The organism is Actinomadura hibisca NBRC 15177 (genome assembly GCF_001552635.1).
GTDB lineage: Bacteria > Actinomycetota > Actinomycetes > Streptosporangiales > Streptosporangiaceae > Spirillospora > Spirillospora hibisca.
In genome coordinates this window covers 1-56,064 of sequence record NZ_BCRO01000080.1, presented here as the reverse complement: position 1 = coordinate 56,064, position 56,064 = coordinate 1, and the positions used below count along the sequence as shown (strand labels likewise).

53 protein-coding genes are annotated in these 56,064 nt (G+C 72.4%); 24 read left to right on the top strand and 29 right to left on the bottom strand.

The features are described 5' to 3' along the window. Nucleotides 1-51: 51 nt before the first annotated feature. Nucleotides 52-903, top strand: coding sequence for a sigma-70 family RNA polymerase sigma factor (locus AH6_RS32390; protein WP_067487814.1), 852 nt, complete (start codon nucleotides 52-54; stop codon nucleotides 901-903). 496 nt (nucleotides 904-1,399) lie between these two features. Beyond that, nucleotides 1,400-2,773, top strand: coding sequence for a cytochrome P450 (locus AH6_RS32385; protein WP_169807952.1), 1,374 nt, complete (start codon nucleotides 1,400-1,402; stop codon nucleotides 2,771-2,773). 114 nt (nucleotides 2,774-2,887) lie between these two features. Here AH6_RS32385 and AH6_RS32380 read toward each other — a convergent pair whose 3' ends face one another. The 3 genes from AH6_RS32380 to AH6_RS32375 form a co-directional block, all read right to left on the bottom strand. Then, a complete protein-coding gene (locus tag AH6_RS32380; protein ID WP_067487810.1) occupies nucleotides 2,888-3,751 on the bottom strand; it encodes a PhzF family phenazine biosynthesis protein in 864 nt (287 codons plus the stop codon). Nucleotides 3,752-3,882: 131 nt separating this feature from the next. Further along, nucleotides 3,883-4,050, bottom strand: coding sequence for a DUF397 domain-containing protein (locus tag AH6_RS43005; protein ID WP_307190407.1), 168 nt, complete (start codon nucleotides 4,048-4,050; stop codon nucleotides 3,883-3,885). 2 nt (nucleotides 4,051-4,052) lie between these two features. Next, on the bottom strand, nucleotides 4,053-4,862 hold the full coding sequence (locus AH6_RS32375; protein ID WP_157431860.1) for a helix-turn-helix domain-containing protein: 810 nt from the start codon (nucleotides 4,860-4,862) through the stop codon (nucleotides 4,053-4,055). A gap of 115 nt (nucleotides 4,863-4,977) precedes the next feature. Here AH6_RS32375 and AH6_RS32370 point away from each other — a divergent pair, with 115 nt between their 5' ends. The 3 genes from AH6_RS32370 to AH6_RS32360 all read left to right on the top strand — a co-directional run bounded on the left by AH6_RS32370 (nucleotide 4,978) and on the right by AH6_RS32360 (nucleotide 8,646). Then, nucleotides 4,978-5,364 (top strand): ATP-binding protein, encoded by a 387-nt coding sequence (locus AH6_RS32370; protein ID WP_067487806.1) that lies wholly within the window; start codon nucleotides 4,978-4,980, stop codon nucleotides 5,362-5,364. Continuing rightward, on the top strand, nucleotides 5,361-5,612 hold the full coding sequence (locus AH6_RS32365) for a hypothetical protein (protein WP_067487804.1): 252 nt from the start codon (nucleotides 5,361-5,363) through the stop codon (nucleotides 5,610-5,612). Before AH6_RS32370 ends, AH6_RS32365 begins: the two co-directional genes overlap by 4 nt. A 265-nt stretch (nucleotides 5,613-5,877) precedes the next feature. Continuing rightward, nucleotides 5,878-8,646: an aconitate hydratase gene (locus AH6_RS32360; RefSeq protein ID WP_067487842.1), complete on the top strand. Its 2,769-nt coding sequence runs from the start codon at nucleotides 5,878-5,880 to the stop codon at nucleotides 8,644-8,646. Nucleotides 8,647-8,704: 58 nt separating this feature from the next. Here AH6_RS32360 and AH6_RS32355 read toward each other — a convergent pair whose 3' ends face one another. Next, entirely contained in the window at nucleotides 8,705-9,328 is a 624-nt protein-coding gene (locus AH6_RS32355; RefSeq protein WP_067487802.1) for a LysE family translocator, read from the bottom strand. A gap of 121 nt (nucleotides 9,329-9,449) precedes the next feature. Here AH6_RS32355 and AH6_RS32350 point away from each other — a divergent pair, with 121 nt between their 5' ends. Genes AH6_RS32350 through mug form a run of 3 tightly spaced genes read left to right on the top strand, consistent with a single transcriptional unit; the run spans nucleotide 9,450 to nucleotide 11,724 of the window. Beyond that, nucleotides 9,450-10,391, top strand: coding sequence for an aldo/keto reductase (locus AH6_RS32350; RefSeq protein ID WP_067487800.1), 942 nt, complete (start codon nucleotides 9,450-9,452; stop codon nucleotides 10,389-10,391). Between the two features lie 53 nt (nucleotides 10,392-10,444). Further along, a complete protein-coding gene (locus tag AH6_RS32345) occupies nucleotides 10,445-11,164 on the top strand; it encodes a sulfite exporter TauE/SafE family protein (RefSeq protein ID WP_067487798.1) in 720 nt (239 codons plus the stop codon). Next, nucleotides 11,164-11,724, top strand: a complete 561-nt coding sequence (mug, locus tag AH6_RS32340) for a G/U mismatch-specific DNA glycosylase (RefSeq protein WP_174555142.1) — start codon at nucleotides 11,164-11,166, stop codon at nucleotides 11,722-11,724. Before AH6_RS32345 ends, mug begins: the two co-directional genes overlap by 1 nt. A 9-nt stretch (nucleotides 11,725-11,733) precedes the next feature. On the opposite strand, the gene AH6_RS32335 is transcribed toward mug, so the two are convergent. The 7 genes from AH6_RS32335 to idi all read right to left on the bottom strand — a co-directional run bounded on the left by AH6_RS32335 (nucleotide 11,734) and on the right by idi (nucleotide 18,211). Further along, the gene (locus AH6_RS32335; protein WP_067487794.1) at nucleotides 11,734-12,171 is read right to left on the bottom strand and encodes an ASCH domain-containing protein; all 438 of its coding nucleotides are present in this window, start codon (nucleotides 12,169-12,171) and stop codon (nucleotides 11,734-11,736) included. A 289-nt stretch (nucleotides 12,172-12,460) separates the two neighbouring features. After that, nucleotides 12,461-13,114, bottom strand: coding sequence for a class F sortase (locus AH6_RS32330; RefSeq protein WP_067487792.1), 654 nt, complete (start codon nucleotides 13,112-13,114; stop codon nucleotides 12,461-12,463). Nucleotides 13,115-13,116: 2 nt separating this feature from the next. Then, entirely contained in the window at nucleotides 13,117-14,097 is a 981-nt protein-coding gene (locus AH6_RS32325; RefSeq protein ID WP_083983688.1) for a hypothetical protein, read from the bottom strand. Nucleotides 14,098-14,228: 131 nt separating this feature from the next. Further along, nucleotides 14,229-15,092: a carbohydrate ABC transporter permease gene (locus AH6_RS32320; protein WP_067487838.1), complete on the bottom strand. Its 864-nt coding sequence runs from the start codon at nucleotides 15,090-15,092 to the stop codon at nucleotides 14,229-14,231. Beyond that, nucleotides 15,089-16,054 (bottom strand): carbohydrate ABC transporter permease, encoded by a 966-nt coding sequence (locus AH6_RS32315; RefSeq protein WP_067487790.1) that lies wholly within the window; start codon nucleotides 16,052-16,054, stop codon nucleotides 15,089-15,091. The genes AH6_RS32320 and AH6_RS32315 overlap by 4 nt, the downstream gene beginning before the upstream one ends. Beyond that, nucleotides 16,051-17,403, bottom strand: coding sequence for an ABC transporter substrate-binding protein (locus AH6_RS32310; RefSeq protein WP_083983687.1), 1,353 nt, complete (start codon nucleotides 17,401-17,403; stop codon nucleotides 16,051-16,053). The genes AH6_RS32315 and AH6_RS32310 overlap by 4 nt, the downstream gene beginning before the upstream one ends. A 232-nt stretch (nucleotides 17,404-17,635) precedes the next feature. After that, on the bottom strand, nucleotides 17,636-18,211 hold the full coding sequence (gene idi / locus AH6_RS32305; protein WP_067487788.1) for an isopentenyl-diphosphate Delta-isomerase: 576 nt from the start codon (nucleotides 18,209-18,211) through the stop codon (nucleotides 17,636-17,638). Nucleotides 18,212-18,428: 217 nt separating this feature from the next. Here idi and dxs point away from each other — a divergent pair, with 217 nt between their 5' ends. Continuing rightward, on the top strand, nucleotides 18,429-20,342 hold the full coding sequence (dxs, locus tag AH6_RS32300) for a 1-deoxy-D-xylulose-5-phosphate synthase (RefSeq protein WP_067487835.1): 1,914 nt from the start codon (nucleotides 18,429-18,431) through the stop codon (nucleotides 20,340-20,342). A 65-nt stretch (nucleotides 20,343-20,407) separates the two neighbouring features. On the opposite strand, the gene AH6_RS32295 is transcribed toward dxs, so the two are convergent. From AH6_RS32295 to AH6_RS32275, 5 genes are all read right to left on the bottom strand, one after another. Continuing rightward, nucleotides 20,408-20,773, bottom strand: coding sequence for a hypothetical protein (locus tag AH6_RS32295; RefSeq protein WP_067487786.1), 366 nt, complete (start codon nucleotides 20,771-20,773; stop codon nucleotides 20,408-20,410). A gap of 162 nt (nucleotides 20,774-20,935) precedes the next feature. After that, a complete protein-coding gene (locus AH6_RS32290; protein ID WP_067487833.1) occupies nucleotides 20,936-22,294 on the bottom strand; it encodes an FAD-dependent oxidoreductase in 1,359 nt (452 codons plus the stop codon). A 68-nt stretch (nucleotides 22,295-22,362) separates the two neighbouring features. Next, entirely contained in the window at nucleotides 22,363-23,880 is a 1,518-nt protein-coding gene (locus AH6_RS32285; protein ID WP_067487784.1) for an amino acid permease, read from the bottom strand. Between the two features lie 220 nt (nucleotides 23,881-24,100). Beyond that, nucleotides 24,101-26,188 (bottom strand): 3-hydroxyacyl-CoA dehydrogenase NAD-binding domain-containing protein, encoded by a 2,088-nt coding sequence (locus tag AH6_RS32280; RefSeq protein WP_067487782.1) that lies wholly within the window; start codon nucleotides 26,186-26,188, stop codon nucleotides 24,101-24,103. Continuing rightward, nucleotides 26,185-27,387, bottom strand: coding sequence for a thiolase family protein (locus tag AH6_RS32275; protein WP_067487780.1), 1,203 nt, complete (start codon nucleotides 27,385-27,387; stop codon nucleotides 26,185-26,187). Before AH6_RS32275 ends, AH6_RS32280 begins: the two co-directional genes overlap by 4 nt. A 167-nt stretch (nucleotides 27,388-27,554) precedes the next feature. Here AH6_RS32275 and AH6_RS32270 point away from each other — a divergent pair, with 167 nt between their 5' ends. Next, complete coding sequence (locus AH6_RS32270; RefSeq protein ID WP_067487778.1) at nucleotides 27,555-29,279, top strand: AMP-binding protein; 1,725 nt, start codon at nucleotides 27,555-27,557, stop codon at nucleotides 29,277-29,279. 138 nt (nucleotides 29,280-29,417) lie between these two features. Here AH6_RS32270 and AH6_RS32265 read toward each other — a convergent pair whose 3' ends face one another. Continuing rightward, the gene (locus AH6_RS32265; protein ID WP_157431858.1) at nucleotides 29,418-30,473 is read right to left on the bottom strand and encodes an RNA polymerase sigma factor; all 1,056 of its coding nucleotides are present in this window, start codon (nucleotides 30,471-30,473) and stop codon (nucleotides 29,418-29,420) included. 189 nt (nucleotides 30,474-30,662) lie between these two features. On the opposite strand from AH6_RS32265, the gene AH6_RS32260 reads away from it, so the two are divergent. Further along, nucleotides 30,663-31,958 (top strand): jacalin-like lectin, encoded by a 1,296-nt coding sequence (locus tag AH6_RS32260; protein ID WP_067487774.1) that lies wholly within the window; start codon nucleotides 30,663-30,665, stop codon nucleotides 31,956-31,958. A 4-nt stretch (nucleotides 31,959-31,962) separates the two neighbouring features. Here the strand turns inward: AH6_RS32260 and AH6_RS44315 are convergent, their stop codons facing one another. Beyond that, nucleotides 31,963-33,528, bottom strand: a complete 1,566-nt coding sequence (locus tag AH6_RS44315) for a chitinase (RefSeq protein ID WP_067487771.1) — start codon at nucleotides 33,526-33,528, stop codon at nucleotides 31,963-31,965. A gap of 286 nt (nucleotides 33,529-33,814) precedes the next feature. Here AH6_RS44315 and AH6_RS32250 point away from each other — a divergent pair, with 286 nt between their 5' ends. From AH6_RS32250 to AH6_RS32240, 3 genes are all read left to right on the top strand, one after another. Beyond that, complete coding sequence (locus tag AH6_RS32250) at nucleotides 33,815-34,672, top strand: D-hexose-6-phosphate mutarotase (RefSeq protein ID WP_067487769.1); 858 nt, start codon at nucleotides 33,815-33,817, stop codon at nucleotides 34,670-34,672. A gap of 120 nt (nucleotides 34,673-34,792) precedes the next feature. Then, nucleotides 34,793-35,182, top strand: coding sequence for a hypothetical protein (locus AH6_RS32245; RefSeq protein WP_067487767.1), 390 nt, complete (start codon nucleotides 34,793-34,795; stop codon nucleotides 35,180-35,182). Nucleotides 35,183-35,353: 171 nt separating this feature from the next. Then, the gene (locus AH6_RS32240) at nucleotides 35,354-35,716 is read left to right on the top strand and encodes a hypothetical protein (protein WP_067487765.1); all 363 of its coding nucleotides are present in this window, start codon (nucleotides 35,354-35,356) and stop codon (nucleotides 35,714-35,716) included. A 15-nt stretch (nucleotides 35,717-35,731) separates the two neighbouring features. Here AH6_RS32240 and efeU read toward each other — a convergent pair whose 3' ends face one another. From efeU to AH6_RS32220, 4 genes are all read right to left on the bottom strand, one after another. Continuing rightward, nucleotides 35,732-36,595 carry an iron uptake transporter permease EfeU gene (gene efeU, locus AH6_RS32235; RefSeq protein WP_067487764.1) on the bottom strand — a complete coding sequence of 288 codons (864 nt, stop codon included), beginning with the start codon at nucleotides 36,593-36,595 and terminating at the stop codon, nucleotides 35,732-35,734. Nucleotides 36,596-36,734: 139 nt separating this feature from the next. After that, nucleotides 36,735-38,021, bottom strand: a complete 1,287-nt coding sequence (locus AH6_RS32230) for a ribonuclease D (RefSeq protein WP_067487831.1) — start codon at nucleotides 38,019-38,021, stop codon at nucleotides 36,735-36,737. A 190-nt stretch (nucleotides 38,022-38,211) separates the two neighbouring features. Then, the gene (locus tag AH6_RS32225; protein ID WP_067487762.1) at nucleotides 38,212-38,799 is read right to left on the bottom strand and encodes a DUF3000 domain-containing protein; all 588 of its coding nucleotides are present in this window, start codon (nucleotides 38,797-38,799) and stop codon (nucleotides 38,212-38,214) included. Between the two features lie 115 nt (nucleotides 38,800-38,914). Next, on the bottom strand, nucleotides 38,915-39,100 hold the full coding sequence (locus AH6_RS32220) for a hypothetical protein (RefSeq protein ID WP_067487760.1): 186 nt from the start codon (nucleotides 39,098-39,100) through the stop codon (nucleotides 38,915-38,917). Nucleotides 39,101-39,323: 223 nt separating this feature from the next. Between AH6_RS32220 and hemE the strand changes: the two genes are divergently transcribed. Further along, nucleotides 39,324-40,337 carry a uroporphyrinogen decarboxylase gene (gene hemE, locus AH6_RS32215; RefSeq protein ID WP_281180296.1) on the top strand — a complete coding sequence of 338 codons (1,014 nt, stop codon included), beginning with the start codon at nucleotides 39,324-39,326 and terminating at the stop codon, nucleotides 40,335-40,337. Nucleotides 40,338-40,386: 49 nt separating this feature from the next. Here hemE and AH6_RS32210 read toward each other — a convergent pair whose 3' ends face one another. Continuing rightward, entirely contained in the window at nucleotides 40,387-41,334 is a 948-nt protein-coding gene (locus AH6_RS32210) for a DUF4349 domain-containing protein (protein WP_169807951.1), read from the bottom strand. A gap of 188 nt (nucleotides 41,335-41,522) precedes the next feature. After that, entirely contained in the window at nucleotides 41,523-42,710 is a 1,188-nt protein-coding gene (locus AH6_RS32205; protein ID WP_067487754.1) for a hypothetical protein, read from the bottom strand. A 139-nt stretch (nucleotides 42,711-42,849) separates the two neighbouring features. On the opposite strand from AH6_RS32205, the gene hemG reads away from it, so the two are divergent. The 3 genes from hemG to AH6_RS32190 all read left to right on the top strand — a co-directional run bounded on the left by hemG (nucleotide 42,850) and on the right by AH6_RS32190 (nucleotide 45,722). Beyond that, entirely contained in the window at nucleotides 42,850-44,364 is a 1,515-nt protein-coding gene (hemG, locus tag AH6_RS32200; RefSeq protein WP_067487752.1) for a protoporphyrinogen oxidase, read from the top strand. Further along, entirely contained in the window at nucleotides 44,264-44,968 is a 705-nt protein-coding gene (gene hemQ, locus AH6_RS32195; protein WP_067487750.1) for a hydrogen peroxide-dependent heme synthase, read from the top strand. Before hemG ends, hemQ begins: the two co-directional genes overlap by 101 nt. Before the next feature lie 160 nt (nucleotides 44,969-45,128). After that, nucleotides 45,129-45,722, top strand: coding sequence for a hypothetical protein (locus AH6_RS32190; protein ID WP_157431857.1), 594 nt, complete (start codon nucleotides 45,129-45,131; stop codon nucleotides 45,720-45,722). 154 nt (nucleotides 45,723-45,876) lie between these two features. Here the strand turns inward: AH6_RS32190 and AH6_RS32185 are convergent, their stop codons facing one another. After that, nucleotides 45,877-46,557 (bottom strand): TIGR04222 domain-containing membrane protein, encoded by a 681-nt coding sequence (locus tag AH6_RS32185; protein WP_083983685.1) that lies wholly within the window; start codon nucleotides 46,555-46,557, stop codon nucleotides 45,877-45,879. A gap of 62 nt (nucleotides 46,558-46,619) precedes the next feature. Continuing rightward, entirely contained in the window at nucleotides 46,620-47,021 is a 402-nt protein-coding gene (msrB, locus tag AH6_RS32180) for a peptide-methionine (R)-S-oxide reductase MsrB (RefSeq protein WP_067487744.1), read from the bottom strand. 56 nt (nucleotides 47,022-47,077) lie between these two features. Between msrB and AH6_RS32175 the strand changes: the two genes are divergently transcribed. Further along, nucleotides 47,078-48,136, top strand: coding sequence for a DNA polymerase domain-containing protein (locus AH6_RS32175; protein WP_067487743.1), 1,059 nt, complete (start codon nucleotides 47,078-47,080; stop codon nucleotides 48,134-48,136). A gap of 81 nt (nucleotides 48,137-48,217) precedes the next feature. Here the strand turns inward: AH6_RS32175 and AH6_RS32170 are convergent, their stop codons facing one another. Then, nucleotides 48,218-50,188 carry a Xaa-Pro dipeptidyl-peptidase gene (locus tag AH6_RS32170; RefSeq protein WP_083983684.1) on the bottom strand — a complete coding sequence of 657 codons (1,971 nt, stop codon included), beginning with the start codon at nucleotides 50,186-50,188 and terminating at the stop codon, nucleotides 48,218-48,220. Between the two features lie 241 nt (nucleotides 50,189-50,429). Here AH6_RS32170 and AH6_RS32165 point away from each other — a divergent pair, with 241 nt between their 5' ends. After that, nucleotides 50,430-50,645 carry a DUF4236 domain-containing protein gene (locus tag AH6_RS32165; protein WP_067487741.1) on the top strand — a complete coding sequence of 72 codons (216 nt, stop codon included), beginning with the start codon at nucleotides 50,430-50,432 and terminating at the stop codon, nucleotides 50,643-50,645. 187 nt (nucleotides 50,646-50,832) lie between these two features. On the opposite strand, the gene leuA is transcribed toward AH6_RS32165, so the two are convergent. Further along, nucleotides 50,833-52,533 (bottom strand): 2-isopropylmalate synthase, encoded by a 1,701-nt coding sequence (gene leuA, locus AH6_RS32160; RefSeq protein WP_083983691.1) that lies wholly within the window; start codon nucleotides 52,531-52,533, stop codon nucleotides 50,833-50,835. Between the two features lie 333 nt (nucleotides 52,534-52,866). On the opposite strand from leuA, the gene AH6_RS32155 reads away from it, so the two are divergent. Both AH6_RS32155 and AH6_RS32150 read left to right on the top strand, forming a co-directional pair. Beyond that, complete coding sequence (locus AH6_RS32155) at nucleotides 52,867-53,565, top strand: FadR/GntR family transcriptional regulator (protein WP_067487739.1); 699 nt, start codon at nucleotides 52,867-52,869, stop codon at nucleotides 53,563-53,565. 46 nt (nucleotides 53,566-53,611) lie between these two features. Then, complete coding sequence (locus AH6_RS32150) at nucleotides 53,612-54,109, top strand: GNAT family N-acetyltransferase (RefSeq protein ID WP_245679558.1); 498 nt, start codon at nucleotides 53,612-53,614, stop codon at nucleotides 54,107-54,109. Nucleotides 54,110-54,302: 193 nt separating this feature from the next. Here the strand turns inward: AH6_RS32150 and AH6_RS32145 are convergent, their stop codons facing one another. Continuing rightward, the gene (locus tag AH6_RS32145; protein WP_067487736.1) at nucleotides 54,303-55,370 is read right to left on the bottom strand and encodes an NsdA family TPR-like regulatory protein; all 1,068 of its coding nucleotides are present in this window, start codon (nucleotides 55,368-55,370) and stop codon (nucleotides 54,303-54,305) included. Nucleotides 55,371-55,514: 144 nt separating this feature from the next. Here AH6_RS32145 and AH6_RS44310 point away from each other — a divergent pair, with 144 nt between their 5' ends. Together AH6_RS44310 and AH6_RS32135 are read left to right on the top strand one after the other, a co-directional pair. Beyond that, complete coding sequence (locus AH6_RS44310) at nucleotides 55,515-55,772, top strand: hypothetical protein (protein WP_067487734.1); 258 nt, start codon at nucleotides 55,515-55,517, stop codon at nucleotides 55,770-55,772. Continuing rightward, the gene (locus tag AH6_RS32135; RefSeq protein ID WP_067487732.1) at nucleotides 55,772-55,981 is read left to right on the top strand and encodes a hypothetical protein; all 210 of its coding nucleotides are present in this window, start codon (nucleotides 55,772-55,774) and stop codon (nucleotides 55,979-55,981) included. The genes AH6_RS44310 and AH6_RS32135 overlap by 1 nt, the downstream gene beginning before the upstream one ends. Nucleotides 55,982-56,064 lie beyond the last annotated feature (83 nt).

Here is a 56,064-nt window from a genome sequence, read left to right as displayed (position 1 = left end):
GTTCGGGCCCGTCATCACCCATGACGGAGCAGATCTGCGGGAGGTAACACCATGTCCGATGTGATGGCCGAGACGTTCCAGACCCAGCGCGACCGGCTGCACGCGGTCGCCTATCGCATGCTCGGCTCGCACGCCGACGCTGAGGACGTGGTGCAGGAGGCGTGGTTGCGGCTCAGCCGCCAGGACGCCGCCACTATCCACAATCTGGGCGGATGGCTGACAACGGTGGTCGGCCGGATCAGCCTGGACGTGTTGCGGTCGCGCCAGGTCCGTCCGGAGGCGTCCTACGAGGAGTTCGTGGTGACGGCCGATGACGGGCCTGCGCCAGAGGACGATGTCGCACTGGCGGACTCGGTCGGGCTCGCGCTGCTGGTCGTGCTGGACTCGCTCGGTCCGGGGGAGCGGCTGGCGTTCGTGCTGCACGACCTGTTCGCGGTGCCGTTCGAGCAGATCGGCCAGATCCTGGGCCGGTCCACCGACGCCGCCAAGATGCTCGCCAGCCGGGCTCGGAAGAAGGTGCGGGCGACCGATCCGCTGGCGGTCGTCCGGCGGGAAAGGCGGGAGGTGGTGCAGGCGTTTCTGGCGGCGGCGCGTCATGGGGACTTCGAGGGCCTGCTGCGCGTGCTCGATCCCGAGGTGAAGCTGACCGCCCACACTCCCGGCGGCGTGGTCGTCACCCTTGGGGCCACCGAGGTCGCCGCCGGCGCGAAGCTGGGCGGTGGCACGGCGACGCGGGGGCGGCCGGTGCTCGTCAACGGGCTGCCCGGGATCGTGTCCTGGCGCGAGGACGGCACTCCGCTCTCGGTCGTGGCGTTCACTGTGGTCGATGGCCGGATCACCGACATCGCGGTCGTCGTCGACCCCGCCCGGCTCGCGTCGATGGACCTGCCGGACCCGGAGTGACCGGCTGACGTGAGGTGGCCTGCCAAGCCGGAACCTCGCGAAGCTGTCGCGCCCGGAACCGGGCTTCCGTTCCTTGCGGCATGGGCGCGGGCCTGCTGACGCCGTCTGGCCGACCGTGCCGCATGGGCGTATTGACAGCCGGACCGCTGTTGATCATGATCATGATCAACAGCGCGCAGCAGGGAGGTCGGCGGAGTTGCAGACCTTGGTCGCTTTTTCGTCCGCTTCGCCGGTCGGAGCACCGTGAACCCTTCCGGCGACGGCTCGACCATCAGCCCGCTGGAACGGCTGGCCGTGGCCGCGTTGTGAGCTCGTCGAACGAGCTTGGCCGCTCTTCCGGACGACCGGTTCCGGCGGTCCGTCGTCGCCCGGTCGTGATCGGCGCGGGCCGCGCACCGCCCGCCGCCGCTTGTTGGCCGCGACTCTCTCCCTCCCCCGCCAGTGCCAGCGAAGCGTCGGGTTCCTGCTGGCCAGAACCGTCAAAAGGAGTTGCTTGGTGTCGACCACCGGTCACGTCAGCAGGGCCAAGACCGTCCCCTTGCGCAGTGTCGCGCCCGCGCTCGCGGCCCGCGATCCCCTCAAAGTGGTCGAACTCGTCCAGGCCGTGTCCGACGGTGGCGACATCGTGCAGGTCAACCTCGGCGGATTCCGGCCCTACGTGGTGTCGCGCCCCGAGCACGTCCAGCACGTGATGGAGGACAACCCCGGAACCTACGTGCGCGAGGGCTACCTGTGGGAGCCGCTCGAAGTGCTGGTCGGCAAGCCCGCCGGTCCGTTGTGGCAGGCCAAGCGCGAGGTGTTCCAGGAGCTGATCTCCGGTCCCGCCATCCGGGGCTTCGCCGACGAGATGGCCCGCACCATCGCCTCGGCGGTGCGGGAGATGGCCGCCCAGGCCGACGGCCGTCCCATCAACGCCGCCGTGGCCATGCCCCGCATCGTCTACCGCGCCATCACGCGCGTGCTGCTGGGCGACAGCCTGACCAGCGAGCAGGCCGACCGGCTCGGCGCGGCTTTGCAGACGGCGTCGGCCTCGATGCGGCCCCGGCTGCTGATGCCCTTCCTGCCCCGCTCCGTGCCGCTGCCCAGCGACCGCACCTTCCGGCAGGCCCTCCAGGTCATCGACGGCCTGGTGTTCCCCATCGTGGAACAGGCCCAGCGGCGGGTCGACGCCGGTGGACGGATCGAGGGCGACGACATCGTCTCGCGGCTGCTGCGCGCCCGCAGCCCCGAAGGGGACCGCTTCAACGCGCGGCAACTGCGGGACGGCATCGTCAGCCTGTTCGTCGCGGGCACCGAGACCACCGGCGTCGCGCTGACGTTCCTGTGCGGCACCCTTGAGGCCAACCCGCAGGTCGCCGCGCGGCTGTACGAGGAGATCGACCGGGTCGTGGGACGCGACCCGGTGACCGGCGCGCACCTGCGCGAGGTGCCCTACACGCGCAAGGTCGCGCTGGAGATGTTGCGCCTGTACCCGCCGGGCTGGATGTTGCCGCGGATGGTGGCCAAGGACGACGTGATCGACGGTGTCCGCATCGAGGGCGGCGGCCTGGTCGTGGTCAGCCCCTACCTCACCCACCGGCTGGCCGACGTGTGGCCGCGGCCGCTGGAGTTCGACCCCGAGCGCCACGCCCCCGGGAACAAACGGCACCGCCTGGCCTACATGAGCTTCGGCGCCGGCATGCACGCCTGCGTCGGCAAGCCGTTCTTCCTCGCCGAGGCGCAGTTGCTGATCCTGACGCTGCTGAGCCAGTACCGGCTCCACCTCCAGGAGCCGCTGCCCGCCCGCCCCCGCCTGGGCCTGACCCTGCACCCCCGCGTGGACGTGCGGTTCACCCTGACGCCCGCACCCGCTCTGGCCTCTGACCGGTAGACGCTCCACGGGAAACGGCGAGGCGATCGCCCGCAGACTGTTGGCCGGTTCGCGGTGCCGAGTGCGCCTGGCCGTCCCTGCTCGCTTCTCGGAGGCGCTTTCTGCGGGTGCTCACTAGCCGGAGATCGGTATGGCGGCGCCCGAGACGTGGACGCGGGGGTCGCCGTCGCGGAGTTCGACCGTGAGCACTCCGGGGCGGCCCATGTCCTCGCCCTGGTGGAGCGTGAGCGTGGTCGGGGAGGTGACCTTGCCGAGTTCGCGGAGGTAGGCGCCGAACGCGGCGGCCGCGGCGCCGGTGGCGGCGTCTTCCACCACGCCGCCGACCGGGAAGGGGTCGCGGACGTGGAAGACGTGCTCGGAGGCGCGCCACACGAGCTGGACGGTCGTCAGGTCGTGCCTGGTCATGTAGGCGGCGAGGCGGTCGAAGTCGTAGTCCAGGTCGGCCAGGCGTTCGCGGGTGGCGGCGGCCAGGACGAGGTGGCGGGCTCCGGCGTAGGCGAAGCGGGGCGGGAGGTCGGCGTCGAGTTCGTCCTTGCTCCAGCGGAGGATGTCCAGCGCTTCGGCGAGGTCGGCGGCTTCTTCTATGCGCGGTTCGACGCTGGTGAGCGTCGCTTGGAGGACGTCGTCGGCCTCGACGACGTCGACGGGGACGGTGCCCGCTTGGGTGGCGAACGTGAGCGCGCCGGGGCCGATCCGTTCCGCCAGGGCGACGGCGGTGGCGACGGTGGCGTGGCCGCAGAAGGAGACCTCGGCTTTGGGGCTGAAGAAGCGGATGGTGAAGGCGCGGCCGGGCTCGCCGAGACCCTCGGGGGGCGGCGTAAGGAAGGCGCTTTCGGAGTAGCCGAGGTCGGCGGCGATCGCGAGCATGGCGGCGTCGTCCAGTGCGGAGGCGTCCAGGACGACGCCGGCGCGGTTGCCACCGGCGGGGTCGGTGGAGAAGGCCGTGTAGCGCAGCACGTCACTGCTCAAGTTGCTCATGTCGCTATCGAACACCACGAAACGGCTGTGGATTTCCCGCGCCGACGCGTTCGCTCCCGGCGGCTGACTGCTTTGTCCAAGAACACAGAACGGCCCCGGACGTGTGTCCGGGGCCCGTCGTGCGTGAGGGGTTACGAGTGCTTCACGGCTTCCAAGAGCGCCTTGAAAGCGGCTCGCTCCATGGTGAGGTGGCCGGACTCCGGGGCCTTGCTGTCCCGCACGCCCACAGCCGTGCCAAGGTCACCCAGTTCGACGCAGTCGCCACCCTGCGCGTTGGAACGGCTCGCCTTTCGCCACACGATCACTTCAGGTCCTCCATAGCTTCCTCGATCCGGCTTCGTGCCGCGCTCTCCGGGAGAGCTTGCGCGCCGATCCTGTCCCACCGGACGCCGTACTGGCGCACTTCGCCACTAGTGAGGATCAGTCTCCCGCCCCCATGCGCCTCCGTGTAGGCCACATCGCCTTCGTCCACGGACAAGATCTTGAACGGGCCGTCAAGGCCGATCGTCGCACCGGCAGACCGGGGAAGAACGCGCAGGATGGCGTTCGGGCCGCTCGTCGCGTCGAGCACGTGCCCAAGCTGCTCCCGCATGATCTTCGAGCCGCCTACGGGCCACCAGACGGCGTTCTCGCACAGCGTCACCAGCAGCAGGGGGCGCGGGGTGCGCTCCAAGGTCGCCTGCCGCGCGATGCGCGCCGACACCTCACTTTCGAGGTCTTCCACGCCCGCCGCCTCCAACAGCGCGCGGGCGTACTCCGGTGTCTGGAGCAAGCCCGGGATCAACGTCATCTCGTAGATCTTCAGGAGGGACGCGCGGGCCTCATAGCCGACGTGCTCCTTGAACCAGTCGGGATCGTGGCCGAGCTTGGCGTAGGTGAGCAGGCGGAGGAAATGCCCGCCCGTTGCGAAGTGCTTGTCCAGCGTTGCGGCCTGCTTCTCGTCGAGCCGCAGCTCGCCCGACTCCAGCCGGGAAACAGTCGAGCGGACGACCCCGATGATCCGGCCGAACGTCTCGCCGCTCATCCGCGCCCGCGTCCGATAGAAGCGCAGGTCATGGGCGATCCAGGCCCACATCGAAGACATCGGGTCCGGTGACGGCTTGAGATTCATTGATCACTCTCCGCACTGGGGGGAAGTTCCCGGGCGTTGCGGTGATGGCTCGGAACAACGACAACCGTACGCCGCTCCTTCGATTCTGTGAGCTGGACCACACAAACTCCCCGAGGTGATCACGTTGTCGGACTCCGCAACCCTGGTGATCAGCACTGATCCCGAGCGACTGCACGAAGTGCGCGTGTGGGTCGAGAAGACCTTGGCCGCGTGGGACGCCGACTCCTACGTCGGCAGGCTCGCCGTCACCGAGCTGGTCGGGAACGTCCAGCGGCACGTGGGCGACGCCCAGGCGACCGTGCGCATCTATCCGTGCGACCGGGGCGTCTGCCTTGAGGTGGCGGACTCCAGTCCGGTCGCGCCCGTCGTGCGCGACCCCGGCCTGCTCGCCGAGTCGGGGCGAGGGCTGGCCGTGCTGCGTGAGATGACGAAGGCCCTCGGTTGGAACCCCACCGCCACGGGCAAGGTCGTCTTCGTCGTCCTGGAGGCGGGCCGTGCTTGAACGGGAGGTCGGCCGAGTCCCTGGCGCTCGTCTCGTTGATCAGGGGCCTGCGACGGCATGAGGGCGTGTGGGCCGTCCTCAAGACGCCGCATGGAGCGCGCCCCTACGCCGAGTTGACGCACACCGAGCCGGTGCGGCACTCCTGTCGCCGGGTCATCGCCGAGGGCGGCGTCTACGTCAGCGCGTACGGTGTCACGCCGCTGGACCGGGTAACTGACCTTGTGCGGCTTCTCGTGGCCGCCGGGTAGGGCGGGGCGGCCCGAGCGCTCTACCTGTGGGTAACTTGATGTCGAGATAAATCGGAGATAGCTTGACGTCGAGAGAAAAGCTGCGGAAGTTAGGCCTACCTGAGTCCCGAGCAGCTTCGCGGCTAGGGCAGGATTCAGGGTGAATGAGAACCTGCCGCACCGGCTCCCAGGGCCGACCAGAGCGGGTCGCATATCCACAGACAGTTGAAGACGCCGCGCCGTCATGTCCCGGACCGGACGCGCGGTGGTGACGGAGGAGGAGTCCGTGTCCACGAACAGCTTCGGCAGCCGTAGCGAGCTGCGGGTTGGCGACAAGGCGTACGAGATCTACCGGCTGGACGCCGTCGAGGGCTCGGCCCGTCTCCCGTACAGCCTCAAGGTGCTGCTGGAGAACCTCCTGCGCACCGAGGACGGCGCCAACGTCACCGCCGACCACATCCGCACCCTGGCCGGGTGGGACGCGAGCGCGCAGCCCAGCCACGAGATCCAGTTCACCCCGGCCCGCGTGATCATGCAGGACTTCACCGGCGTGCCGTGCGTGGTGGACCTGGCGACCATGCGCGAGGCCGTGCGCGACCTGGGCGGCGACCCCACGCGCATCAACCCGCTGGCGCCCGCCGAGATGGTCATCGACCACTCGGTCATCGTCGACTACTTCGGCACCCCCGAGGCGTTCCAGCGCAACGTCGAGGTCGAGTACGAGCGCAACAAGGAGCGCTACCAGTTCCTGCGCTGGGGCCAGACCGCCTTCGACCAGTTCAAGGTCGTGCCGCCCGGCACCGGCATCGTGCACCAGGTGAACATCGAGCACCTGGCCCGCGTGGTGTTCGACCGCGACGGCATCGCCTACCCCGACTCCTGCGTGGGCACCGACTCCCACACCACCATGGAGAACGGCATCGGCGTCCTCGGCTGGGGCGTCGGCGGCATCGAGGCCGAGGCCGCGATGCTCGGCCAGCCGATCTCCATGCTGATCCCGCGCGTGGTCGGCTTCAAGCTGACCGGCGAGCTGAACGCCGGCACCACCGCCACCGACCTGGTGCTGACCATCACCGAGATGTTGCGCAAGCACGGCGTGGTCGGCAAGTTCGTGGAGTTCTACGGCGAGGGCGTGCAGGCCCTGCCGCTGGCCAACCGCGCCACCATCGGCAACATGAGCCCCGAGTTCGGCTCCACCTGCGCCATCTTCCCGATCGACGACGAGACCCTCGCCTACCTGCGCCTCACCGGCCGCAGCGACGAGCAGATCGCGCTGGTCGAGGCGTACGCCAAGGAGCAGGGCATGTGGCTGGACCCGGCCGTCGAGCCGGAGTTCTCCGAGTACCTCGAACTGGACCTGTCCACCGTCGTGCCGTCGCTGGCCGGGCCCAAGCGCCCGCAGGACCGCATCGCCCTGTCGGAGGCCAAGCCGACCTGGCGCCAGGACGTCCAGAACTACGTCTCCAGCATCCAGGGCCCCGCCGACGAGGCGTCCGCCGAGTCCTTCCCGGCCTCCGACTCGCCCGCCGTCAGCCGCGACGGCAACGGCGACAAGCCGCGCGAGACCGGCGACGGCGCGTCCGGCCGCCCGAACCGCCCGACCACGGTGACGATGGGCGACGGCTCGTCCTTCGAGATCGACCACGGCATCGTCGCGGTCGCCGCCATCACCTCCTGCACCAACACCTCCAACCCCTTCGTCATGGTCGGCGCCGGCCTGCTGGCGAAGAAGGCGGTGGACAAGGGCCTGACCCGCAAGCCGTGGGTCAAGACCTCGCTGGCCCCCGGCTCCCAGGCCGTCACCGACTACCTGGAGCGCGCCGGCCTCACCCCGTACCTGGACAAGATCGGGTACAACCTGGTCGGCTACGGCTGCACCACCTGCATCGGCAACACCGGCCCGCTCCAGCCGGAGATCTCCAAGGCCATCAACGACAACGACCTGGCCGTCACCGCCGTGTTGTCGGGCAACCGCAACTTCGAGGGCCGCATCAGCCCCGACGTGAAGATGAACTACCTGGCCTCGCCGCCGCTGGTCATCGCCTACGCGCTCGCGGGCACGATGGACATCGACATCCTCAACGACTCCCTCGGCGAGGGCGCCGACGGGCAGCCGGTGTACCTGAAGGACATCTGGCCGTCGCAGGAAGAGGTCGCCGAGATCGTCAACTCCTCCATCGGCCAGGAGATGTACATCCGCAACTACGCCGACGTCTTCAAGGGCGACGAGCGCTGGCGCGGCCTGGACATCCCGACCGGCGGCACCTTCGAGTGGGACCCGGCCTCCACCTACGTGCGCAAGGCCCCCTACTTCGACGGCATGGAGATGGAGCCGGCCCCGGTCACCGACATCCACGGCGCCCGCGTGCTGGCCAAGCTGGGCGACTCGGTCACCACCGACCACATCTCCCCGGCCGGGTCCATCAAGGTCGGCACCCCGGCCGCGCAGTACCTCCAGGAGAACGGCGTCGAGGTCCGCGACTTCAACAGCTACGGCTCGCGCCGCGGCAACCACGAGGTCATGATCCGCGGCACCTTCGCCAACATCCGGCTGCGCAACCAGCTCCTGGACGGCGTCGAGGGCGGCTACACCCGCGACTTCACCCAGGACGACGCGCCGCAGTCGTTCATCTACGACGCCGCGCAGAACTACGCCGCGCAGGGCACCCCGCTGGTGGTCATCGCGGGCAAGGAGTACGGCTCGGGCTCCTCGCGCGACTGGGCCGCCAAGGGCACCGCGCTGCTGGGCGTGCGCGCCGTCATCGCCGAGTCCTACGAGCGCATCCACCGCTCCAACCTGATCGGCATGGGCGTGCTGCCCCTGCAGTTCAAGGAGGGCGAGTCGGCCGGGTCGCTGGGCCTCACCGGCACCGAGACCTTCGACATCACCGGCGTGGAGAAGCTCAACGAGGGCGGCGTGCCCTCCGAGGTCACCGTGACGGTCGACGGCCGCGAGTTCCAGGCCGTCGTCCGCATCGACACCCCCGGAGAGGCCGACTACTACCGCAACGGCGGCATCATGCAGTACGTGCTGCGCAACCTGCTGCGCAAGTAGGCAGGGCCGTTCGACGGACGGGCCGTCTCCCCTCGGGGAGGCGGCCCGTTCCGCGTTCCTAGTGGTCGGCGGCCAGCTTCGCCGCGAAGCCGAGGAACGCCACGCCCGTCACCTGCTGGATGCGCCGCTTGACCTCCGGACGCGCCAGCGTGCGCCGCGCCGCGCCCGCCACGCCCACCAGCAGGCCGAACCACAACATTCCCTGCGCGGCGTGGATCAGCGCGAACAGCAGGCTCGTCCAGAACACCGACGCCCCGTCCGGCACGAACTGCGGCAGCAGGCTCATGTAGAAGACGCCGATCTTCGGGTTCAGCAGGTTGGTGACGAAGCCGCCGCGCAGCGCCGCCAGGCCGCCCAGCGGCGCGTCGGCCTCCTCGGCGGCGGCGTCGCCGGTGCGGCGGCGGGCCGTCCACAACGCCCGGCCGCCCAGCCACACCAGGTACAGCGCGCCCGCGACGCGCAGCACGTCGAACGCCAGCTCCGACGCCGCCAGCAGCGCCGTCAGCCCCACCGCGCTCGCCATCGCCCAGGTCAGACAGCCCAGCGCGACGCCGGTGCCCGCCAGCAGCCCGGTGCGGCGGCCCGCCGCGACCGTGGCGCGCAGCACCAGCATCGTGTCCAGACCGGGAGTGATCGTCACCAGCGCGGCGACCAGGGCGAAGGCGAGGCAGGCGGAGAGCATGGCGACATGCTAGTCATGCGGTTTTCCTGGCGCTTTACCGGCGGCGCGGTGTGCGGGGCCGCCACCCGGAAACAAGGGGGAGGAGGGAATGGCGGGACGCGCGGGGGGATTGCACCGACACATGGCTGACATCACGAAGAAGATCGGCGACCTGGACGTCTTCCCGCTCTCGCTGGGCGGCAACGTCTTCGGCTGGACCGCCGACCGCGACGCCTCGTTCGCGGTGCTGGACGCCTACCTGGAGGGCGGCGGCGACTTCGTCGACACCGCCGACGTCTACTCCGCGTGGGTGCCCGGCAACAAGGGCGGGGAGTCCGAGGAGATCATCGGGGAGTGGCTCGCCGCGCGCCGCAACCGCGACGACGTCGTGATCGCCACCAAGGGCGGCCACCACCCCGAGCACACCGGCCTGTCCGCGCCGGTGCTCAAGGCCGCGGTGGACGCCTCGCTGCGCCGCCTGGGCACCGACCACATCGACCTCTACTACACCCACTTCGACGACCCCGACGTGCCGGTCGAGGAGATCATGACGGCGCTGGACGAGCTGGTGCGCGCCGGGAAGATCCGGCAGCTCGGCGCGTCCAACATCTCGCCCGAGCGCCTGGCGGCCTCCATGGACTTCGCCGAGCGGGAGGGCAAGGCGCGCTACGTGGCGCTCCAGCCGCACTACAACCTGGTCTCCCGCGACACCTACGAGGGCGACCTCCAGGACACCGCCGCCCGCTACGGCCTGGCCGCCGTCCCCTACTACGGGCTGGCGTCGGGCTTCCTGACCGGCAAGTACCGGCCCGGCCAGCAGGTGGACAGCGCCCGCGCCCAGGGTGCCGCCAAGTACCTGGAGTCCGAGCGCGGGCGCAAGGTCCTGGCCACGCTCGACGACGTCGCCAAGGAGCGCGCCGCCGCCGTCCCGACCGTCGCGCTGGCCTGGCTCGCCGCCAAGCCCACCGTCGTCGCGCCGATCGCCTCGGCGCGGACGGTCGAGCAGCTCCCGCCGCTGCTGGCGGTGCCGGGACTGGAGCTGAGCGAGGCGGAGGTCGCCGCGCTGGACGAGGCGTCGGCCTGACCGGTCCCGCATGATCCGACCGGGAAGGTCGGGATGTAACGTTCCACGGCGTTATGCCACCTCTCGACTTCCTGGTCGCCGGCGGCCTGGCGGTGCTGCTCGGCGCGATCGTGCAGGGCAGCGTCGGCCTCGGCGTCGGCCTGGTCGCCACGCCCGTGGTGACGCTGGTGTCCCCGGCGCTCATGCCCGGCGCGATCCTGGTCACCGCCGCCCTGCTGCCCCTGGCCACCCTCGTGCAGGAGGTGCGGCACGCGGATCTGCGCGGCCTGGGCTGGGCGTTCGGCGGCCGTGTCGCCGGGACGCCGCTCGGCGTGTGGGTGGTCGCGGCCGTGCCCGCGCGGGCGCTCGGCGTCGTGATCGGGGCCGTGGTGCTGGCCGCGCTCGGCGCGTCCGCGTGGTCGGGGACGGTGCCGCGCAACCGCACGACGCTGGCCACCGCCGGGCTGGTCGCGGGCGCGACCGGCACCGCCTCGGCCATCGGCGGCCCGCCGCTCGCGCTGCTCTACCAGCGCGAGAGCGGGCCGCGCCTGCGCGCGACGCTGGCGGTGTTCTTCACCGGCGGCGCACTGCTGTCGCTGCTCACCCTGGGGGCGGTGGGACGGCTGCCGCACCAGCAGGTCGTCGCGGGGCTGGCGCTCACGCCGTTCGTGCTGGCGGGGTTCCTGGCCGCCGGACCGCTGCGCCGCTACCTGGACGCGAGACGGATGCGCGTCGCGGTGCTGCTGGTGGTGGGGGCGTCCGCGCTGGTGCTGATCCTGCGTAGCCTGGTGTGATGCGTCCGTCGAAGGCCGATCTGGAAGCCGCCCGCGACAAGGTGATCCCCGACCTGCTGCCGCCCGAGGGCGAGACGTTGCGGGTGTTGTTCTGCGGGATCAACCCCGGCCTCTACTCCGGCGCGACCGGGCACCACTTCGCGCGGCCCGGCAACCGGTTCTGGCCCGCCCTGCACCGCTCGGGCTTCACCGAACGGCAACTGTCGCCCGGCGAGCAGCACCTGCTGCCCTCCTTCGGCCTCGGCATCACCAACCTCGCCTCGCGCACCACCGCGCGCGCCGACGAGCTGACCGAGGAGGAGCTGCGGGAGGGCGGGCGCAAGCTCGTCGCGCTCGTGGAGCGGTACCGGCCCGCCTACCTGGGCGTCGCCGGGGTGACCGCCTACCGCACGGCCTTCGGCCGCAAGGACGCCAAGATCGGGCCGCAGGAGGAGGGCATCGGACCGGCGCGGTTGTGGGTGCTGCCCAACCCGAGCGGACTGAACGCGAGCTGGCCGCTGCCCCGGCTGGCCGAGGAGTTCGGCAGGCTGCGCGAGGCCGCCGACGCGGCCAGGTCCTGAGAGCGCGGGCTAGGGCCGGTTCAGGGCCGCCGTCGCGGCGATCATCGTGCGGATCTCGGTGATCAGCGTCGGCTTGGGCTCCCACATCTCCGGGCGGCCCAGCGCCACCACCGGGCGCGGCAGCGGGCGCACGTCGGCCAGCTTCCAGTGGTGCTTCTCCGGCTCCGCCCACGGGCCGCACTCGCACGTGCCGTCCAGCACCGCGCTGGAGCAGACGTCCTCCAGCTCGGCCACCGCGATGACCGCGCCCAGCGTCGCCAGCGGGTCGCGCGGGTTCCAGCCCGCGGCCTGCACCAGCGGCGAGTCGCACGCCTTCAGGTCGACGCGCATGGAGGCGTGGACCAGCAACGGGCCCCGGTAGGCGGTCGGCAGGCCCTGGTTGCAGACGGTCTTCCCGCCACGCGCGATCGCGAAGGCCCAGGGCTGCTGAACGCTTATCGCCTGCACGTGGTCACCTCCCGTGCTCGCCCGGTCTCCATACTGGCCCGGGGGTCGCAGACGTGGTGCCCGGTTCCCGGCGGAGTATCCGGCTCGTCCCGGCCGATCCCCACCGCTACGTCAGCCAATGGTGTCCCTGCGGCTAGGTCCGGACCCCTGCGAGACCCCCTGTGAAGGGTGCAACGGCCCGGACGGGCGAATGGTTCGCACTGTGATGTCTCACATCATGCCGTGCCGAAGCAACCGGACGCGCCGTATTCGCCCGGGTACGTCTGGTTTCAGGGTGACCGGTGGGACGTCAGGCCCGCACCATGCGCGTGTAGGCGATCACGTTGTCGCGGTAGTGCCCGGTGCCCGGGTCGAACGTCCCGCCGCAGGTCACCAGCCGCAGGGCCGCGTAGTCGATGTCCTCGCCGTAGACCTTCTCGCCGGGGAAGGAGTCCTTGGACACCCGCTCGACGCGCTCGACCGCGAAGGTGGCGGTTTTCCCATCCTTGCGCGTCACCCGCACCCGGTCGCCCGGCTTCAGTTCCTTCAGCCGGTAGAACACCGCGGGCTTCTTCATCGCGTCGACGTGCCCGAGGATCACCGCCGGGCCGCCCTCGCCCGGCGTCGGGCCCTTCTTCCACCACCCCGCCAGGTTCGGCCGGCTGAGCGGCGGCTCCTCGATGCGGCCGTCGGCTTGCAGGCCGAGGTCGGTGACCGGCGCCGACACCTTCAGCCGGGGGATGGCGATGGTGGCGGGCTGCGAGCGCGGCAGCGGCGGCAGCGCGGAGGAGGACGCCGAGGCGCCCGGGTCGGTCGGGCCGCCGGAGTAGTCCTCATCGCCGCACCCGGCCGCCGCGGACAGCAGCGCGAGGACGGCGAAGACGCGGACCGCCGTGCGGCGGCCCGCGTCCCGCTGCGGCCGTTCCCGGCGACGCCGCGTGGCGGCGCGGTGGCCGGTGTTCACGATCAGCCGTTCTCCTTCGGTCCCTGCTCCGCGAGGGCGCGGCGGCGCACCAGCACGGCCGAACCGCCGAGGAACACCAGCGAGCCCGCCAGCAGCGGCGCCGCGCCGCCGGGGCCCTGCCGCTCGGTGACGGTGCTGCCGTCGCCGGTGTCGGGCGCGCCGCGCGGGATCGTCGGGCTGCCCCGGTCCACGTCCTGCTCGCCGGGCCGGCTGCTGAACGACACCTTGCCGTAGCCGGGGCACTCCACGGTGAGGCGGACGATCGACGGCAGGTGCGCCTTGAACCGGCCGCCGCCCTCCCAGGTGTCCTTCTGGATCTTCTCCATGCGCGGCTGGTGGGCGAACGAGGCCGAGTAGGCGCGCGGCTGCACGGGGCAGACCACCTTGATGCCGAGCGCCGCGCCGGGCACCGCGCGGCGGGTGGTCAGCGTCACGTCCTCGTACCCGAAGGAGAAGCCGGGCCTGCCGCCCGGCTCGTCGGGCTTGTTCGGCTTGCCGGGCTTGCTGGGCGGCTTGGGCTTGGCGGGCAGCTTGGTGCGCAGCTCCATCGTCGCCAGGCCGCTACCGGTGAGGCAGACGAACTTGGAGACGTAGGTGTGGCCGGGCTCCAGGTCGGTGCGGGTGCCGCCGATGCCCGACCACACGCCCTGGCCCTCGTCGTCGAACGAGGCGGGCTCGTTCTTGTCGAAGATCTCGTTCGGGCTGATCACGCGCGGCTCGGTCCTGCAGCCGCTGACCCGCACGTTGAGGTTCTGGCCGGGCTGGAACGGGTTGGGGGACGCCGAGACGCGCGGCGGGCCGACCGGCTGGTCGTCGGGGGCGGCGGGCACGGCGGGCTTGGGCGCGCCGGGGGCGTTCTTGGGTGGGGTGCCGCGGGGCGCGTCCTGCGGCGGGTGCGGCGCGGCCGCGGCCGCCGGGGTCGCGACCCCGAGCAGGGCGGCGCCGGAGACGGCGCCTGCGGCGGCGAGTCGTCTGATGCCCATGTGGCTCCTTGCCGGGAGGGGGCGCGGCGGGACGATCGAGGGGCGTGGTACGTCGCTCGCGCAGTGTAGTGATCACGGTGACCGGGGTCATGCCTTTGGCCGAAAAAGGTCAGTGATTCCTTACTGGAAGGTCAGCCCTTGAGCGCCCCGGCCATCAGCCCGCGCATGAAGAACCGGCCGAGCAGCAGGTAGACCAGCAACGTCGGCAACGACGCCAGCAGCGCCGCCGCCATCTGCTGGTTGTACTGCACGGCCACCGCGCCCGACCCGGCGGTGTTGTTCAGCATCACCGTCACCGGCCAGCTGTCGGGCGCGCCGAGGAACACCGCGAACAGGAAGTCGTTCCACAACGAGGTGAACTGCCAGATCAGCGTCACCGCGAACGCCGGGCCCGACACCGGCAGCACGATCGCCGAGTAGGCGCGCAGCAGGCCCGCGCCGTCCACCCGCGCGGCCTCGATGAGCTCGTCGGGGATCGTCACGTAGTAGTTGCGGAAGATCAGCGTGCAGATCGGGATGCCGTACACCACGTGCGCCAGCACCAGCCCGCGGATCGTGCCGACCAGCTCCAGGTCGGTCAGCAGCCCGGCCAGCGGGATCATCACCGCCTGGTAGGGGATGAACATCCCGAACAGGAACAGCGTGAACACCGCGTCCGCGCCGGGGAAGCGCCACTTGGCCAACACGTAGCCGTTCAGCGAGCCCAGCACCGCCGCGATCAGCGACCCGGACACCGCGATCTTGACGCTGTTGGCCAGGCCGGGCCGCAACGTCTCCCACGCCGACCGCCAGCCGTCGGCGCTCCAGCTCCCCGGCAGGCTCCACGCCGAACTCGGGTCGGCCTCCTGGAGCGGCTTGAAGCTGGTCACCACCAGCACGTACACCGGGATCAGGAACAGCACGACGAACGCCAGCAGGATCGCGGGCCGCACGATCCGCAACGTCCGCGCCGCGAGCGTGCCGGGGGAGCCGCCCGGCGCGGTGCGGGCCGTCACCGGCCGCGCTCCGCCCGCACCGACCACACCAGGTAGGGGATCACCAGCACCGCGACCGCCACCAGCAGGTAGGTCGCGATCGTCGCGCCGTTGGCCGGGTCGTGCCGGTCGAACACCTCCACGTAGGTGGCGATCGCCGGGACGTAGGTGATGATCTGCTTGCCCGCGATCGCCATGATCAGGTCGAACACCTTCAGCGAGATGTGGCCCAGGATGATGAGCGCCGACAACGTCACCGGCCGGAGCTGGGGGAACACCACGTACCGGTAGACCTTCCACTCCGAGGCGCCGTCCACCCGGGCCGCCTCGCGCAGCTCCTCGGGCACGCCCCGGAAGCCCGCCAGGTACAGCGCCATCACGTACCCCGACATCTGCCAGATGGCGGGCAGCGCCATCGCCGCCATGCCCCACGTCGGGTGTTGCCACCAGTTGTTGGCCAGCGCGTCCAGCCCGAGCTTGCCGAACAGCTGGTTCAGGCCGACGGCGCGTTCGGGCGGGGCCGGGTTCATCAGCCACCGCCACACCACCCCGCTGGCGATGAACGAGATCGCCATCGGGAACAGGTAGATGACGCGGAACCCGGCCTCGCCCTTGATCCCCTTGTCCATCAGGAACGCCAGGAACGCCCCCAGCAGCAGCGCGCCGCCCACGAACACCGCCGTGAACAGCAGCGCGTGCCGCACGGCCGGGGGCCAGCTCGCGTCGTCCCACAGATCGACGAAGTTCTTGCCCTTGTCGAACTTGTACGGCGACACCTCGTCGTGGCGTCCGCTGACCGCCACCCGCGTGTTCCAGAAGATCAGCCCGTAGACGAACAGGCCGATCGCCACGATCGACGGCGACACCAGCAGCAGGCCGGGCAACCAGCGCCGGACGCGGGCCGGACGCCACCGGCGCCCGGCCCGCGGCGCGTGCACGGGCTCCCGCTCGGCGACGGGCGCCCGCCCCGGGGCCGCCGTCACTGCGCGTTGTTCTTCGCCGCCGCCACCAGCGCCTCCTGGAGCTTGGCGGCGTCCTTGCTCTGGAGGAAGAGGCCGACGGCGGTGTCGATGTCGGTGTGCCACTTCTTGCTGGCGTTCACGCCGTGCCAGAACGAGCCCGCCAGCTTCACGTCGGGCTTGTTCCACTCGTTGAACGCGTACTCCAGGTACCCCTTGTAGAGGGACTTGTCGGCGTCCTTGCGGGCGGGCACCGATCCCTTCTTGGGGTTGAACAGGTCCTGGCCCTCCTTGCTGGCCGCCACCTTCAGCCACGCCAGCGCCCCGCCCCGGTGCGGCGCGCCCTTGGGCAGGGTGAAGCTGTCCGACAACCACATATAGGTGCCCTCGGTGCCGGGGGCGGCGGCGTACTTGAAGTCGGTGTCCAGCTTCTTGCCCAGGCCGTTGGGCGCGCCGCCGGTGAAGTAGCCGTAGGCCCAGTCGCCCATGATGTTGAAGGCGGCCTTGCCGTCGGCGACGGCCTTGGCCGCGCCCTGCCAGTCGGTGGAGGCGGCCTCGGCGGTGGTGTACTTCATGATCTCGGCGAACTGGCCCAGCGCCGTGGTGACCTGCGGCGAGCTCCAGTCCGCGCCCGGCTTCCACAACGCGTTGTAGGCGTCGGCGCCCATGGAGCCGAGCAGCACGTTCTCCAGCAGGTGGTCGGCCGTCCACTGCGCGCCCAGCGACAGCGGCACCTTGCCGGTCTTGTCCTTGACGGTCTTGAGCGCCGTGGCGAACTCGGCGACGGTCTTGGGCGGCCCCGCGATCCCGGCGTCCTTCAGGATGCCCGGGTTGTACCAGAGCATGTTGGAGCGGTGGATGTTCACCGGCACCGAGTAGATCTTGCCCTGGTAGCTGATCTGCTGGAGGAGCTGCTCGGGATAGGCCGCGCGCAGGTTGTTGCTGTCGTAGAAGGAGTCCAGCGGCTCGATCTGCCCGGCCTTGATGTAGTCGAGCAGCTCGGCGCCCGCGTGGCCCTGGAAGGAGTCCGGCGGCTTGCGGTTCTGGAGGCGGCTCGCCAGCACCGCCTGCGCCTGGGTGCCCGAACCGCCGGCGATCGCCGCGTTGACGAACTGGGTGTTCGGGTTCTTCTTCTTGAACTCCTCGATCATGGCGTTCAGGCCGTCGGCCTCACCCGGGCCCGTCCACCAGGAGAAGACCTCCACCTTGGAGGCGTCCCCGCCGCCCTTGCCGCCGTCGTCGTCGCCACCGCCGCACGCCGACAGGGCCAGCGCCCCGCCGAGGGCCAGCGCGGCGGCGGCCCGCCACGTCCTGGACCCTCCCGCCCGTCCCGCTCTCGAAGCCGTCCTCCGGTTGGCCGCACGTCCTCGCATCGCCCGTCCCTTCGGTACCCCGAAGAAACAAGCGTCTGCTTGGACGGCGGCGCGGTCAACCGGTCCGAACGAAAATGAGATCACCCGGTTATCCGCGCCCGGGGACGGCGCGCGTACGGCGTGCGGTGCGGCCGTCCGGCTCGTGGAACCCCGTAATGCCCCACGAACCGGACCGCCCACCAGGACAGCGCTACCGGAGCGGCGCTACCAAGACAGGGCTAACGAGCCAGCGCTACCAAGCCAGGGCGGGCGGCAGCGCGTCCGTGCCCGCGTCGGGCCAGTCGCGCGGATGGCCCAGCGGGGCCAGCTCCGCCATCTGCAACCGGTACCAGGGGGAGGACTCGGGACGCTCGACGAGCGCCAGGCACTCCTCCCACGTCCACCACTCCGCGTCCTCCACCTCTTCCGGGTTGAGCCGCACCCCGGGATCGGCGGTCGTGGCGCGCACCACCGGGCAGCGCTCGTACTCCACCACCCCGTCCTCGGCCGTGGCGCGGTACCGGAAACCGGGCAGTACCGGCGTGAATGTGTCCACAGTCACCCCCAGCTCGTCGCGGAGCCGCCGCGCGATCGCGTCGCGCAGCCCCTCGCCGGGCCCGGGGTGGCCGCAGCAGCTGCCCGTCCACACCCCGGGGAAGGTGCGCTTGCCCAGTGCCCGCCGGGTGATGAGCACCCGGCCCGCCGGATCGACCACGTAGCACGAGAACGCCAGGTGGTAGGGGGTGTCGCGGTGGTGGCTGTCGATTTTGGGGGCCGTCCCGATCGCCTCGTCCGCCGCGTTGAGCAGCACGATCTCCTCGACGCTCATGCGCCTCCTGTCCTTGGGTCGCGTTCCGCGGGTGGGATGCCGGTGGTGGGTCGGCGGGGTGCTGGTGAGGTGCCGGGACTGTGCCGGTTCCGCAGGGTAACTGTGCCGGTCGGGTGGCAGCCTGCGGCGTCCGGCACGCCGCTGGCAAACCGGGACTAAACTCGGAACGGCCCGACGAGCGGGGGCGAGGTGTCCCCCGATGGAGGAGTTGAAGCGCGTGACCCTGCTTGAGTCGATCAAGGGTCCGGAGGACCTCAAGCGACTGGACGCCACGCAGCTGCCCCGTCTGGCGGCCGAGATCCGCGAGTTCCTGGTGGCGGCGGTCGCCAGGACCGGCGGCCACCTCGGGCCGAACCTGGGCGCGGTGGAGCTGACCCTCGCCCTGCACCGGGTCTTCGACTCGCCGCACGACAAGATCCTCTTCGACACCGGCCACCAGGCGTACGTGCATAAGGTGCTCACCGGCCGGCAGGACTTCGGCGAGCTGCGGCGGCGCGGCGGCCTGTCGGGCTACCCGAGCCAGGCCGAGTCCGAGCACGACGTCATCGAGAACTCGCACGCCTCCACCGCCCTGTCCTACGCCGACGGCCTCGCCAAGGCGTTCCAGGTGCGCGGCGAGGACGACCGCTCGGTCGTCGCGGTGGTCGGCGACGGCGCGCTCACCGGCGGCATGTGCTGGGAGGCGCTGAACAACATCGCCGGCGGCCAGGACCGCCCGGTCATCATCGTCGTCAACGACAACGGCCGCTCCTACTCGCCCACCATCGGCGGGCTGGCCAGCCACCTCGCCGACCTGCGCGTCACCCAGGGCTACGAGCACGCCCTCGACCTGATCAAGAAGACGGTGCCGCGCACGCCGGTCGTCGGCAACCTCGCCTACGAGGCGCTGCACGGCATCAAGAAGGGCCTGAAGGACGTCCTCCAGCCGCAGGCGATGTTCGAGGACCTCGGCATGAAGTACGTCGGGCCCATCGACGGCCACGACACCGAGGCCGTCGAGCACGCGCTGCGCCGCGCCCGCGGCTTCGGCAAGCCGGTGATCGTGCACGCGATCACCCGCAAGGGCCAGGGCTACGCGCCCGCCGAGAACGACACCGAGGACTGCATGCACGGCGCGGGCGCGTTCGACCCCGTCACCGGCAAGTCCCTGCCCAAGTCCGGCGGCCCGAGCTGGACGTCGGTGTTCGGCCAGGAGATGGTCGCGATCGGCGCCGAGCGCCCCGACGTGGTCGCCATCACCGCCGCGATGTTGCACCCGGTCGGGCTCGCGCCGTTCGCCGAGGCCTACCCCGAGCGCATCTACGACGTGGGCATCGCCGAGCAGCACGCCGCCACCTCCGCGGCGGGCCTCGCGCTGGGCGGCCTGCACCCGGTGGTGGCGCTGTACGCCACCTTCCTCAACCGCGCCTTCGACCAGGTGCTGATGGACGTGGCGCTGCACAGGCTGCCCGTCACCTTCGCCCTGGACCGCGCCGGGGTCACCGGCGACGACGGCGCCAGCCACAACGGCATGTGGGACCTGTCGATCCTCAGCCTGATCCCGGGCCTGCGCCTGGCGGTGCCGCGCGACGGGGCCCGGCTGCGCGAGCTGCTGCGCGAGTGCGTGGCCGTCACCGACGGCCCCACCGCCGTCCGCTACCCCAAGGGCCCGGCCATCGCCGACGTCGAGGCGATCGGCAAGGCCGGGGGCATGGACGTGCTGGCCCGCCACGACGGCTCCAACGGCGTCCGGGTGCTGCTGGTGGCCGCCGGGTCGATGGCCACCGTCGCGATCCAGGCCGCCGAGCTGGTCGCCGCCCAGGGCATCGGCGTCACCGTGGTGGACCCGCGCTGGGTCAAGCCGCTGGACCCGGCCCTGGTCGAGCTGGCCAAGCAGCACAGCCTGGTCGCGGTCGCCGAGGACAACGGCCGCACCGGCGCGGTCGGCGACGCGGTCGCCCGGCTGCTGCGCGACCACGCCGTGGACGTCCCGGTGCGCACCTACGGCATCGAGCAGGAGTTCCTCGACCACGCCTCGCGCGCCCAGATCCTGGCCGACCTCGGGCTCACCCCGCAGGACCTGGCCCGCGACATCACCGCCGCGGCCGCCCGCACCTCCGCCCCGGCCGCCGAACGCCAGCCGGTCGACTGACCCGCGCCGGTCGTGGGGCCGGGCCGCGCGGTCCGGCCCCACGGCGGGGGCCCGTCCCGGGGCCGTCACACGTCCTCGGCCGACAGCAGTTGCCAGAAGTGGGTGATCGAGGCCGCCGGGGTGCCGAGGTCGCGGCCCGAGTAGGTCCAGCGCCCGCGCAGCCGCCAGTGCCGCCCGGCGCCGTCCTTGACGAACGCCTGGAGCGGGAAGCACGCGTCGTGCGCGCGGATCACCCCGGCCGGGTCGACCGTCGCCTGCAACTCCGGCTCGCCCTCGCAGCGCACGCCCATGACGTGCGTGCCCGTGTCCTGGCGCAGCAGTCCCTGCGTCAGGTCGTAGACGAGTACGGAGACGTAGTCCGGGCCGAGCCACCTCAGGTCGGGCAGCATCCCGGGCGGGGGGAAGCCGTACAGCTCTGGACCACCGGTCACGTACGCACCGTAGCGCTCCGGTCACGCTCGCGTCACAGGTTCCGGCGCGGTGGCCCGGGACGCGCCGGCCGTTTGCCGGGATAGGCCCGGAAGGTCAGGCGATTCGGAAGGCGACGCGGCGAAACGCCGACCTTTCGTCGGTCTGTACCGGTCCGGGCGGGGCTAGCGCTCCGGACGGCACGCCTGGCGCATCGCGTCCCAGCGGGCGAGCTTCACGCGTTCGCCCCGGCTCAGGGAGCGGGCCAGCGCGATCTCGGCGGCGTCCAGGTTGAGCCAGTCGGCGTAGGTCACCACCGGCAGGCAGCCCGCCTCCAGCACCTCCTCCACCGTGTGCTCGGGCCGTCCGACGCCGGGTGGCCGCGCCGCCAGATCGGCCAGCAGGTTCCGGACGGTCTCGGCGGCGTCGGACTTGTTGGTGCCGACCACCCCGGTCGGGCCGCGCTTGATCCAGCCCGCCACGTACTCGCGGGGCAGGGGCGTCCCGTCGGGGCCCAGGACGCGGCCGCCGTCGTTGGGCACCACGTGCGCGCGCTCGTCGAACGGCACGCCCGCCAGCGGCACGCTCTGGTAGCCCACCGAACGCAGCACCAGGCCCACCGGCAACGTCTCGTACTCGCCGGTGCCGGTGACGCGGCCGGTCTCGTCCAGGCGGGTGTGCTCCAGCTTCAGGCCCTCGACGCGGTCGGTGCCGAGGATCTCCACGGGCGCGCGCCAGAACCGCACGTCGATGCGGCGCGGCTTGCCCGCGACCTCCCCGGCCGTCCAGTCCGCCATCACCTTGACGTTGCCGCGCACGTGCCGGTCGCTCTCGGCGAGCGCGGCGCTGGCGGGGTCCAGCTCCATGTCGCCGGGCCGCACGTGGACGCTCGCGTTGTCGAGCGCGCCCAGCTCGCGCAGCTCCTTGGTCGTGAACTTGGCCTGCGCGGGCCCGCGCCGCCCGACCATGTGGATGCGCCGCACGCGGCTGCGGCCGAGCGCCTCCAGGACGTGCTCGGGCACGTCGGTGTGGCGCAGGTCCTCGGGCGTCTTGGCGAGGACGCGCACCACGTCCACCGCGACGTTGCCGACGCCGATGACCGCGACCTCCTCGGCCGACAGGTCGAACGTGTGGTCGGCGGCGTCGGGGTGCCCGCAGTACCAGTTGACGAAGTCGGTGGCCGCGACGCTGCCGGGCAGGTCCTCGCCGGGCACGCCCAGCTGCCGGTCCACCATCGCGCCGGTGGAGTAGATCACCGCGTCGTAGCAGTCCAGCAGCTGTTCGCGGGTGAGGTCCCGGCCCAGTTCGACGCCCCCGAAGAAGCGGACGGCGGGGTGCTCCAGCACCTTCTGCAGGTAGCGGGCGATGGATTTGATGGAGGGGTGGTCGGGGGCCACCCCGTACCGCACCAGTCCGTAGGGGGTGGGCAGCCGGTCGAAGACGTCCGCCCGGACCTCTCCGCCGGCCTGCTTGACCAGGGCCTCGGCGGCGTACAGGCCCGCGGGGCCCGAGCCGACGACCGCGACGCGCACAGGGGCTGTCATGCGCGCCATTGTGCACACCGAACCACGAAAAGGACACTGTGACCGGCGTCACCGGGCATGGCCGGCGCTCAGCCCTTCGGCGCGCGCGGGCCTTCGCCTCCGGCGGCGCCGGACAGCGCCTGGCGGGCGCCCAGACGGCTGTGCCGGGTGCCGTAGAGGAAGTAGATCACCGCGCCGATCACCATCCAGGCCAGGAACCGGTACCAGGTCTCCACCGGCAGGTTCAGCATCACGAACAGGCAGGCCAGCACCGACAGGACCGGCACCACCGGCACCAGCGGGGTGCGGAAGGCGCGCGGCAGGTCGGGGCGGGTGCGGCGCAGCACCAGCACGCCGATCGACACCACCAGGAACGCGAACAGCGTCCCGATGTTGACCAGCTCGGCGAGCTTGGCCAGCGGGATGAACCCGGCCAGCACCGCCACGATCGTGCCCATCAGGATCGTGCTGCGGTAGGGGGTGCCGAAGCGCGGGTGCACCGCCGACAACCACCCGGGCAGCAGCCCGTCGCGGCTCATCGCGAAGAACACCCGGCTCTGGCCCAGCAGCAGGATCAGCACGACGGTGGTGAGGCCCGCGACCGCGCCGATGCTGATGATCGTCGCGAACGCCGGATGGCCGACCGCCTTGAACGCGTCGGCCAGCGGGGCCGCCTCGCTGAGCTGGGTGTAGTTCTGCATCCCGACCACGACCAGTGACACCGCCGCGTACAGGATCGCGGTGATGACCAGCGAGCCGATCAGGCCGATGGGCAGGTCGCGCTGCGGGCGGCGGGCCTCTTCGGCGGCGGTCGCGACGATGTCGAAGCCGATGTAGGCGAAGAAGACGATGGCGACGGCGGCGAAGATGCCGAGCCAGCCGTAGCTGACCGGCGTGATGCCGAACAGCACCTGCATCAGCGGGGCCGCCGCGCCCTCCACCGACGGGTTGGGCTCGGGCTCGGGGATGAACGGGGTGTAGTTCGCGCCCTTGACGAAGAACAGCCCGGCCACGATGACCAGCAGCACCACCGCGACCTTGATGGTGACGACCACCGCGTTGACCCGCGAGGAGATCTTGATGCCGACCACCAGCAGCGCGGTGACGGCCAGCACCAGCAGGATGGCCGGGACGTTCACCGTCCCGCCGTCCTCGCCGGGCGGGTTGGCTATCGCGGCGGGCAGTTTCAGCCCCGCGCTGTCCAGCAGCGACGCGAAGTAGCCCGACCAGCCGACCGACACCACCGCCGCGCCCAGCGCCAGTTCCAGGATCAGGTCCCAGCCGATGATCCACGCGGGGAACTCGCCGAGGGTGGCGTAGGAGAAGGTGTAGGCCGAGCCCGCCACCGGGACGGTGGAGGAGAACTCGGCGTAGCACAGCGCCGCCAGGCCGCACACGACGGCGGCCAGCACGAACGAGATCGCCACCGCCGGTCCGGCCTTGTCCTTGGCGACCTGCCCGGTGAGCACGAAGATGCCCGTCCCGATGATCACGCCGACACCGAACACCACCAGGTCGAGCGCCGACAGGTCGCGCCGCAGCCGGTGCTCGGGTTCCTCGGTGTCACGGATCGACTGCTCGACCGACTTGGTCCGGAACAGGTTCACCTCGTCGCTCCTCGGGCGGGACGGTCGTACATGGTCCAGGTGTGATCTCCGCAGGTGGCGGCGCGAAACGCGGGGCTGGGCGGGATCGGGTGAAATGCACGAAAAGAGGCGTCCCGAATCGTCGGGACGCCTCTTCTCGCACACGCGGCCGGAGCCGGAGTTGGTGCCGCGCGAGCCCGATGGGTGGGCTACCGGGTCCCCGCGCGGACGTTCAGGGCGGCTACTGCGCCAGGGACGCCACGCCCGGCTCCAGGAACCGCTTGCCGTTCACCTTCTCGGCGACGCCGCTGCGGTCCAGGTACGGGGTGATGCCGCCCAGGTGGAACGGCCAGCCCGCGCCCAGGATCATGCACAGGTCGATGTCCTGCGCGGCCGCGACCACGCCCTCGTCCAGCATGATCTGGATCTCCTCGGCCAGCGCGGTCAGCGCCCGCTCCAGCACCTGCTCCTCGGTGGAGGGGCTGGTGCCGCCGGAGAAGATCCGGGCGGCCTCGGGGTCCACGGTGAAGTCCGGCAGGTACACGCCGGACTTGCCCGCGGCCACGAACTTGGCGAACTTGTCCGACAGCGGGAAACGCTCGGGGAAGGCGCGGTGCAGCGTCTCGTTGACGTGCAGCGCGATCGCCGGGCCGACCAGGCCCATCAGCACGAACGGCGGCATCGGCAGGCCCAGCGGCGCGGCGGCGCGCTCGGCCACCTCGATCGGGGTGCCCTCGTCCACCGTCTGGATGATCTCGGCCATCAGGCGCAGCAGGATGCGGTTGGCGACGAACGCCGGGGCGTCCTTGACCAGCACGCACGACTTCTTGAGCTGCTTGCCCACCTGGAAGGCGGTGGCCAGCGCGGCGTCGTCGGTCTGCTCGCCCCGGACGATCTCCAGCAGCGGCAGCACCGCGACCGGGTTGAAGAAGTGGAAGCCCACCACGCGCTCGGGGTGCCTGAGCTTGGACGCCATCTCGCTCACCGACAGCGAGGAGGTGTTGGTCGCCAGGATGCACTCGGCCGAGACGTGCTCCTCGACCTCGGCGAACACCTTCTGCTTGACCGACATCTCCTCGAAGACGGCCTCGATGACGAAGTCCGCGTCGGCGAAGGCGTCCTTGGTCAGCGAGCCGCTGATCAGCGCCTTGAGCCGGTTGGCCTTGTCGCCCGAGATCCGGCCCTTGCCCAGCAGCTTGTCGATCTCGCCGTGCGCGTAGCCGACGCCCTTGTCCAGGCGCTCCTGGTCCAGATCGGTCAGCACGACCGGGACCTCCAGGCGGCGCGCGAACAGCAGCGCGAGCTGCGAGGCCATCAGGCCCGCGCCCACGACGCCGACCTTGGTGACCTTGCGGGCCAGCGCCTTGTCCGGCGCGCCGGCCGGGCGCTTGGCGCGCTTCTGGGTGAGGTCGAAGGCGTACAGCCCGGCGCGCAGCTCGTCGCTCAGGATGAGGTCGGCCAGCGCCTCGTCCTCGGCGGCGAAGCCCTCGTCGCGCGAGCGGTCCTTGGCGGCGGCGACCAGGTCGAGCGCGCGGACGTAGGACGGGGCCGCGCCGTGCAGCTTGCCGTCGATGGTCCAGCGGGCCATGTTGACCGCGTCGTCCCAGGCCTTGCCCTTGTCGACGGCGGGGCGCTTGACCTCGATCTCGCCCTTGAGGATGCGGGCGGTCCAGGCGAGCGACTCCTCCAGGAAGTCGGCCGAGTCGAAGATCGCGTCGGCGATGCCCAGCTCGTACGCCGCCCTGCCCTTGAGCATGCGGTTCTGCGCGAGCGGGTTCTCGATGACGACCTTGAGGGCCTTCTCCGCGCCTATCAGGTTCGGCAGCAGGTAGGTGCCGCCCCAGCCGGGCACCAGGCCGAGGAACGCCTCGGGCAGCGCCAGCGCCGGGACCCCGGCGGAGATGGTCCGGTAGGTGCAGTGCAGGCCGATCTCGACGCCGCCGCCCATCGCCGCGCCGTTGACGTAGGCGAAGGAGGGGACGTTCAGCTCGCCGAGGCGGCGGAACACGTCGTGGCCGAGCTTGCCGATCGCCAGCGCGTCGTCGCGGTCGGCGATCAGCGGCACGCCCTTGAGGTCGGCGCCGACGGCGAAGATGAACGGCTTGCCGGTCACGCCGACGGCCACGATGTCGTCGCGGGCGGCGACGGCGTCCAGGGCCTCGTTCAGCTCGGTGAGGCCGTTGGGGCCGAAGGTGTTCGGCTTGGTGTGGTCGAAGCCGTTGTCCAGCGTGATCAGCGCGAGCGTGCCCGCGCCGTAGGGGAGCCGGACATCGCGTACGAGGGCGTGCGTGACGATTTCGTCGGCGAAGATGCTCTTGATGTCGCTCACTTGGCGCCCTCCCAGTTCACGTTCTCCCAGAGCACGGTCCCGCCCATGCCCATGCCGACGCACATGGTGGTCAGGCCGTAGCGGACGTCGGTGCGCTCCTCGAACAGCCGCGCGAGCTGGTTCATCAGGCGCACGCCGGAGGAGGCCAGCGGGTGGCCGAGCGCGATCGCGCCGCCCCACGGGTTCACCCGGGCGTCGTCGTCGGCGATCTTGAAGTGCTCCAGGAAGGCCAGCACCTGCACCGCGAACGCCTCGTTGATCTCGATGAGGCCGATGTCGTCCATGGTGAGGGAGTTGCGGGCCAGCAACTTCTCGGTGGCCGGGACCGGGCCGACGCCCATGACCTCCGGCTCGACGCCCGCGAAGGCGAAGTCGACCAGCCGCATCTTCGGGGTGAGGCCCAGCTCGGCGGCCACGTCCTCGGCGGCCAGCAGGCAGGCGGTCGCGCCGTCGTTCAGGCCCGCGGCGTTCCCGGCGGTGACGTTGCCCGCCACGCGGAACGGGGTCTTCAGCGCGGCCAGCGACTCCAGGGTGGTGCCGGGGCGCGGCGGCTCGTCCTCGGTGGCCAGGCCCCAGCCCTTGTCGGCCGAGCGGATCGCGGTCGGCACCAGGTCCGGCTGGATCTTCCCGGCGGCGTAGGCGGCGGCGACCTTCTCCTGGGAGCGCACGGCGTAGGCGTCGGCGCGCTCCTTGGTGATCTGCGGGAACCGGTCGTGCAGGTTCTCCGCCGTCGAGCCCATGACCAGCGCGGTCGGGTCCACCAGCTTGTCGGCCAGGAAGCGCGGGTTGGGGTCGACGCCCTCGCCCATCGGGTGGCGGCCCATGTGCTCCACGCCGCCCGCGATGACCACGTCGTAGGAGCCGAACGAGATGCCCGCGCCGGAGGTGGTCACGGCGGTCATCGCACCCGCGCACATGCGGTCGATCGCGTAGCCGGGCACGCTCTTGGGCAGCCCCGCCAGCACCGCGGCGCTGCGGCCGATGGTCAGGCCCTGGTCGCCGGTCTGGGTGGTGGCGGCGATCGCGACCTCGTCGACCCGCTCGGGCGGCAGCGACGGGTTGCGGCGGATCAGCTCGCGGATGGCGCGGACGACCATGTCGTCGGCGCGGGTCTCGGCGTACAGGCCCTTGGGGCCCGCCTTGCCGAACGGCGTGCGGACGCCGTCGACGAACACGACGTCGCGTGCGGTGCGAGGCACGGATCGTCCTCCCTGCTCGGGGATGGTCTGGTGGCAGCGATGCTACTTGCTGGTAACCCCATATGCTACTCGTCAGTAACCACTGACGCGCCGGCCGCCGGGAGCGGGCCCTTGTCCCCTTCCGAACCCGTGGGTAACGTGACCCCAAATCACCGGAGGAGGTCACGGTGGTGCACGCGCGACCCGTCTACCGCCCGGGACTGCGGAGGCGACTGGGACACGTACGCGACCTGACCCTCCTGCTGCTGCGCACCGGCCTGGTGTTCTCCGGCGCGCCGCTGCGGGTGGGCCGCCACTTCGGCGAGCTGCGCCGCTGGGGCACCACGCTGGCCGGCATCGTGGTGTCGGCCGCCGCCCGCGACCCCGGCCGCCTCGCGCTGCGCGACGAGGACGGCCCGGTCACCTTCGGCGAGCTGGACGAGCGCACCACGCGCCTGGCCGCCGGGCTGCCGCTGGCCGGGCCGCGCCCCCGCGTCGGGGTGTTGTGCCGCAACCACCGCGGCATGGTCGAGACGATGGTGGCCTGCGGCAAGCGCGGCGTGGAGGTCGTCCTGCTGAACACCGGCTTCGGCGCGGGCCAGGTGCGCGCGGTGCTGGGCGAGCTGCGCATGGACCTGCTGGTGGCCGACGCCGAGTTCGCGCCGCTGCTGGCCGAGGCCCCGGTCGCGCTGCGCCGCGTGGTGGTGTGGGCCGACCGGCCGCCGGGCCCCGGTGCCCCCGGCCGCACCATCGGCGAGATCGTCGCGGCGACCCCGGCCGCCGCGCTCGACCCGCCGCAGGTCCAGAGCCGCACCATCGTGCTCAGCTCCGGCACCGGCGGCCGCCCCAAGGGCGCCCGCCGCCCGCCCCGGCCGGGCCTGTGGCCGCTGGCGTCGATGGTGTCGCGCATCCCGCTGCGCACCCGGCAGACGATGATCATCGAGGCGCCGCTGTTCCACACCTGGGGCTACGCCGCGCTCCAGATGGCCTGGGCCCTGCGCGCGCCGGTGGTGCTGCGCCGCCGCTTCGACCCCGAGCAGACGTTGCGCTCGGTCGCCGCCTGCCGCGACGCGACGGTCTTCGCGGTGCCGGTGATGCTCCAGCGCGTGCTGGACCTGCCCGAACAGGTCCGCGCGGCGCACGACACGTCCGGGCTGCGGGTGGTGGCCGTCAGCGGCGCGGCGCTGCCCGGCGACCTGGCCACGCGGTTCATGGACACGTTCGGCGACCGGCTCTACAACGTCTACGGCTCGACCGAGGCGTCATGGGTGTCGATCGCGACCCCGCGCGAGCTGCGCACCGACCCGGGCACCGCGGGCCGCCCGCCGCGCAACACCTCCCTGGTGATCATGGGCGCGGACGGCCGCCCCGCCGGGCGCTCCACCATGGGCGAGATCCACGCCGCCAACGAGCTGCTGTTCGAGGGCTACACCGGCGGCGAGCCGATGGCGGTGCGCGACGGCCTGCTGGCCACCGGCGACCTCGGCCACATCGACCACCGGGGCCTGCTGTTCGTGGACGGCCGCAAGGACGGCATGGTGATCTCGGGCGGCGAGAACGTGGTGCCGCGCGAGGTGGAGGACGCGCTGCTGGGCCTGCCGGGCGTGGCGGAGGTGGCCGTGGTGGGGGTGCCGGACCCGGAGTGGGGCCAGCGGCTGGCGGCGTACATCGTGGCGCGCCCCGGCGCGCGGCTGGACGCGGACGTGGTGCGGGCGCACGTGCACGCGCGGATCGCGCGGTACGCGGTGCCGCGCGACGTGCACTTCATCGCCGAACTGCCGCGGAACGCGACGGGGAAGGTGGTGCACCGCTGGCTGGCGGCGACCCCACGCCAGACCGCGCAGCCGGAGGGCCGCGTGGCATGGCCGCGTCCGGAACCGGCCGAACCGCCGCTGCCCGAGCCGCTGGCGTGACCGGCCCTCACATCGGGCCGAAACCGGCCGAGCCCACTGCCCGAACCGCTGGCGTGACTGGTCCTCACCCCGGACCCGGCCCGGCCGAGTGCCCGCCAGCCTGACCGGCGGGACGTTAGGCGCGGACAAGCCCGTTGCTCAGCGGCGCAGGCAGGTGTAGGAGACGCGCGCCGCGCCGCCCGGCGCGAACCCGACCGTGCCCGACCCCGCGCCGCGCACGTAGCACCGGATGGTCGGCCAGACGGTCACCGTCACGGTCGTGGACTCGCCCGCGCCGAGCGTGCCGCCGCCCCGGGCGCTGACCCTGCCGACCTCGGAGTTCACCGACGCCACCGACCAGCGGACGGCCCCGCCCCGGGCCACGAGCCGGACGCGGCAGGTGCGGGGCAGCGCGGCGAGCCCGACGCCCCGGCACTCCGAATCCGCGACCGCGAGCCGTCCCTTTCCGGCGGGAGCGCGGCGCTTCTTCTTCGGCTCGCGGGCCTCGGGCTTCTCGGTCTTCTTCGGCGAGGCGGACGGCGAGGGAGAGGGCGTGGCGGAGGGAGTAGGGGAGATCGAAGGCTCCGCCGTCGGCTCCTCTGCGACGGCCTCGGGCGCTTCCATCGCGCCCCGGGGCGGCGGCCCACTCGAATCCGGCAGGAGCAGCAGCCCGGCCGACAGCGCGACCCCCGCGACCACCAGCACCCCGCCCAGGATCCAGACCCGCCGCTGCCCGCTCAGCGGAGACAGCGTCCGGGGTGGCGGCGTCCCGGGCGGCGACGCCTGAGGCTTGCGGGTGGGCGCGCCCTCAGCCGCGTCCTCCGCCGCCGCGCCCTCGAAGGACCGTGTGGCGGCGAGCACGTCCTCGGCCAAGGCGATCTCAGCGGCGGTCGGCGCGGCGGGCACGGTCTGCACGGGCGCGACCGGCGACGAGGGAACCCCGACGATCCGGTTCAGGCACTCGTCCCGGACCAGCGAGTGCAGCCACTCCCGCAACCGCTCGGGCGGCGGTACCCCCGACCCCTTCTCCCGCGCGCCGAGCAACGCCGCCCGCACGGCGTCCACGGCCGGTTGCCGCTCCCCGAGCAACACGTGCGCGTAGGCGAACAGCTCAGGCCCGTGGACGTTGTAGACGTGCCCCACGGCCCCGGCCTGCCGGTTCCGCAGCGCCTCGGCCAACCGAGCGTCCTCGGGGTGCGGTGGATAGCTGGACATCGAACGGATTATGGCGATTGCCCATCCGCGGGTCCGCTCATCCACCGACGAGTTCCGCAGGCGTCGTTATCACCCGACTCGCAACTGATGACCCGTCGATCCGCGAGCGGCGGACGGCGGGCGCGGCCGGGCCTTCCCCCGGCCCGCCTTCCGGTGGACATTGATCAGAGGCCACACGGAGGGAAGCCCATGCGAGCACTGGCGGCAGCGGTTCTCACCGGATCCCTGGCGGTGGTCCCCGGCGCGGCGCAGGCCGCCGCGCCCGGCGGGACCCTGTCGGTCCTGACCTACAACGTGGCGGGGCTGCCCGCCTGGTTGTCCAGCGGAGATCCCGAGCACAACACCCGGCCGATCGGCGAACGGGTCAACGCCTACGAGGTGGTGAACGTCCAGGAGGACTTCAACTACCACGCCGACCTGTACGCCACCGACGCCCACCCCTACCGGACGCCCACCAGCGGCGGCGTCCCGTTCGGCAGCGGGCTCAACACCATGTCCGACCGCCCCTACGGTGACCTCGCCCGGGTGAAGTGGAAGGCGTGCAACGGAACCGACTGCCTGACGCCGAAGGGCTTCACCCACAAGCGCCTCCGCCTCGCCGAAGGCGTCCACCTCGACCTCTACAACCTGCACGCCAACGCCGGGACCACGCAGGCCGACCTCGCCGCCCGCCGCGCCAACCTCGCCCAGCTCACCGCCTACATCAAGGCCAACTCGGCGGGCAACGCCGTGCTCGTGATGGGCGACACCAACACCCGCTACACCCGCGCCGGAGACACCATCCGCGACCTGGTCGCCGCCACGGGCCTCGCTGACGCCTGGGTGACTCGGGTCCGTGGCGGGACGCCGCCCGCGCCGGGCGATCCGGCCCTGGTCTGCGACGACGCGGACGTCACCGACCGCTGCGAGGTCGTCGACAAGATCCTCTTCCGGGGTAACCGGCACCTGCGCCTCAGCCTGACCGGCTACGCCAACGCCAACGACCGTTTCCGGACGGCCGACGGGAAGATGTTGTCCGACCACTACCCGATCGCGGCCGCCTTCGCCTGGTCGCTCGCCCCTGACCTGCGGCTGAGCGACCAGGCGGGCGGCCCGCACGGCACGCCGTTCACCGACGTCGAGGCCGCGGGCCGTCCCGTGCGTCAGGTGAGCCTGCGGGCCGCCGGTTGGCTGGACCAGGTCGGCCTGCGCCTGGCGGACGGTACGTCCCTCACCCACGGCGGCACAGGCGGCACGGCGCGGGCGCTCGACCTGGCCGACGGCGAGTACCTCACCCGCCTCCGCCTGGACACCGCCCGGCTCTTCGGCCAGACCTACGTCTCCTACGCCGAGTTCCGCACCAGCAAGGGCCGGACGTTGTCGGGCGGCGTCCCCACCGCCGCGACGACCGTCCACGCCGCCCCGCCCGGCTGGCAGATCACCGGTTTCCACGGCCGTGCCGCCGGGCGGGTCGACAGGCTCGGCGTGATCTACACGCCGAGGTAGCGGCCTAGGGGAGCGTGTTCAGGTGCGGGCGGACGGTGCGGGCGAACCCGCCGCCGTTGGTGACGTCCCAGTTGATCGACCAGGTCATCGCCCCGCGCAGGCCGGGGTAGGTGCGCGGCGGCTTGAAGGAGCCGCACGAGGTGCCCTTGGCCAGGCAGTCCAGGGCGTTGTTGACCAGGGCGGGGGAGACGACGCCGCCGCCCGCCGCGCCCGGCCCGGCGGGCAGGCCGAGCGCCACCTGGTCGGGGCGCAGGCCGTTCTCCAGCTGGATGCAGGCCAGCGCCGTCATGAAGTCGACGGTGCCCTGCCCGTACACCTTCTGGTCGCAGCCGAGCATCGCGCCGGAGTTGTAGTACTGCATGTGCACGACGGTGAGGATGTCCTTGATCTTCAGCGCGAGCTGGAAGTAGGACCCGCCGGTGGACTGCATGTCGATGGTCTGCGGCGCCATGGTGATGATGAGGTCGGCGCCGGTCTTGCTCCGAAGTTGCCGCAGCGCCTGCTCCATGTAGGTGGGGTTGAGGCCGTTCTCCAGGTCGATGTCGACGCCGTCGAAGCCGTACTGGGTCATCAGCCCGTGCACGCTGTCGGCGAAGGCCGTCGCGGCGGCGGCGTCGGCGACGCGGACCGCGCCCTTCTCGCCGCCGACCGACAGGATGACCTTCTTCCCCTTGGCCTTCGCCGCCGCCACGTCCGCCTTGAACTGCGCGTCGGTGTAGCCGCCCAGGGCGGTGGACAGGCCGGGGTCCACCCGGAAGACGACCTCGCCCGCGCGGGTGGTGGCCTCGCCGAACGAGACGGCGATCAGGTCGTACTCGGCGGGCACCTCGGAGAGCCTGAGCTCGCGGGCGGCGTTCTCGAAGTTGTGCCAGTAGCCGGTCAGGAAGTGCGCGGGCAGCGGTCCGGTCGCGCATCCGGAGGTGGTGCCGGTGACGGCCGTGCTGGCGGGCGACTCACCGGCGGCTCCGTAGGCGCGGACGGTGTAGGTGTGGGTCGAGCACTCCGCGAGGCCGGACAGGGTGGCGGTGGTGCCGGTCACCGTGGCCTTGAGCGTCGAGCCTTCGTAGACGCGGTAGCCGTCGGGGGTGCCGCTGGCGGCCGTCCACGACAGCGTCAGGGAGGAGGCGGTGCGGCCGGTGACGGTGGGCGTTCCGGGGGTGCCGGGTCCGCCGGGGCCACCGCTACCTGTGCAGGCCGCGCCGTTGAGGGTGCAGTTCTGCGGGCTGCCGGGGCCGTTCCCCAGGAAGCCGAACGTGACCGATCCGCCGGGCGGGATCGAGGCGTTGTAGCCCTGGTTGCGGAAGGTGTAGTGGGGCGGGGCGGAGGTGAGCTGGGCGTCCCAGGACGAGCCCAGGGCGGTCCCGGCCGGGAGGTCGAACTCGACCCGCCAGCCGTTGACCGCCGTGCCGGTTCCGTTGGTGAGGGTGAACCTGCCCTCCCAGCCCGAGCCCCAGTCGGCGGTCTTGGCGAACGTCGCGGTCGGGGCGGCGTCGGCGTGGGCGGCGGTCGGGACGAGTAGCGCGGCGAGGAGGGTGAGGACGGCGAGGACGAAGCGGCTGCGCAATGTCACTCCAGTGGCACGGTGGGCGGACCTGCGGTACTCCCCGAACCCCGAGACGGTCGCGTCAGGAAACTATTAGTAAGGTTTCCTATAAATTTGAGAGCACCGTAACCGGCGCTCCCGCTCGCGGCAACCCTCGCCCCCGCGACCCCGGCGAACCACCCCAGCTCGCGCGCCGGACCGGCTCCGCCCCGCCGGAACTTCGGCAGAGCTCGCCAACGGAACCGCTCCCACGTTGGCACTTGCCCGCACGCTGGGTTGGACGGGACGGCACCCGGGCGCGGAGAATCGTCCGATGACCGAAGACGTCTTCGCCCTCCCCGTCATCGACCGGCCGACCCCGTCCATCAGCCTGCGCCGCCTCGGCGACCTGCCGCTGGTCGTGGTCGAGCACCCGCAGGCGCGCGCGGCCGTCACCTTGCAGGGAGCCCAGCTCATCGCCTGGCAGCCTGCCGGTGAGCGGCCCGTCCTGTGGCTGAGCGGGCTCTCCGCATTCCGCGAAGGGAAGGCCGTGCGCGGCGGCGTGCCCATCTGCTGGCCGTGGTTCGGCGGGGCGGGCAGCCCGTCCCACGGCTTCGCCCGGACCTCCGCCTGGACGCTCGACGCGCACCACGAGGACGAAGACGCGGCCTTTCTGACCCTCAGCCTGGCGAGCAGCCCGCAGACCCGCGAACTGTGGCCGCACGACTTCACCCTGACGGCCCGCTTCAAGCTGGGCCGCCAGTGCGAGATCGACCTGGAAGCCGAAGCCGACCACACCAGCACCGGCGCGCTGCACTCCTACTTCACTGTCGGCGCGGCCGACGGGGTCACAGTCTCCGGCCTGGGCGACCACTACTTCGACAAGGTGCTCGACACCGAGGGCGAGCAGGACGGCGACCTGACCTTCCCCGGCCGCATCGACCGCGTCTACACCCGGCCCGCCGACACCAGCCTGATCCACGACCCGGTGCTGGACCGCGTCATCGAGGTGCGCCACCGCGACGCGGGCGACGCGGTCGCCTGGAACCCGGGCCCGGAACTGTCCCGCACCATGGCCGACGTGCCCGACGAAGGCCACACCGGGTTCGTCTGCGTGGAGACGGCCCGCATCAGCCGCCCCCTCGAAGGCGCGAAGGACGGCTTCGGCGTGACCCTGGGCGTCCGGCGGTAGCGCGGGCACGCGCTGGTTGTCCCTTCAAGGACTGGCGTGTCCCTGCCAGGTGATTGCCCGTTCCCGCGCGGCGGGGCGACGGTGGAGTCCGTACCACCTGACCTGGAACGGAGCGACGAAATGACACCCACGACCCTGTCCCGCGCCGCCCTCGTGGGCGCGCTGGCGACCGCGCTCGCCGCCGCCTGGCTGCCGTCCGCCTCGGCCGACGGAGTGCGCATCAGCACGGCGGCCCCGTCCGCCGAGGCCGGATGGCGGGCGGCGGCCCGCATGTGCGAGGACCCGAGGTACGTCGGCGCCATCCGGATACGCAACCCGCTGGGGCTCTACGACGTCGAGTGCGTGGAGTGGGGGAGCGCGCGCTTCCCGGGGCCCCGGCACGTGACCCACTGCGCCATCACCAACGGCGGGTACATGAACCTCCACCTGCGCGACGGCGGCGCCTTCGAGTGCCCCGGCACCCTCGACGCGTGGATCATCGGCTACAGCGCCTGGCACCGCAAGCCCTGACGCGGCTTCGTCCGAGGCGCACGCCTCGGCGGAGAGGCCGGTGTGAAGAGCCGGGCCGGTGGCCGTGGGGTCCGCGCTCTGCCGAGTGTGGCCCTGGCCACGTTCTGGCGCCTCAGGGCATGATTGAATTCGCCCTAAGTCGTCCGAAACCGGGGAGGTGTTCCCGCGGCCATGCCGGTACCACGCCCGGTGCGCGACCGCTGTCGCGAGTTCCTCGGGATCGATGACGAGATCCGCTACATCTTCCCCGCGATGGCCCAGGGCGGCGGTTCGGGGTTCCTGTTCGTGGTCACCGACGCCCAGATCTCGGTGTTGTCCACCGGCTCGCTCAGCCGCAGCCGCCCCAAGAGCGTGTGGGGCAGCTACCCGCGCGGCACCCGGATCGGGCCGGTGGAGACCGGGTCGGGCGCGTCGTTCGAGTTCGCCGGGGCGTTCTTCGAGGTGGACGACGAGTACGTCCCGGTCCTCAACGCCGCCGACGCCGAGGTCTTCGACCGCGACAGCCTGCCCCGCGACCCGCTGCCCGACCTGTAGGCCAGGGCGTGCGGGTCAGGGCGTGGCGGGCTCGGTCTTGCCCGCCGGGCGCGGCCGGGCCGGGCCGCCGCCGGTGCGCAGGAACAGCGCCATCACCGGCACCAGGTACAACACCCACATGGTGAGCTGGAGCCAGGTGATGCGCGGGGTCACGTTCAGCACGCCCTGGAAGACGGTCTGGAGCCACTGCCCGGTCCGGCCGAACTGGTCGAAGAACTCCGCCGGGGTCAGCGCCACCGCGTTCAGGCCGGGCAGCACCGCCGCCTCCTGGAGGTCGTGGAAGCCGTAGCCGAACACCCCGGCCGCGACCACGATCAGCGCCGCGCCCGTCCAGGTGAAGAAGCGCTTGAGGTTCAGCTTCAGGCCGCCCCGGTACAGCAGGTAGCCCAGCACGATCGCGGTGGCGATGCCCAGCAGCGCGCCGGTGATGGGCTGCGCCGAGCCGCCCGTGGAGTTGCTGATGTTGGTCCACAGGAACAGCGCGGTCTCCAGGCCCTCCCGGCCCACGGCCAGGAACGCCACCAGCGTCAGCGCCACCGGGCCCATGCTCAGCGCGCCCTCCAGCTTGCCTTCCAGCTCGGCCTTGATCGACTGGGCCGCGCCGCGCATCCAGAACACCATCCAGGTGACCAGGCCCACCGCGACGATCGACAGGATGCCGCCGAACAGCTCCTGCGTCTTGAACTGCATCTCCGAGGACGCGGCGCTCAGCGCGACGCCGAACGCCACGCTCAGCGCCACCGCGATGCCGATGCCCGACCACACCGGGACCAGCGCGCGGCGGTTGCCCGTCTTGACCAGGTAGGCGATGAGGATGCTGACGACGAGGGCGGCCTCCAGCCCCTCCCGCAGGCCGATGAGGTAGTTGCCCAGTAGCATCGCGCGGCTCCTCCGGGGACGGCGCGCCGCGGGGTCGGCGCGTTGGGATGAGGTAAGGCTAACCTCATCCACTGTGCGGGCCGGTCGCCGCCCCCGCAAGAGGAGGCGGCGGACCCTCGGTCCTCCGGCGCGTCCGGCCTCAGTCCTCCGGCGCGTCCCCGGCCCCGGTCTCCGGCACGGCCTCGGTCTCCAGCCGCAGGAACGCCTGCGCCACCGGCGTCGCCACCAGCTCCACCTGCCAGGGGCGCGCCCCCAGCCCGCGCAGCGCCGCGCCCACCGACGCCGCCGACACCGTCTCGGGCGGCGTCCACGCCAGCCGCCGGACCGCGTCCGGCTGCATCAGGTTCTCGGTGGGCAGGCCGTGCTTCTCGGCCAGGCCCGTCACCACCGCGCGGGCCGCCTTGAGGCGCTCGGCGGCGGCCGGGTCGCGCTCGGCCCAGCGGTGCGGGGGCGGCGGCCCGTCGCCGGGCAACCCGGCCTCCGGCAGCGCGCGCTCGGGCAGTGCCCGCGCCCGCGACACCGCGCGCAACCACGCCGTCTGGTGACGGCGCGCGCCCCGGCCCCGCATGGTCGGCAGCGCCTGCAACTCGGCGGGCGTCTTGGGGGCCTTCAACGCCAGCTCGACGATCGCGGCGTCCTGCAGGACCCGGCCCGGCGACAGGTCGCGCTCCTGCGCGATGTGGTCGCGCGCCTCCCACACCTCGCGGACGATCGCCAGCGCGCGCCGGTTGCGGACGCGGTGGATGCCGGAGGTGCGCCGCCACGGGTCGGTGCGCGGCGGTTTGGGGGGCGTCGCCAGGATCGCCGCGAACTCCTCCAGCGCCCATTCCAGCTTGCCGGTCTCGCGCAACATCTCCTGGAGCGCGTCGCGCAGCTCGACCAGCAGCTCGACGTCCAGCGCCGCGTACTTCAGCCAGTCCTCCGGCAGCGGCCGGGTGGACCAGTCGGCGGCCGAGTGGCCCTTCTCCAGCACGAACCCGAGCACGTTCTCCACCATCGAGCCCAGCCCGACGCGCGGATAGCCGAGCAGCCGCCCGGCCAGCTCGGTGTCGAACAGCCGCCGCGGCACCAGCCCCACCTCGGCGAGGCAGGCGAGGTCCTGGTTGGCGGCGTGCAGCACCATCTCGGCGTCGGCGAGCGCCGCGTCCAGGCCCGACAGGTCGGGCAGCGCGATCGGGTCGATCAGCGCCGTCCCGGCGCCCGCGCGGCGCAGCTGGATCAGGTAGGCGCGCTGGCCGTACCGGTAGCCGGAGGCGCGCTCGGCGTCCACCGCGACCGGGCCGGTGCCCGCCGCGAACGCGGCGATGACGCCGGCCAGCTCCGCGGCGGTGGTGATCACCGGCGGGACGCCCTCGCCGGGTTCCAGCAGGGGCTGCGCCGCCGGGCCTTCCGCCGGGCCCTCGACGGGGCCGCCGGCGGGCGGCACGCCCGGACTCTGCTCGGGCAGGGGACGTTCGGGCAGGGGCTGCTCGGCGGGGCCGGCGGGACCCGGCGCGGCTCCGGCCGCTCCCTCCGGGCGCTCCGCCCGTGTATCGGACACTTCCACGGTCTGCGTGTTCTCCCCGGCCGCCTCGGTCTCGGACGTTGTGCTACCCACGCCCCCTACCGTACGTCGCTCAGCGGCCCGCGCCGCCGGGGCGGTCGGGCAGGGCGGCGACGCCGGCGGGCGGCAGCCCCGCCGTGGTGCACATGACCTCGCACCAGGCGGCCACGTGCGCGGCGATCCCGGCGGACGGATCGGCGCCGGTGGGGGACCAGGAGGCGCGCAGTTCCAGCTCGGTGGTGGACGGCTCGTCGCGCTTGTCGCCGAAGCCCTCCGACACCGCGCGGGTGATCGTCCCGGACTCGCCCGCGTACCCGGCGGGCTCCAGCGCCTCCAGCAGCCAGCTCCAGGCCACCGACCCGATCAGCTCGTCGGCGGCGATCTCCGGCTCCAGGTCGGCGCGGACGTAGGCCACGATCCGGAACTCGCCGCCCCAGGCCGGGCGGCCCGCGGGGTCGTACAGGACGATCAGCCGCCCGGTGGCCACCTCGGCGTCGTCGGGGCCGTCGCCCCGGTACACGCTGGCCGACAGCGCCGCCGAGTAGGGCGCCAGGCGCTGCGGGGCGGGCATGTCCTCAAGCTCCAGCTCGGGGCGCAGCGGCGGGCCGTCGAGGATGGCGCGCAGGGTGTCCAGGGCCCGCTGGAACGGCGGCGGGTTCACCGGGGCACCGGCCGGCGGCGCCGGGGCGCGGTGCGGGGACGCGGTGGGGACGGCGACAGGGGGCAGGGGCGGAGATGCAGGCACGGCACAGGTTTCGTCTCGGGGGCCGGGCCGGTCAGGCGGAGGTCCGCTGGGCGGTGGTCCGGCCGGACGCGGGGGAGTGGGAGGCGGACGGCGGCTCGCCGACCAGGACCGCCGAGCCGCAGTCCACGCAGACGCGCTCGGGGCAGTCGGCGCCGTGCCCGTCGGGGCAGGGCGGCTGTTCGAAGGCACGTTCGCCGTCGCAGGCGGAGCAGTGCACCGGGGGACCTCCCTCGCTATGACACGGATCACGTTCGCATGAGCGGGTGACAGAATGCGGGACTTCGCTCGGCGTGTCCGGAAGTCGGGAACTCTCCACGGCGCGGGCGGTGGCCGCCACCGGACGTCTGGGGCGCGTTCCGGCGGGCCGGTGCGCCGGTCCGGGCGAGCCGTGGGACGATCGTGCCGTGGCTGTTCACCCTGGTCTTGACGAGAGCGCGTTCCTGCGCGCGTGCCGCCGCCTGCCGGTGCCGCACACCCCCGTGTGGTACATGCGCCAGGCCGGCCGCTCCCTGCCCGAGTACCTGCGGGTGCGCGAGGGCGTGGCGATGCTGGAGGCGTGCGCGCGCCCCGACCTCATCGTGGAGATCACGATGCAGCCGGTGCGCCGATACGGCGTGGACGCGGCGATCTTCTTCAGCGACATCATGGTGCCGCTCAAGGCGATCGGCGTCGATCTGGACATCAAGCCGGGCGTCGGCCCGGTGATCGCCGACCCGATCCGGGACGCGGCCGGGCTGAACGTGCTGCGCCCGCTGACGCCCGACGACGTCGCGTACGTGACCGAGGCGGTCGGCGGCCTGGTGGGCGAGCTGGGCGCGACGCCGCTGATCGGCTTCGCGGGGGCGCCGTTCACGCTGGCGTCGTACCTGATCGAGGGCGGCCCGTCCAAGAACCACGACCACACCAAGGCGATGATGTACGGGCGGCCCGAGTTGTGGGCCCGCCTGATGGACCGGCTCGCCGACATCACCCTCGCGTTCCTGAAGGTGCAGATCGCCGCCGGGGCGAGCGCGGTGCAGCTGTTCGACTCCTGGGTCGGGGCGGTGGCCCCGCAGGACTACCGCGAGTCGGTGCTGCCCTTCACCAGCCGGATCTTCCGCGAGCTGGAGGGGCTGGGCGTGCCGCGCATCCACTTCGGCGTCGGCACCGGCGAGCTGCTGGGCCTGATGGGCGAGGCGGGCGCGGACGTGGTCGGCGTCGACTGGCGGGTGCCGCTGGACGAGGCGGTGCACCGCGTCCCGCCGGGCAAGGCGCTCCAGGGCAACCTGGACCCGGCGCTCCTGTTCGCGCCGTGGGAGGTCGTGGAGCGGCGGGCGCGCGACGTCCTGGACCGGGGCCGCACCGCCGAGGGCCACGTCTTCAACCTGGGACACGGCGTGCTGCCGTCCACGAATCCGGACGTGCTGGCGCGGCTGACCGACTTCGTGCACGAGACCTCCGCCGCCGGGCGTTGACCCGGGGCCGTCCCGGGGCTGGTGACGGCCCCGGGACGGCGCGGGCCGTTCAGGGAGCCTTCGGCCCGGTCTCCTCGCCTGCGGTGACGGGCTCGGGCGCGTTCTCCGGGCCGTCCTGACCGGCGCGGAAACGGTCGCGCAGCCGGTGCCGCACGGCCAGCACCGGCAGGCCGAGCGCGGCGATCACGACCAGGAACGGCAACAACCAGCCGAACACGGTCGCGACGACGGCGGCCGTGGCGGTGAAGGCGTTCCAGCCGCTGCCCAGGCCGTCGGCGAACCCGCTGCGCTCCTTGGCCGCGGGCTTGGCGGGCGGGGTCGGCGGCGGCACCAGCGTGACGGTCACGGTGGCGTAGTCGGTGCGCTCGCGCAGCGACTTCTGCCGCGCCTGCAACGACTCCAGGTCCGCCTGGCGGTTCGACAGCTCCTCCTCCAGCTTGAGGATCTCCTCGATGGAGCCGGTGCGGTTCAGCAGCTTGCGGATCGAGGCGAGGGTGTCCTGGGCCGACTTCACGCGGCTGTTCACGTCGGCGACCTCGCCGGTGACGTCCTCGGCCCGCTGTTGCAGCGCCAGCTTGGTGCCGAGCCGCGAGGACAGCTCGCCCAGCACCGCCGCGTACTTGGCCGAGGGGATCTTCAGGGCGACGGTCGAGCTCGGCGGGTTGCTCTGGGAGGTCTCGTTCTCGACGTAGCCGCCCGCGTCCAGGGCCATCTGCTTGGCCTGGGACGCCGAGGCGTCCACGTCCTTGCTGCGCACGCGCAGCTGGGCGCTGTAGACGACCGAACGGGCGAGGGCGGCGGGCTGGTTCCGGGTCCCGGCGCGGTTCTTGGCGGTGTCCGCGGTGTCACCTGGGCTCCTGGCGGCGGGGGCCGCTCGCTCGGGGGCCGCCCGGATGGCCGAGGACGCGCCGTGGTCGCTGCTCCCTCCGCTGCACGCCGCCACGAAGGCGGCCAGCAGCAGGGCGAGCAGCGCGCACATCACGGTCTTGACGCTCATGATGGTCCGCATGGCGGTTGGACGGTGTGTCCGATATCACCGTTCCGCGCCGAGTGTCGCGGTCCGGACACGATGCGGCCGCGCCCGGGTCACGGCCCGGGGCGCAGTTCAGAACGCGGTCCGGGCGCGGTCTGGGTCACGCTCCAGGTCGCGGCCCTGGCCACGGCCCGGTTCGCGGCCCGGCCCCGTCACGGCTGGTCGGTGAGGATCGTGGTGCCGTCGCCCGCCTGCGTCCAGAACCGCCCGGTCCCCGGCACCCGCACCGGTCCGGACAGGCGCAGGTTGTCCGGAGCGACCAGCGTCGTGCCGGTGGGCCGCCACGCCGACCCGTCGTAGCGCAGGACGACCAGACGGCCGGGTGCGGCGGGGTCGATGCGGTGCCCCCAGAACGAGCCGTCCGGGTCGCGGTGGAACCCGTCGGGCACCTCGGCCCCCGACGGCACCGACGCCTTGCTCCAGGCCCGGCCGTCCCAGTGCCACAGCAGCGCGGTGCGCGCGTTGCCGGACCCGAACTCCTCGTCGCTCCCAGTGACCCACACGTCGTCGGCGGCGATGGCGAGGACGTCGCCGGGCAGGCCGACCTCGTAGGTGAGCGGCGGCAGCGGGACCTCCCCCCAGGCCGTGCCGTCCCAGTGGCGCGCGGCGGGCCTGCCGTAGCCGCCCTCCAACTCGCCGATCATCCACACGTCGCCGGGCGTGCGCGCGTCGAAGACCCGCACCTGGTGCAGGCCGCTGTCGGGATAGGCGGTCCAGCCGGTGCCCGCCCAGCGGTACAGGTGGTGGGCCCGGTCGGTGCCGCCGTTGAGGAACAGCCCGGCGGGCGTGGCCTTGAGCTGCGGATACCGGGCGATCCACAGGGTGAGGCCGGGCGGCGGCGCGACGGGCTCGAAGGCGCTGCCGGTGAAGCGCGCCAGGTAGGGCCTGACGGTGTCCTGGTCGCCGCGGACGAGCCCGGCGACCCACACGTCCGCCGGGGACGGCGCGGCGACCGAGTGGAGACCGCCGTTGCCGGACCAGTTGCGGATGGGGTGCTCCTTCCAGCCCCGGCCGTCCCAGCGCCGGATGACGGGGCTGCCGCCGACGGTCTTGCCGGTGCCGGGGATGGGGCCGGGCACGGTCAGCTCGCCCTGCACGCCGACGAACCACACGCTGTCGGGCGCGGCGGCCGCGAGGCCGTACACGCTCTTGGACGGCCACAGGAACGGCAGGCCGACCTTGCGCAGCGCCGTCTCGGCGGCGCGGGCAACACGCGCGGCGGCGGGACGGGCGGTCCCGGCGATCCCCGCGACGAGCGCGCCGACGGCCAGCGCGCCGCCGACGAGCGTGCGCAGTGCGTCGCGCCTGCTCAGAGCGTTCTGGGACGGAAAGTCTGGCATGGGGACTCCTGGGCTCCGGGGGGCGAACATCAGTGCCAGTATTCACTGGCTAAATCGTTCCCGGCTTGTCCGCAGGTGACAAGAACCGTCGCGCCACCCCGGTGCCGGATCATCGCGACCGTCTGGGAAGGTGGTTCCCATGAGCAGTTCCTCCCACGTCGTGGTCGTCGGCGGCGGCATCGCGGGCCTCGCGGCGGCGCGGCTGCTGGCCCGCGGCGGCGCGCGCGTGACCGTGCTGGAGGGGTCGCCCCGGATCGGCGGAAAGCTCCAGGTCAGCGAGGTCGGCGGGCTGCCGGTGGACGAGGGCGCCGAGTCGATGCTGGCCCGCCGCCCCGAGGCGGTCGGGCTGGTGCGCGAGCTGGGCCGGGGCGACGACCTGGTCCACCCCGGCACCACCTCCTCGGCGATCCTCAGCCGCGGCGCGCTGCGCCGCCTGCCCGCCGGGCAGGTCATGGGGGTGCCCTCCGACCTGCGCGCGCTCGCGGCCTCCCAGGTGTTGTCGCCGGGCGGGCTGGCGCGCGTCCCGCTGGACCTGGTGCTGCCCGAGACCCGGCGCGGCGCCGACGTGTCGGTGGCCGACCTCATCGGCGCGCGGATGGGCCGCGAGGTGGTGGACCGGCTGGTCGAGCCGCTGCTGGGCGGGGTGTACGCCGGGCGCGCCGAGCTGCTGTCGTTCGACTCGACGCTCGCCGCCGTCGCCACCGCCGCGCGGTCGCACCGGTCGCTGGTCTCGGCCGTGCGGTCGGTGCGGGCCGCCGCGCCCGCCGACCCCGGGCCGGTGTTCGCGACGTTGCCCGGCGGGCTCGGCACGCTGCCGCCCCTGGTCGCCGCCGACGTCGAGGCCGCCGGGGGCACCGTGCGCACTGGCGCGACCGTCCGCGAGCTGCGCCGCCGCCCGGACGGCTGGCGGCTGGTGGTCGGCTCCGCCCGCGAGCCCGAGACGCTGGACGCCGACGCCGTGCTGGTGGCGGTGCCCGCCGCGCCCGCCGCGCGGCTGCTGGCCGAGGACGTGCCCGCCGCCGCGCGCGAGCTGGAGCGCATCGAGTACGCCAGCATGGCGATCGTCACCCTGATCTACCCGGCCAGCGCCTTCCCGAGGCTGCCGCGCGGCAGCGGCTACCTGGTCCCGGCCGTGGAGGGACGGCAAGTCAAGGCCGTCACGTTCAGCTCGGTGAAGTGGCCGCACCTGCGCGACCGCGACCCCGGGCTGATCGCGGTGCGCTGCTCGATCGGCCGGTTCGGCGAGGAGTACACCCTGCAGCGGTCCGACGAGGACCTCAAGGCCGCCGCGATGACCGAGCTGGCCACCACCGCGCACGTCGCCGAACTGCCGCTGGACAGCCGGATCACGCGCTGGGGCGGCGGGCTGCCGCAGTACAACGTCGGGCACGCCGACCGGGTCGCGCGGGTGCGCGCGGCCGTGGCGGGGCAGCCGGGGCTGGCCGTCGCGGGCGCCGCCTACGATGGGCTGGGCATTCCGGCGTGCATCGCCTCCGCCCGCGCGGCGGCGGCCCGGATACTGGAGTTTCTGGAGAGTCGGGGAGAATCGGAACATGGCAGCGACGGAGAAGACGGCCAAGCCGAAGGCGCGCGACCTGAACCAGGTGATCCGCTACACGATGTGGTCGGTCTTCCGGGTGAAGAACCCCGGTGAGTTCGGCGAGCGCGACGCGGTCGAGGTGCAGGAGGTGCTCGACCAGGCCGCCCAGAAGGACGTGGTGACGCGCGGGCTGTACGACGTGGCCGGGCTGCGCGCCGACGCCGACTACATGTTCTGGTGGCACGCCGCCGACTCCGACGCCCTCCAGGACGTCTACGCCCGCTTCCGCCGCACCGCCGTGGGCCGCGCCAGCGAGCCGGTGTGGTCGCAGATGGCGCTGCACCGCCCCGCCGAGTTCAACAAGAGCCACATCCCGGCGTTCCTGGCCGACGAGGAGCCGCGCGCGTACGTGTGCGTCTACCCGTTCGTGCGGTCGTACGAGTGGTACCTGCTGGCCGACGAGGAGCGCCGCGCGATGCTCGCCGAGCACGGCAAGATGGCGCGCGGCTACCCGGACGTGCGGGCCAACACCGTCGCGTCGTTCGCGCTGGGCGACTACGAGTGGATGCTGGCGTTCGAGGCCGACGAGCTGCACCGCATCGTGGACCTGATGCGGCACCTGCGCGGCTCGGAGGCACGGCGGCACGTCCGCGAGGAGGTGCCGTTCTACACCGGCCGCCGCCGCTCGGTCGCCGACCTGGTCGCCAACCTGCCGTAACCGGCGGTACGGCCCCGTCCCGCGTCCAACGGGCCGCGAGACGGGGCGGCGGTGCCGAAGGACTTCCGGGTCCATCCTGTGATCAGGTCGTTCGGGGCGGGGGGTTCCGGTTGTCCCATCTCCCGCGAAGAGGCGGCAAAGCGCAGGTAAAGTGCTGGCCGTGACTACTGCTCCCCCCAAACACGCCCGTGGAAAGCACGCCAAGCCGTCGTCCGGAATCGCCACCGGATGGAACCGGCTGATCAAGAACGCGGCTCTGGGGGAGCCCGGCCGCCGCCGGCTGGTCGCGGCCGGGACCGGCACCGCCTCGGTGGCGCTGCTGGCGGTCGCGGCGGTGGCGGGCCTGTCGGCGACCGACTCCCGCCAGGCGCCGCGCGCCGAGACCGCCGCCCGCCAGGCGCCGAGCGCGCCCGCCGTCCAGCAGTCCGCCGCGCCCGCCGACGACGACCCCGACGGCCTGCCGGACGCCCTGCCCTACCTGGAGGGCAAGGACGAGGACAAGAAGACCACCGGGCACGTCAAGGAGATCCGGCGCTCGGGCGACTTCGTGCGGATCTACACCGACCTCGAAGAGGGCGACGAGAACTCCAAGCCCGCCGTGTCGCTGTGCGAGTGGACCACCCAGTTCCTGCGCGACGGCGGCGACGAGGCCCCGCGCGTGTTCGTGCACGGCAAGAGCGAGGGCAACGGCAGCGTGGTGCTGGCCAACAAGCAGAGCGACAAGGACGACTGCGAGGTCAGCGAAACCCGCTGATCCGACCCGGCAACCGAGCCGACACCGCAGCAGGACGCGCGCCCAGCCACCCACCCGCCAGCCGTCCTCTAACCGCGCGCCTGCCCGCTACCCGCTGGCCCGCTACACCCGTGGCGCGCTAACCACCCGAGGCCCATTAACCACCCGTAGCGCGCTAACTACCCGCCTCATCCTCGTGCGGACCGCGGTTCGTGCCGAATAGGCCACGCCCCGCGTCAGCGAACGACTTCGACGGCCGCCGCTCCGGTTTCGGGTCCGGCGTCTCGAACACCTCGCGCAGCCGAGGCTCCGCGATCCCCGCCGAGCCCAGCGCCGCGAACCTCGCCAGCCCCGCGTCCGGCCGCTCCGCCAGCCCGTCGTGGTCGTCGTGCAGCCTGCGGCGCACCGCCCGGCCCCGGCGGGTCGGGCGTGGCGCGCCCACCAGCGGGCGGCTCAGCAGGCCCGCCTCCTGGAGGGAGGCGGCCACCCCGTCCACCAGTGGCGAGTCCGCCACCGCCCGCACGACCTGCCCGAACATTCGCCCGGCGGGCGGGATCTCGGCCAGCGCGATGGCCTGCAGCACGTCGTCGGCGAACGCCTCGCCGCCGGTCCCGCCGCCCCCGGCCCCAGCGGCCCCGTCCACCCCGTCGGCCTCCCCGGCCCGCTCCACCGTCTCCACCCGGCGCGTGCCGTGCGGGACGCGGATGCGGTGGTCGGCGTGCAGGGCGAGCAGGACGGTCTGCGCGGCGCGTTCCGGTCCGCCGCACAGGTAGGCGATCTCGTAGGTGCCCAGTTGCTCGTCCATCGCCACCCCTCGTCCGCCGCCGACCCTCGTCCGGGCGGCGTAGGTCCCCATGGTTGGACGCCCGAACCGGGCTCGGGGTTGCGGTCCGGCGGCGACGGGGCGCGTTCAGCCCGTCACTCGGCGGGCTCCAGGGTGAGGCTGATGCTGTTGATGCAGTAGCGCTGGTCGGTCGGCGTCGGGTAGCCCTCGCCCTCGAAGACGTGGCCGAGGTGGGAGTCGCACGTCGCGCACCGCACCTCCACCCGCGTCATGCCCATCGACCGGTCCTCGACCAGCGTCACCGCGTCCGACTCCGACGGCTCGAAGAACGACGGCCAGCCGCAGTGCGAGTCGAACTTGGCGTCCGACCGGAACAGCTCGGTCCCGCAGGCCCGGCACCGGTACACGCCGACGGTCTTGGTGTCGGTGTACTCGCCGGTGAACGGCCGCTCGGTGCCCGCCTCGCGCAGCACCCGGAACTCCTCCGGGTTGAGCTGGGCCTTCCACTCGTCCTCACTCTTGCGGATCTTCTCCATGGTCAGACGGTACCTCGCTCCCGGAAACTGTCGGTGCCCCGCGTTACCTTGAGCGCATGGCCTCGCCACACATCGAGATCCCGGTAGGGGATCGGCTCGTCAAGGTCAGCAATCCCGACAAGATCTACTTCCCGGAGCACGGCTACGCCAAGCGGCGGCTGGTGGAGTACTACCTGGCCGTGGGGGAGGGCATCCTGCGCGCCACGCGCGACCGGCCCACCACGCTGGAGCGCTGGCCGTCGGGGGTGTTCGAGGGGGCCAGGCTCGCCACCCGGGCCGACGCGCGCGGCGCGGACGCCTTCTACCAGAAGCGCATTCCCAAGGGCGCGCCCGACTGGGTGCAGACGGCCCGCATCGTGTTCCCCAGCGGGCGCACGGCCGACGAGGTGATGCCCACCGAGGAGGCCGTGATCGCCTGGGCCGCCAACCTCGGCACGCTGACCTTCCACCCCTGGCCGGTGCGCGGCGGCGACGTCGACCATCCCGACGAGTTGCGCATCGACTTCGACCCCCAGCCGGGGACGGACTTCGCCGACGCGGTGCGCGTCGTGCTGGGCCCGGCCCGCGAGCTGCTGGACGAGCTGGGCCTCACCGGGTTCGTGAAGACCTCCGGCAAGGCGGGCGTGCACGTCTACGTCCGGATCGAGCCGCGCTGGACGTTCACGCAGGTGCGGCGGGCCGCGCTGGCGTTCGCGCGCGAGGTCGAGCGGCGCGCCCCCGAGCTGGTCACCACCAGGTGGTGGAAGGAGGAGCGGGGCGAGCAGGTCTTCATCGACTACAACCGCGCGGCGCGCGACGCCACCATCGCCTCGGCCTACAGCGTCCGGCCGCTGCCGCACGCGCCGGTGTCGGCCCCGGTGACCTGGGACGAGCTGCCCGACGTCGATCCGCACGACTTCACCATCGCGACCATGCCCGAGCGGTTCGCCAAGCTCGGCGACCTGCACGCCGCCATCGACGACGCCGCGTTCCCGCTGGACGGCCTGCTGGAGCTGGCCGACCGCGACGAGACCGACCACGGCCTGGGCGACATGCCCTACCCGCCCAACTATCCGAAAATGGCGGGCGAGCCCAAGCGCGTCCAGCCCAGCAAGGACACCGACCGGAAGGGGTGACCTTCTCCCAAGAGATACTTTGTAAAGGCGGTGGGCCGGGTCCGCAAGTGACGCGGACCCGGCCCACCGACCGGGCGTCGATCAGAAGAACTGCTTGGGCTGCACCGGCAGCTCCACGCCCGCCGGACCCGTCCACGCGCCGCGCGGCGCGATCATCGTGGCGGGCTCGGTGTCACCGGCGATCACCACCGGGACGCTGACCGAGCTGCGGCCGAGGTCCACCGTCACCTTCGTGCCGGTGGGGGTGTCCTCGTTGTAGTCGCGGTCGGTTCCGGCCAGCACCAGCGCGAGCCGGTGCCCCTTCTTGAACACGTACTCCTGCGCGAGGGTGTCCCACCGCACGCCGTAGTAGGTGCCGGGGGTGAGGGCGGCCGGGTTGCTCAGCGACTTGCGGTTCTGCGCGTCCAGCCAGCCGCGCGCCACGACGTTGACGGCGCTGGTCCGCGTCTTGGTGCGGGTCTGCTTGTAGCAGGCGTCGTCGGCGGCGGTGCTCTCGCCGTGGCAGCTCTCGGTCGTCAGGGTCTCGATGCCCGAGCCCGCGCCGAGGTAGTCGACGCGGGTGTCCTCGCCGTAGTCCACCAGCAGCGCGGTGAGGTTGGCGGTGGGCTTGTCCAGGCTGACCTGGAGCTTGGCGGTGGGGGAGCCGGACAGGCGCGCGCTCTGGGGCAGCGGGCCCGACACGTACGCCAGCCGGAACGGCTTGCCGGTGGCGGGGTCGGAGACCATCTCGCCCTCGCTGTAGCCGGTGCCGCGCGCGCCGGGCGCGTCGGTGTAGGTCGCGGGGGTGTTCTTGCGGACCGGCTCGCGGCCGAGGGCGCCGTCGGGCTGCGGGTTGAGGGCGAGCGGCCGGGCGTCGGGCGCGGGCCAGTCGGACTGGGTGATCCACTGGTCCGGGCCGATCTCGATGTCGGCGCGCGGCTGGTCCAGCACGTCGTTGTCGATCTTCTGCAGCTCGTGGTCGAACCACTTGTGCAGCGTCGCCACCCAGAGGTCGCGGCGGGTGTCGAACGGGTCGACGTGGCCGCGCTGCGACAACCACACCTTGCGGCGCACGTTGTTCTTCGCGAGGCCCGCCCACCACTTGCTGAAGTGGTCGGTCTTGACGTTGAGGTCGTTGACGCCGTGGAAGGCGAACACGCTGGCGCGCACGTCGTCGACGTCGCCGATGGTGCCGTCGCGGTGGTCGGCGGTCTTCCAGTAGGCGTTGTAGTTGCCGGTGGCGTCGTCCTCGCCCTGGTGCATCTCGTCGCGGACGGCGGCGCACTTGGCGTCGGGGTCGGTGTCGACGTACTGCGACAACCAGGGCTGGTAGCCGTTGGAGTACTTGACGCCGTTGTTGCGGCTGTAGTCGTACCAGCTGCTGATGGCCGAGATCGGGACGATGGTCTCCAGGCCGCGCACGCCGGTGGCGGCCACGCCGTTGGCCAGCGTGCCGTCGTAGGACTTGCCGATCATGCCGGTGCGGCCGGTGGTCCAGTCGGCGGCGACGGTCCTGCCGTCGGCCCCGTAGGCGGTGGCGCGGCCGTTCAGCCAGTCCACGACGGCCTTGACGCCGAGGACGTCGGACGGGCCGCCGCTGACCGGGCAGCCGTCGGACTTGTTGGTGCCGAGCATGTCCACGGCGAGGAAGGCGTACCCGCGCGGGACGAAGTAGTTGTCGTAGTACAGCGGGAACTTCACCGGGTTCCCGGCCGCGTCGTAGACCTTGCGCTCGCCCTCGTTGCCGCGCCCGGAGTTGTCGTAGTAGGGGCTGGCGTCCATGACCACCGGCACCTTGAGGCCCTCGCGGGTCTCCTTGGGCCGGATGATGTCCACGTTGACGCGGTCGCGCTTGCCGTCCTTGTCGCTGTCGACGGGCGACTCGACCGACACGTGCTCGCGGATCGCGTCCTGGTAGGAGAAGACCGGCTGGGTGACGCCGTCCTTCACCACGATCTCGGGGGCCGCGGCCTGGGCCGGCACGGCGGCCAGCGCGCCGCCGGCCAGGGCGGTCAGGGTGAGCGTGGCGAGCGCGACGCCGCGCGGGGTCCGTCTCAGGGATCGCCTGGGCAACCCGCACCTCCGGGGGGATATGAAAATGATCTCTACGGGGGCAGGGTCCTCGGTCCGGGCGCGGCGCTCAAGGGCGGGGGCGCAGGAACGGCGGCCGATATTGGGCACATGTTGCCGTTGCCTTTCGCGGTCTGACCGAAAAGCGGTTTGTGTCCCGTCTCTCGCCGGGGTGGAGCGTGATCGGCGGTGGACGGGGCACGATCGCGGCGAGTACGACGATCACACGAGCGGGGAGGGCACGATGGGCTGGAGCTACCGAAAAGCGATCAAGGTGGGACCCTTCCGGATCAACCTGTCGAAGCGCGGCGTGGGGCACAGCGTCGGCGGCCGGGGCGCCCGCTACACGCGCGGCGCGGACGGCCGTAAGCACATGACGTTGCGCCTGCCGGGCGGCTTCTCCTGGCGGCGGCAGGTGGGCGGCGGCAGCCGGCGCACGCGCTCGCGCTCGCGCCGTTGACGGGGCACGCCGCACCGACCCGCCGGGGCGGGCCGCCTCCGAAAATCCCTGGGCGGAGGCGGCCCGCAACGGCATACGGCCTGCCGGGCTGAGCAGCAGCGGCTAGGCGCGCCCGGTTGGCTGCGGATGGCTTAGGCGCACCCGGTTGGCCGTCGGTAGCTAGGCGCGCTCGAACGAGCGTTGATGGCTAGGCGCGTGCCCGGTTGACCGCTGACAGCACGGCCCGGATCGACGCGCCCAGCACCGAGGTGTCCTGCGCCGCGCCCCACAACGTGATCCCGTCCACGCGGCACTCGGCGTAGGCGACGGCGCGGGCGTCCTGGCCGGGCTCGGTGGCGTGCTCGGCGTAGTGCAGCACGTCCACCTTGGCCCCGGCCGACGCCAGCGCGGCGGTCAGCGCCTCCAGCGGTCCGTTTCCGGTGCCGGTGTGCTCGCCCTCGACGCCGTTCACGCGGATCACGCCGGTGAAGTCGTGCCGTGCGGGCCCGCTGTGGCCGGTGCGCCACTCCACCAGCGTGACCGGGCCGTCGTCGGCGCGGTCCAGGTACTCGGCGCGGAACAGCTCCCACAACTGCGCGCCGGTCATCTCCTCGCCGCTGGCGTCGGTGGCGCGCTGCACCGCCCGCGCGAACTCGATCTGCATCCGGCGCGGCACCTCCAGCCCGTACCCGGTGCGCAGCAGGTAGGCGACGCCGCCCTTGCCGGACTGGCTGTTGACGCGGATCACGGCGGTGTAGTCGCGGCCGACGTCGGCCGGGTCGATCGGCAGGTAGGGCACCTCCCACGGGGCTTGGGCGGCCGGGACGCCGAGCGCCTCGGCGCGGGCGGCGTGCGCGGCCATGCCCTTGCCGATGGCGTCCTGGTGGGTGCCGGAGAAGGCGGTGTAGACGAGATCGCCGCCGTAGGGGTGGCGCTCGTGGACGGGCAGCCGGTTGCAGTGCTCGACGGTGCGGCGGATCTCGTCGATGTCGGACAGGTCCAGCATGGGGTCCACGCCCTGCGCGTGCAGGTTGAGGGCCAGCGTGACGAGGTCGACGTTGCCGGTGCGCTCGCCGTTGCCGAACAGGCAGCCCTCCACGCGCTGCGCCCCGGCCAGGACCGCGAGTTCGGCGCAGGCGACGCCGGTGCCGCGGTCGTTGTGGGGGTGCACCGACAGGATGACCGCGTCGCGGCGGGCCAGGTGGCGGTCCATGTACTCGATCTGGTCGGCGTAGAGGTTGGGGGTGGCGATCTCGACGGTGGCGGGCAGGTTGAGGATGACCGGTCGGTCGGGGCTCGCGTCCCAGAGCGTCGTCAGGCCGTCGCAGACCTCCAGGACGTAGTCGGGCTCGGTGAGGTTGAAGACCTCGGGGGAGAACTGGAAGCGCACCGGGGGCCCGGGACGGGCGTCGGCCAGCCGGGCCAGGTGCGCGGCGGCGTCCTCGATCAGCGCGCGCAGGGCGGGGCGGTCGTGGCCGAGGACGGTGTCGCGCCAGGTGGGGGCGGTGGCGGTGTAGAGGTGGACCACGACGTTGGCCAGGCCCTCGATGGACGCGAAGGTGCGGTCGATGAGGTCGCGGCGGGCGGCGGTGAAGACCACGACCGTGACGTCGTCGGGGACGGCGCCGCTGTCGGCCAGGTGCCGGACGAAGTCGAAGTCGGCCTGGCTGGCGGAGGGGTAGCCGACCTCGATCTCCTTGAAGCCCATGGCCAGGAAGAGGTCGAACATGCGGCGTTTGCGGGCGGGGTCCATGGGCTCGGCCAGGGCCTGGTTGCCGTCGCGCAGATCGACCGGGACCCAGAGCGGGGCGCGCTCGATGCGGCGGGACGGCCAGGCGCGCTCGAAGCCGGGGATGGTGTCGGGGGTGGTGACGCGCTGGTGGGCGGGGCGGTAGCGGTGGGACGGCATGGCACCGCCGCGCTGGGGGTTCCAGGCGGGGGCGTCGGAGGGGATGGGGGCGGTGGGGGTGCGGAGGGTGGGGAAGGGGCGCGTGGTGGCGCTGGTGGTGCCAGTGGTGTTGGTGTGGGTGGGGCCTGCGGGGATGTGCAGGGCCGGAGAGTCGTTCACGGAGGCGTCGTCCTCGTGGCTTGCGGTCGGGAGACCGGCAGCGCCGAACCCCGCGGCGGGGTGCCGGTCGTTTCAGGCCCCGCCGCGGCGTCCGAGAAGGAGACCCCACGACTGCATGACCGGTACCCTAGACGCACCTCAGCTCCTCAGACAACCTGATAGGTGGACGGTCCCATGCCGCTCGGCCCCCTGCGTCCCAGTCCGCTCGTCGAGCAGGCGGCCCGCCACCTGCGGGAACAGATCGTCGAGGGGCATTGGCCGGTCGGCGCGAAACTGCCGGGGGAGACCACGCTGGCCAAGCAGCTCGGCGTCGGGCGCTCCACCGTCCGGGAGGCGCTGCGCGCGCTCGCCGGGGCGGGGTTGGTGCGGGCGCGGCAGGGGTCGGGCGTGTTCGTGATCGCGACCGAGCCGGAGGAGGACTGGCAGGCCCGGTTGCGGCGCGCGTCGGTGGCCGACGTCTACGAGATCCGGATGATGATCGAGGTGCGGGCCGCCGAGTTGGCTGCGGAGCGCCGTACCGATGCCGACTTGGCCGATCTCGACCGAGCCTTGGAGTGCCGCAACGCCGCTGCTGAGGGGGAGGGCGACGAGGTGTTCATCGACGCCGACATCGCGCTGCACCATGCTGCGGTGCGCGCCGCGCACAACCCGGTGCTGGCCGACCTGTTCGGCGAGTTCGTGCCCGTGCTGCGCGAGGGGCTGCTGGACCTGCTGCGGCTGATCGACGCGCGCGCGGCCGACGCCGGGCACGGCCGTGCGGCGCATACCGCGCTGGTGGCGGCGATCCGCGATCGGGACGCTGCTGCGGCGGGCCGGGTGATCGACGCCGAGCTGCGGCAGACGTTGGCGTACCTCAGCGGGGCGGGACGGTAAGCGGCGTCCTTTTTGTTGCGAGTCGTCCGTTCCGTAGAGTGGACGGGTGGAGATCACCCCGATGCTGCCCGAGCACGCCGACGCCGTGCTCGCCATCTTCCAGGCCGGGATCGACGGCGGCAACGCCACCTTCGAGACGGAGTGTCCGGCCTGGGAGAAGTTCTCGTCCGGCAAGCTGCCAGGGCATCGTTTCGTGGCGTGCGAGGACGGGCGGGTGCTGGGTTGGGTGGCGCTGTCGCCGATCTCCGACCGGCCGGTGTTCGCGGGCGTCGCCGAGGTGTCGATCTACATCCATCCGGACGGGCAGGGGCGCGGGTTGGGGCGCGCGCTGCTGGGGGCGGTCGTGGAGTCCAGCGAGCGGGGCGGGGTGTGGACGCTTCAGGCGGGGATCTTCCCGGAGAACGCGGCGAGCATCCGGCTGCACGAGGCGTTCGGGTTCAAGCTGCTGGGCCTCCGGGAGCGGATGGGCCGTCATGATTTTGGTGGCGAGACGCGATGGCGCGATGTGGCGCTGCTGGAACGTCGTAGTCCGCTGGTCGACTGACGTGGCCCGCTAATCCGTTAAGTGATTCAGAGCATCGGTGCGGGCCCACGCCATGCCCCAGGATGGCGCGGACCGCCGCACCTTGTTGATTATGCCAGCGTTCAGTGGCGTGGTTGCCTCTGTTGAGTAGGGCAAGCCTGGCCGGAAGTGGCGAGGCGTTACGGAAGTTCACTTGCGGGCCTTGGAAAGCTCGCTACGTCCGAGACCGGGCGTCGTCCAAGGCGTCGCGGTACTCGGCCAGCCATTCTGCGCCCTGCTGGTCAGGCGGCATTCCGCGCAGGCCCTCATCCAGCAGCGCGGCCGCGTCGGCATACTCCCCGATGTCACGGTGCACCGTCCCGATGTTGAGCTGGAAGAACGGTTCGGAGTACCAGTACACGGCCGGTGGTGGCTCAATGTCGTCGCGCGCCCGCTCGGCCGCTTCGTTCAGGAGGCGTCGCGCCTGTTCGCGGTCGCCGAGACCGGCGTAGCCTTGGGCGGCTTGAAGCAGGTCGAAGGTACGTTGCGTCGGGTGCCCGCCAGGGGCGGCCAGCGCAGCACGCGATGCCCGGACGACGCCGCGATGGCGGCCCTGCTGACGGGCGACGTAGCCGCGGAAGCTGGTTGCGATCGCCGCGATGGTCCCGTCATGGAAGTCGTCGGCCAGGTCCTCGGCTTGGCCGAACAGCGCCAGCGCCTCGGCGTCGCGCCCGGTCGCCGCGTTCAGCCATCCGGCGTACACCGACCACTCGGCGGCGATGCGGCCGAGCGGGGTGCGCAGTTGGCCGCCGACGTCTCGCAACATCGGCAGGATGACCGTCAGCTGGCCGGCGACCGGCCCGCGAAGTGCCTCGGGACCGATGGCGTCCTCAAGGCGACGCTGCCCGGACAGCACCGTCGTGAGCGCCTCCAGCGTGCCCGCGTCCAGACGTGCCGGGCGGGCGGCCACCGCTGCCAGGCGCTCGTCATCGTCGGGCGTGACGCCAACTTCTCCGGGATACCAGAGGGATGGCGCGTCCTCCGTCGGAGGAGCGAACAGTTCCTCTTCGGGGACGCCGAACACAGCGGAGTACAACATCCGGTAGCGGGGCCCTACAGCGTGTTCGCCGGCTTCATGTCCGCGGATGGTGCGTTCGAGGTCGCGGAGCTTCGGCAGACGTTGCGCGACGCGGGCGGGGGCGACCTCGCGGAACTGCTCGGCGAGATCGGCCACCACCAGACGACGGGCTTTCCGCTCGGCGCGCAGCCGCGCACCGATGGCCTTGTTCGTCTCGGCTGACATGTTGCGATGCACCTCGGCCGGGTGTCTGCGGACACGGTTCCATGCCTGCGTTCACCTCTCAGTATCACGCTGACGTGTGCCCACCGTCGCGGTTTCACTGGTTGTGACCAAATCACCACCCGTGTCGCAGCAGGAGACGGTCACGTGGAGATTCATGACATCGAGCAGCGCGCCGTCGCCCGGCGTCTCGACGCCGAGTGCCCGGCCTGGACGATCTGGTGGGGGCCTGCGACGAGGCATTTCTGGGCGATGCCCGCCTGGGGCGCGGTGGTGCCGGTGATCGAGCGGGCGCGACCGGAGGACCTGGTCGCCGCCATGCGTGAGGTCGAGGCGTGGCACGGGTGGCCGCAGCGGACGGGTGAGCGCACTGGGATGGCGCTGCCCGGCCGGAGGGAGAAGTGATGAGTGACGACCTGAGCCGTGATGAGCGACGGCGCATCGTGCGCAAGGCCGAGGCGTTCGATGCGCTGATGCTGAACTTGCCGACTGCGGCGCATCCGTTCCGCGGGGATCCCGAGGTGGTGAAGTGGGCACGAGAGGTCCTCAACGAGCCCGACCCGGAGCCACCGGAGCCCGAGGTCGAGGTCGAGGTCGAGCAGGACGGTCCCTAGATCGAGGGCGGTGGCGTGGCGTTCATGTTCCGAGAACCCGCTTGTTCCTGTGCTGCCGTGACGTGAACGGGGGCGGAGCCCGG

What these genes read in the sequence shown, in the direction of transcription:
- AH6_RS32155 (WP_067487739.1), top strand. Translation starts at nt 52,867, where the DNA reads ATGCCGCTCGGCCCCCTGCGTCCCAGTCCGCTCGTCGAGCAGGCGGCC.
- efeU (WP_067487764.1), bottom strand. Translation starts at nt 36,595, where the DNA reads ATGCTACTGGGCAACTACCTCATCGGCCTGCGGGAGGGGCTGGAGGCC.
- leuA (WP_083983691.1), bottom strand. Translation starts at nt 52,533, where the DNA reads ATGCCGTCCCACCGCTACCGCCCCGCCCACCAGCGCGTCACCACCCCC.
- AH6_RS32185 (WP_083983685.1), bottom strand. Translation starts at nt 46,557, where the DNA reads ATGGGGACCTACGCCGCCCGGACGAGGGTCGGCGGCGGACGAGGGGTG.
- AH6_RS32355 (WP_067487802.1), bottom strand. Translation starts at nt 9,328, where the DNA reads ATGCTCTCCGCCTGCCTCGCCTTCGCCCTGGTCGCCGCGCTGGTGACG.
- AH6_RS32380 (WP_067487810.1), bottom strand. Translation starts at nt 3,751, where the DNA reads ATGAGCAACTTGAGCAGTGACGTGCTGCGCTACACGGCCTTCTCCACC.
- AH6_RS32250 (WP_067487769.1), top strand. Translation starts at nt 33,815, where the DNA reads ATGACCGAAGACGTCTTCGCCCTCCCCGTCATCGACCGGCCGACCCCG.
- AH6_RS32350 (WP_067487800.1), top strand. Translation starts at nt 9,450, where the DNA reads ATGGCTGACATCACGAAGAAGATCGGCGACCTGGACGTCTTCCCGCTC.
- hemQ (WP_067487750.1), top strand. Translation starts at nt 44,264, where the DNA reads ATGGCAGCGACGGAGAAGACGGCCAAGCCGAAGGCGCGCGACCTGAAC.
- AH6_RS32210 (WP_169807951.1), bottom strand. Translation starts at nt 41,334, where the DNA reads ATGAGCGTCAAGACCGTGATGTGCGCGCTGCTCGCCCTGCTGCTGGCC.
- AH6_RS32135 (WP_067487732.1), top strand. Translation starts at nt 55,772, where the DNA reads ATGAGTGACGACCTGAGCCGTGATGAGCGACGGCGCATCGTGCGCAAG.
- AH6_RS32290 (WP_067487833.1), bottom strand. Translation starts at nt 22,294, where the DNA reads ATGACAGCCCCTGTGCGCGTCGCGGTCGTCGGCTCGGGCCCCGCGGGC.
- msrB (WP_067487744.1), bottom strand. Translation starts at nt 47,021, where the DNA reads ATGGAGAAGATCCGCAAGAGTGAGGACGAGTGGAAGGCCCAGCTCAAC.
- AH6_RS32145 (WP_067487736.1), bottom strand. Translation starts at nt 55,370, where the DNA reads ATGTCAGCCGAGACGAACAAGGCCATCGGTGCGCGGCTGCGCGCCGAG.
- AH6_RS32265 (WP_157431858.1), bottom strand. Translation starts at nt 30,473, where the DNA reads ATGTCCAGCTATCCACCGCACCCCGAGGACGCTCGGTTGGCCGAGGCG.
- AH6_RS32245 (WP_067487767.1), top strand. Translation starts at nt 34,793, where the DNA reads ATGACACCCACGACCCTGTCCCGCGCCGCCCTCGTGGGCGCGCTGGCG.
- hemG (WP_067487752.1), top strand. Translation starts at nt 42,850, where the DNA reads ATGAGCAGTTCCTCCCACGTCGTGGTCGTCGGCGGCGGCATCGCGGGC.
- AH6_RS32325 (WP_083983688.1), bottom strand. Translation starts at nt 14,097, where the DNA reads ATGGGCATCAGACGACTCGCCGCCGCAGGCGCCGTCTCCGGCGCCGCC.
- AH6_RS32205 (WP_067487754.1), bottom strand. Translation starts at nt 42,710, where the DNA reads ATGCCAGACTTTCCGTCCCAGAACGCTCTGAGCAGGCGCGACGCACTG.
- AH6_RS32310 (WP_083983687.1), bottom strand. Translation starts at nt 17,403, where the DNA reads ATGCGAGGACGTGCGGCCAACCGGAGGACGGCTTCGAGAGCGGGACGG.
- AH6_RS32165 (WP_067487741.1), top strand. Translation starts at nt 50,430, where the DNA reads ATGGGCTGGAGCTACCGAAAAGCGATCAAGGTGGGACCCTTCCGGATC.
- AH6_RS32240 (WP_067487765.1), top strand. Translation starts at nt 35,354, where the DNA reads ATGCCGGTACCACGCCCGGTGCGCGACCGCTGTCGCGAGTTCCTCGGG.
- AH6_RS32345 (WP_067487798.1), top strand. Translation starts at nt 10,445, where the DNA reads ATGCCACCTCTCGACTTCCTGGTCGCCGGCGGCCTGGCGGTGCTGCTC.
- AH6_RS32175 (WP_067487743.1), top strand. Translation starts at nt 47,078, where the DNA reads ATGGCCTCGCCACACATCGAGATCCCGGTAGGGGATCGGCTCGTCAAG.
- mug (WP_174555142.1), top strand. Translation starts at nt 11,164, where the DNA reads ATGCGTCCGTCGAAGGCCGATCTGGAAGCCGCCCGCGACAAGGTGATC.
- idi (WP_067487788.1), bottom strand. Translation starts at nt 18,211, where the DNA reads ATGAGCGTCGAGGAGATCGTGCTGCTCAACGCGGCGGACGAGGCGATC.
- AH6_RS32390 (WP_067487814.1), top strand. Translation starts at nt 52, where the DNA reads ATGTCCGATGTGATGGCCGAGACGTTCCAGACCCAGCGCGACCGGCTG.
- AH6_RS32260 (WP_067487774.1), top strand. Translation starts at nt 30,663, where the DNA reads ATGCGAGCACTGGCGGCAGCGGTTCTCACCGGATCCCTGGCGGTGGTC.
- AH6_RS32375 (WP_157431860.1), bottom strand. Translation starts at nt 4,862, where the DNA reads ATGAATCTCAAGCCGTCACCGGACCCGATGTCTTCGATGTGGGCCTGG.